This window comes from Nocardioides sp. P4_G10 (assembly GCF_056401175.1).
Map to the genome: position 1 here is coordinate 394,248 of NZ_JBFUJV010000001.1, position 57,087 is coordinate 451,334.

General features: G+C 71.8%; 52 protein-coding genes and 1 riboswitch (1 of these 53 cut by a window edge). Of the genes, 28 read left to right on the forward strand and 24 right to left on the reverse strand.

The window, feature by feature from the left end; translation table 11 throughout:
* Positions 1-352: 352 nt before the first annotated feature.
* The 7 genes from AC1DP1_RS01905 (at position 353) to AC1DP1_RS01935 (ending at position 5,191) form a co-directional block, all read left to right on the forward strand.
* Positions 353-661 (forward strand): PadR family transcriptional regulator, encoded by a 309-nt coding sequence (locus AC1DP1_RS01905; protein ID WP_477505684.1) that lies wholly within the window; start codon positions 353-355, stop codon positions 659-661.
* 1 nt (position 662) lies between these two features.
* Positions 663-1,034, forward strand: coding sequence for a DUF1048 domain-containing protein (locus tag AC1DP1_RS01910; protein ID WP_477505395.1), 372 nt, complete (start codon positions 663-665; stop codon positions 1,032-1,034).
* Complete coding sequence (locus AC1DP1_RS01915; protein ID WP_477505396.1) at positions 1,031-1,810, forward strand: ABC transporter ATP-binding protein; 780 nt, start codon at positions 1,031-1,033, stop codon at positions 1,808-1,810. Before AC1DP1_RS01910 ends, AC1DP1_RS01915 begins: the two co-directional genes overlap by 4 nt.
* Positions 1,810-2,577: an ABC transporter permease gene (locus AC1DP1_RS01920; RefSeq protein ID WP_477505397.1), complete on the forward strand. Its 768-nt coding sequence runs from the start codon at positions 1,810-1,812 to the stop codon at positions 2,575-2,577. Before AC1DP1_RS01915 ends, AC1DP1_RS01920 begins: the two co-directional genes overlap by 1 nt.
* 110 nt (positions 2,578-2,687) lie before the next feature.
* Positions 2,688-3,233, forward strand: coding sequence for a DinB family protein (locus AC1DP1_RS01925; RefSeq protein ID WP_477505398.1), 546 nt, complete (start codon positions 2,688-2,690; stop codon positions 3,231-3,233).
* Positions 3,234-3,276: 43 nt separating this feature from the next.
* A complete protein-coding gene (gene dapD, locus AC1DP1_RS01930; protein ID WP_477505399.1) occupies positions 3,277-4,215 on the forward strand; it encodes a 2,3,4,5-tetrahydropyridine-2,6-dicarboxylate N-succinyltransferase in 939 nt (312 codons plus the stop codon).
* 7 nt (positions 4,216-4,222) lie between these two features.
* Positions 4,223-5,191 (forward strand): VldE C-terminal domain-containing protein, encoded by a 969-nt coding sequence (locus AC1DP1_RS01935; RefSeq protein WP_477505400.1) that lies wholly within the window; start codon positions 4,223-4,225, stop codon positions 5,189-5,191.
* Between the two features lie 16 nt (positions 5,192-5,207).
* Here AC1DP1_RS01935 and dapC read toward each other — a convergent pair whose 3' ends face one another.
* Together dapC and fdxA are read right to left on the reverse strand one after the other, a co-directional pair.
* Positions 5,208-6,323, reverse strand: a complete 1,116-nt coding sequence (dapC, locus tag AC1DP1_RS01940) for a succinyldiaminopimelate transaminase (RefSeq protein WP_477505401.1) — start codon at positions 6,321-6,323, stop codon at positions 5,208-5,210.
* Entirely contained in the window at positions 6,320-6,646 is a 327-nt protein-coding gene (gene fdxA, locus AC1DP1_RS01945; protein WP_056604759.1) for a ferredoxin, read from the reverse strand. Before fdxA ends, dapC begins: the two co-directional genes overlap by 4 nt.
* Positions 6,647-6,724: 78 nt before the next feature.
* On the opposite strand from fdxA, the gene AC1DP1_RS01950 reads away from it, so the two are divergent.
* Entirely contained in the window at positions 6,725-7,651 is a 927-nt protein-coding gene (locus AC1DP1_RS01950; RefSeq protein WP_477505402.1) for a GNAT family N-acetyltransferase, read from the forward strand.
* A gap of 39 nt (positions 7,652-7,690) precedes the next feature.
* Entirely contained in the window at positions 7,691-8,530 is an 840-nt protein-coding gene (locus AC1DP1_RS01955) for a hypothetical protein (RefSeq protein WP_477505403.1), read from the forward strand.
* A gap of 39 nt (positions 8,531-8,569) precedes the next feature.
* Here AC1DP1_RS01955 and AC1DP1_RS01960 read toward each other — a convergent pair whose 3' ends face one another.
* The 4 genes from AC1DP1_RS01960 to AC1DP1_RS01975 are packed head-to-tail and all read right to left on the reverse strand — an operon-like array spanning position 8,570 to position 11,909.
* Entirely contained in the window at positions 8,570-10,318 is a 1,749-nt protein-coding gene (locus tag AC1DP1_RS01960) for a VanW family protein (RefSeq protein ID WP_477505404.1), read from the reverse strand.
* A gap of 9 nt (positions 10,319-10,327) precedes the next feature.
* The gene (locus AC1DP1_RS01965) at positions 10,328-10,702 is read right to left on the reverse strand and encodes a hypothetical protein (protein WP_477505405.1); all 375 of its coding nucleotides are present in this window, start codon (positions 10,700-10,702) and stop codon (positions 10,328-10,330) included.
* A complete protein-coding gene (gene mshB, locus AC1DP1_RS01970) occupies positions 10,699-11,601 on the reverse strand; it encodes an N-acetyl-1-D-myo-inositol-2-amino-2-deoxy-alpha-D-glucopyranoside deacetylase (protein ID WP_477505406.1) in 903 nt (300 codons plus the stop codon). The genes AC1DP1_RS01965 and mshB overlap by 4 nt, the downstream gene beginning before the upstream one ends.
* On the reverse strand, positions 11,598-11,909 hold the full coding sequence (locus tag AC1DP1_RS01975) for a hypothetical protein (RefSeq protein ID WP_477505407.1): 312 nt from the start codon (positions 11,907-11,909) through the stop codon (positions 11,598-11,600). The genes mshB and AC1DP1_RS01975 overlap by 4 nt, the downstream gene beginning before the upstream one ends.
* 41 nt (positions 11,910-11,950) lie before the next feature.
* Between AC1DP1_RS01975 and AC1DP1_RS01980 the strand changes: the two genes are divergently transcribed.
* Positions 11,951-13,057 carry a hypothetical protein gene (locus tag AC1DP1_RS01980; protein WP_477505408.1) on the forward strand — a complete coding sequence of 369 codons (1,107 nt, stop codon included), beginning with the start codon at positions 11,951-11,953 and terminating at the stop codon, positions 13,055-13,057.
* 1 nt (position 13,058) lies between these two features.
* On the opposite strand, the gene AC1DP1_RS01985 is transcribed toward AC1DP1_RS01980, so the two are convergent.
* The 8 genes from AC1DP1_RS01985 to AC1DP1_RS02020 all read right to left on the reverse strand — a co-directional run bounded on the left by AC1DP1_RS01985 (position 13,059) and on the right by AC1DP1_RS02020 (position 22,273).
* On the reverse strand, positions 13,059-13,865 hold the full coding sequence (locus AC1DP1_RS01985) for a thioesterase family protein (protein WP_477505409.1): 807 nt from the start codon (positions 13,863-13,865) through the stop codon (positions 13,059-13,061).
* 25 nt (positions 13,866-13,890) lie between these two features.
* A complete protein-coding gene (locus tag AC1DP1_RS01990) occupies positions 13,891-14,940 on the reverse strand; it encodes a family 43 glycosylhydrolase (RefSeq protein ID WP_477505410.1) in 1,050 nt (349 codons plus the stop codon).
* 25 nt (positions 14,941-14,965) lie between these two features.
* Complete coding sequence (locus tag AC1DP1_RS01995; RefSeq protein ID WP_477505411.1) at positions 14,966-15,592, reverse strand: histone deacetylase; 627 nt, start codon at positions 15,590-15,592, stop codon at positions 14,966-14,968.
* Complete coding sequence (locus AC1DP1_RS02000) at positions 15,589-17,151, reverse strand: peptide ligase PGM1-related protein (protein ID WP_477505412.1); 1,563 nt, start codon at positions 17,149-17,151, stop codon at positions 15,589-15,591. Before AC1DP1_RS02000 ends, AC1DP1_RS01995 begins: the two co-directional genes overlap by 4 nt.
* A 4-nt stretch (positions 17,152-17,155) precedes the next feature.
* On the reverse strand, positions 17,156-18,265 hold the full coding sequence (locus AC1DP1_RS02005; protein WP_477505413.1) for a response regulator: 1,110 nt from the start codon (positions 18,263-18,265) through the stop codon (positions 17,156-17,158).
* Positions 18,262-18,639, reverse strand: a complete 378-nt coding sequence (locus tag AC1DP1_RS02010) for a response regulator (RefSeq protein WP_477505414.1) — start codon at positions 18,637-18,639, stop codon at positions 18,262-18,264. The genes AC1DP1_RS02005 and AC1DP1_RS02010 overlap by 4 nt, the downstream gene beginning before the upstream one ends.
* Entirely contained in the window at positions 18,636-20,882 is a 2,247-nt protein-coding gene (locus tag AC1DP1_RS02015) for a hybrid sensor histidine kinase/response regulator (RefSeq protein WP_477505415.1), read from the reverse strand. The genes AC1DP1_RS02010 and AC1DP1_RS02015 overlap by 4 nt, the downstream gene beginning before the upstream one ends.
* An 83-nt stretch (positions 20,883-20,965) precedes the next feature.
* Entirely contained in the window at positions 20,966-22,273 is a 1,308-nt protein-coding gene (locus AC1DP1_RS02020) for a cytochrome P450 (RefSeq protein ID WP_477505416.1), read from the reverse strand.
* A 33-nt stretch (positions 22,274-22,306) separates the two neighbouring features.
* Between AC1DP1_RS02020 and AC1DP1_RS02025 the strand changes: the two genes are divergently transcribed.
* On the forward strand, positions 22,307-22,651 hold the full coding sequence (locus tag AC1DP1_RS02025; protein WP_477505417.1) for a DUF3054 domain-containing protein: 345 nt from the start codon (positions 22,307-22,309) through the stop codon (positions 22,649-22,651).
* Positions 22,638-23,855 (forward strand): MFS transporter, encoded by a 1,218-nt coding sequence (locus tag AC1DP1_RS02030; protein WP_477505418.1) that lies wholly within the window; start codon positions 22,638-22,640, stop codon positions 23,853-23,855. The genes AC1DP1_RS02025 and AC1DP1_RS02030 overlap by 14 nt, the downstream gene beginning before the upstream one ends.
* 19 nt (positions 23,856-23,874) lie before the next feature.
* On the opposite strand, the gene AC1DP1_RS02035 is transcribed toward AC1DP1_RS02030, so the two are convergent.
* Genes AC1DP1_RS02035 through AC1DP1_RS02045 form a run of 3 tightly spaced genes read right to left on the reverse strand, consistent with a single transcriptional unit; the run spans position 23,875 to position 26,595 of the window.
* A complete protein-coding gene (locus AC1DP1_RS02035; RefSeq protein WP_477505419.1) occupies positions 23,875-24,639 on the reverse strand; it encodes an FAD:protein FMN transferase in 765 nt (254 codons plus the stop codon).
* On the reverse strand, positions 24,636-25,175 hold the full coding sequence (locus AC1DP1_RS02040) for an FMN-binding protein (RefSeq protein WP_477505420.1): 540 nt from the start codon (positions 25,173-25,175) through the stop codon (positions 24,636-24,638). Before AC1DP1_RS02040 ends, AC1DP1_RS02035 begins: the two co-directional genes overlap by 4 nt.
* Before the next feature lie 4 nt (positions 25,176-25,179).
* Entirely contained in the window at positions 25,180-26,595 is a 1,416-nt protein-coding gene (locus tag AC1DP1_RS02045) for a ferredoxin reductase family protein (RefSeq protein ID WP_477505421.1), read from the reverse strand.
* A gap of 114 nt (positions 26,596-26,709) precedes the next feature.
* Between AC1DP1_RS02045 and AC1DP1_RS02050 the strand changes: the two genes are divergently transcribed.
* The 4 genes from AC1DP1_RS02050 (at position 26,710) to AC1DP1_RS02065 (ending at position 32,369) form a co-directional block, all read left to right on the forward strand.
* Positions 26,710-27,627: a carbohydrate kinase family protein gene (locus AC1DP1_RS02050; RefSeq protein WP_477505422.1), complete on the forward strand. Its 918-nt coding sequence runs from the start codon at positions 26,710-26,712 to the stop codon at positions 27,625-27,627.
* A 1-nt stretch (position 27,628) separates the two neighbouring features.
* Positions 27,629-28,531, forward strand: a complete 903-nt coding sequence (locus tag AC1DP1_RS02055; RefSeq protein ID WP_477505423.1) for a pseudouridine-5'-phosphate glycosidase — start codon at positions 27,629-27,631, stop codon at positions 28,529-28,531.
* Between the two features lie 54 nt (positions 28,532-28,585).
* Positions 28,586-28,807, forward strand: a riboswitch (cobalamin riboswitch).
* Between the two features lie 131 nt (positions 28,808-28,938).
* Positions 28,939-31,320, forward strand: a complete 2,382-nt coding sequence (locus tag AC1DP1_RS02060) for a ribonucleoside-diphosphate reductase subunit alpha (protein WP_477505424.1) — start codon at positions 28,939-28,941, stop codon at positions 31,318-31,320.
* Positions 31,317-32,369 carry a ribonucleotide-diphosphate reductase subunit beta gene (locus AC1DP1_RS02065; protein ID WP_477505425.1) on the forward strand — a complete coding sequence of 351 codons (1,053 nt, stop codon included), beginning with the start codon at positions 31,317-31,319 and terminating at the stop codon, positions 32,367-32,369. The genes AC1DP1_RS02060 and AC1DP1_RS02065 overlap by 4 nt, the downstream gene beginning before the upstream one ends.
* A 103-nt stretch (positions 32,370-32,472) precedes the next feature.
* Here the strand turns inward: AC1DP1_RS02065 and AC1DP1_RS02070 are convergent, their stop codons facing one another.
* Positions 32,473-32,871, reverse strand: coding sequence for a YccF domain-containing protein (locus AC1DP1_RS02070; RefSeq protein WP_477505426.1), 399 nt, complete (start codon positions 32,869-32,871; stop codon positions 32,473-32,475).
* A 53-nt stretch (positions 32,872-32,924) separates the two neighbouring features.
* On the opposite strand from AC1DP1_RS02070, the gene AC1DP1_RS02075 reads away from it, so the two are divergent.
* Positions 32,925-33,341, forward strand: coding sequence for a VOC family protein (locus AC1DP1_RS02075; protein ID WP_477505427.1), 417 nt, complete (start codon positions 32,925-32,927; stop codon positions 33,339-33,341).
* Positions 33,338-33,916 carry a GNAT family N-acetyltransferase gene (locus AC1DP1_RS02080; protein WP_477505428.1) on the forward strand — a complete coding sequence of 193 codons (579 nt, stop codon included), beginning with the start codon at positions 33,338-33,340 and terminating at the stop codon, positions 33,914-33,916. The genes AC1DP1_RS02075 and AC1DP1_RS02080 overlap by 4 nt, the downstream gene beginning before the upstream one ends.
* Here the strand turns inward: AC1DP1_RS02080 and AC1DP1_RS02085 are convergent.
* Both AC1DP1_RS02085 and AC1DP1_RS02090 read right to left on the reverse strand, forming a co-directional pair.
* Positions 33,900-34,772 carry an alpha/beta fold hydrolase gene (locus AC1DP1_RS02085; protein ID WP_477505429.1) on the reverse strand — a complete coding sequence of 291 codons (873 nt, stop codon included), beginning with the start codon at positions 34,770-34,772 and terminating at the stop codon, positions 33,900-33,902. The two genes, AC1DP1_RS02080 and AC1DP1_RS02085, sit on opposite strands and share 17 nt — an antisense overlap.
* A 433-nt stretch (positions 34,773-35,205) precedes the next feature.
* Positions 35,206-35,637: a RidA family protein gene (locus tag AC1DP1_RS02090; protein WP_477505430.1), complete on the reverse strand. Its 432-nt coding sequence runs from the start codon at positions 35,635-35,637 to the stop codon at positions 35,206-35,208.
* Between the two features lie 57 nt (positions 35,638-35,694).
* On the opposite strand from AC1DP1_RS02090, the gene AC1DP1_RS02095 reads away from it, so the two are divergent.
* Genes AC1DP1_RS02095 through AC1DP1_RS02120 form a run of 6 tightly spaced genes read left to right on the forward strand, consistent with a single transcriptional unit; the run spans position 35,695 to position 42,679 of the window.
* Positions 35,695-36,363, forward strand: a complete 669-nt coding sequence (locus AC1DP1_RS02095) for a fumarylacetoacetate hydrolase family protein (RefSeq protein ID WP_477505431.1) — start codon at positions 35,695-35,697, stop codon at positions 36,361-36,363.
* A 29-nt stretch (positions 36,364-36,392) separates the two neighbouring features.
* Entirely contained in the window at positions 36,393-36,878 is a 486-nt protein-coding gene (locus AC1DP1_RS02100; RefSeq protein WP_457184733.1) for a cupin domain-containing protein, read from the forward strand.
* The gene (locus tag AC1DP1_RS02105; protein ID WP_477505432.1) at positions 36,875-37,795 is read left to right on the forward strand and encodes an acyl-CoA thioesterase; all 921 of its coding nucleotides are present in this window, start codon (positions 36,875-36,877) and stop codon (positions 37,793-37,795) included. The genes AC1DP1_RS02100 and AC1DP1_RS02105 overlap by 4 nt, the downstream gene beginning before the upstream one ends.
* Positions 37,792-39,450: an AMP-binding protein gene (locus AC1DP1_RS02110; protein ID WP_477505433.1), complete on the forward strand. Its 1,659-nt coding sequence runs from the start codon at positions 37,792-37,794 to the stop codon at positions 39,448-39,450. Before AC1DP1_RS02105 ends, AC1DP1_RS02110 begins: the two co-directional genes overlap by 4 nt.
* Positions 39,447-41,834 carry a bifunctional salicylyl-CoA 5-hydroxylase/oxidoreductase gene (locus AC1DP1_RS02115; RefSeq protein ID WP_477505434.1) on the forward strand — a complete coding sequence of 796 codons (2,388 nt, stop codon included), beginning with the start codon at positions 39,447-39,449 and terminating at the stop codon, positions 41,832-41,834. The genes AC1DP1_RS02110 and AC1DP1_RS02115 overlap by 4 nt, the downstream gene beginning before the upstream one ends.
* Positions 41,831-42,679, forward strand: coding sequence for a PaaX family transcriptional regulator (locus AC1DP1_RS02120; protein ID WP_477505435.1), 849 nt, complete (start codon positions 41,831-41,833; stop codon positions 42,677-42,679). Before AC1DP1_RS02115 ends, AC1DP1_RS02120 begins: the two co-directional genes overlap by 4 nt.
* 6 nt (positions 42,680-42,685) lie before the next feature.
* On the opposite strand, the gene AC1DP1_RS02125 is transcribed toward AC1DP1_RS02120, so the two are convergent.
* Positions 42,686-43,927 (reverse strand): MFS transporter, encoded by a 1,242-nt coding sequence (locus AC1DP1_RS02125; RefSeq protein ID WP_477505436.1) that lies wholly within the window; start codon positions 43,925-43,927, stop codon positions 42,686-42,688.
* Between the two features lie 143 nt (positions 43,928-44,070).
* On the opposite strand from AC1DP1_RS02125, the gene AC1DP1_RS02130 reads away from it, so the two are divergent.
* The gene (locus AC1DP1_RS02130) at positions 44,071-45,384 is read left to right on the forward strand and encodes an FAD-binding protein (protein ID WP_477505437.1); all 1,314 of its coding nucleotides are present in this window, start codon (positions 44,071-44,073) and stop codon (positions 45,382-45,384) included.
* A 49-nt stretch (positions 45,385-45,433) separates the two neighbouring features.
* On the opposite strand, the gene AC1DP1_RS02135 is transcribed toward AC1DP1_RS02130, so the two are convergent.
* Positions 45,434-47,389, reverse strand: coding sequence for an MFS transporter (locus AC1DP1_RS02135; protein WP_477505438.1), 1,956 nt, complete (start codon positions 47,387-47,389; stop codon positions 45,434-45,436).
* A gap of 120 nt (positions 47,390-47,509) precedes the next feature.
* Positions 47,510-47,788 (reverse strand): hypothetical protein, encoded by a 279-nt coding sequence (locus tag AC1DP1_RS02140; protein ID WP_300046447.1) that lies wholly within the window; start codon positions 47,786-47,788, stop codon positions 47,510-47,512.
* Positions 47,789-48,086: 298 nt separating this feature from the next.
* On the opposite strand from AC1DP1_RS02140, the gene AC1DP1_RS02145 reads away from it, so the two are divergent.
* On the forward strand, positions 48,087-53,576 hold the full coding sequence (locus tag AC1DP1_RS02145) for an ATP-binding protein (RefSeq protein ID WP_477505439.1): 5,490 nt from the start codon (positions 48,087-48,089) through the stop codon (positions 53,574-53,576).
* 112 nt (positions 53,577-53,688) lie between these two features.
* Here AC1DP1_RS02145 and ychF read toward each other — a convergent pair whose 3' ends face one another.
* Positions 53,689-54,765 (reverse strand): redox-regulated ATPase YchF, encoded by a 1,077-nt coding sequence (gene ychF / locus AC1DP1_RS02150; RefSeq protein WP_457184744.1) that lies wholly within the window; start codon positions 54,763-54,765, stop codon positions 53,689-53,691.
* A 337-nt stretch (positions 54,766-55,102) separates the two neighbouring features.
* On the opposite strand from ychF, the gene AC1DP1_RS02155 reads away from it, so the two are divergent.
* Entirely contained in the window at positions 55,103-55,606 is a 504-nt protein-coding gene (locus AC1DP1_RS02155; protein ID WP_477505440.1) for a PH domain-containing protein, read from the forward strand.
* On the forward strand, positions 55,603-57,087 hold the 5' portion of the coding sequence (locus AC1DP1_RS02160) for a PH domain-containing protein (protein WP_477505441.1). It continues 81 nt past the right edge of the window; 1,485 of the gene's 1,566 nt are visible here — the first part of the coding sequence; it begins with the start codon at positions 55,603-55,605; its stop codon lies beyond the right edge, outside the window. Before AC1DP1_RS02155 ends, AC1DP1_RS02160 begins: the two co-directional genes overlap by 4 nt.

Sequence of the window (57,087 nt, forward strand, 5' to 3'; positions counted from 1 at the left end):
GGTCCACCCGCACGGGCGCCACCAGCTCGGGGCGGCGCTCGTGGAACGGAGGTGGGATGTACACCTCGAGGACATGCCCGCCAGCGGGGCGGCGTACCGGCCTTCCACAGGCAGAAGTCGAGGCTCCGCCGCCCGGCCCAGGGGTAGTCCAGTGACAAACGGTCGTCCAGACGCCCCAGGGACAGCCACTTCTCACTGGACTACCGCCCCGAGGTCGGTATTCAGTGTTGCCAAGTACCGGTACTCTGTGACATTGTCTACCAGTACTCGGCAACACTGAATACCAGTGACACCGACTAGCGGGTCACGGAGACCGAGAGGAGGCGACGTGGGCAGCAAGCAGCTGACCGAGATGCTCAAGGGCACCCTCGAGGGGATCGTGCTCGCGATCCTGGGGACCAGCCCCGCCTACGGGTACGAGATCACTGCCCGGCTCCGGGAGCAGGGCTTCGCCGACATCGTCGAGGGCACGGTCTACGCCGTCCTCGTCCGGGTCGAGCAGCGCGGCCTCGTGGACGTGGAGAAGGTCCCGTCCGAGAAGGGCCCGCCGCGCAAGGTCTACACGCTCAACCGCGAGGGCCGGGCCGTCCTCACCGAGTTCTGGGGGAACTGGGAGTTCCTCTCCGCACGCATCGACCAGCTTCACGAGAAGGAGAACTGACATGGCTGCCAAGTGGCTCGACTCGATCACCGGATCGCTGGAGCAGAAGAAGCAGTACCGGCAGGCAAAGACTCGCCTGGAGGGCCTGCCGGAGCCGTACGCCACCGCCGCGGAGGCCGTCAACCGCTACCTCATGTACTTCGGTGGCGTCGTCGAGGGCGACGTCATCGTCCGCATGTTCGTCGACCTCGCCGACCTGTGGGAGCGGGCAGCCGTCGACGGCACGCCCGTCCACGACATCGTCGGGGACGACCCCGTCGCGTTCGCCGAGAACTACGCCGAGGCCTACGGCGGCAAGCGCTGGATCGACAAGGAGCGCGCCCGCCTGGTCCGGGCCTTCGACGACATCGAGAAGGGAGAAGAGGGGTCATGACCGCGACCGCCATCCGCATCCGCGGCGTAGAGAAGGCCTACGGTGAGCTGGAGGTGCTGCGGGGCGTCGACCTCGACGTCGCCCCCGGCAGCATCCTCGCCCTGCTCGGGTCCAACGGCGCCGGCAAGACCACGTTGGTGAAGATCCTCGCCACCCTGGTCCGGGCAGACGCCGGGACCGCCGAGGTCCACGGGTACGACGTCGTCGACGAGGACCGCGACGTCCGCGAGTCCATCAGCCTCACCGGCCAGTTCGCCGCCGTCGACGAGGTGCTGACCGGGCGGGAGAACCTCGTCCTCGTCGCCCGGCTGCGGCACGTGCCCGAGCCCGGCGCCGTGGCCGACCGCCTGCTCGAGCGCTTCGGCCTCGTCGACGCGGGCGATCGCAAGGCCGGCACCTACTCCGGCGGGATGCGCCGTCGTCTCGACATCGCGATGAGCCTCATCGGCGACCCGCCGGTCGTCGTCCTCGACGAGCCGACGACGGGGCTCGACCCGCAGGCACGCATCGAGGTCTGGAATACCGTCAGGCAGCTCGCCGAGTCGGGGACCACGGTGCTGCTGACGACCCAGTACCTCGACGAGGCCGAGCACCTCGCCGACCGCATCGCGATCCTCCACGGGGGTCGCATCGTCCAGAACGGCACCCTCGAGGAGCTCAAGAAGCTGTTGCCCCCGGCACGGGTCGAGTACGTCGAGAAGCAACCAAGCCTCGAAGAGGTCTTCCTCGCCCTCGTCGGCGAGCAGGTCCCGACCGCGGCAGGAAAGGAGTCCTGATGTCTGCCACCCACGCCGTCGCCGACACCGCCGTCCTCACCGGCAGGTCCCTGCGACACATCCTCCGCAGCCCCGACACGATCATCACCACGGCCGTCACCCCGATCGCCATGATGCTGCTGTTCGTCTACGTCCTGGGCGGAGCGATCGAGACCGGCTCGGACGAGCCCTACGTGACCTACCTGCTGCCGGGCATCCTGCTGATGACCATCGCCTCGGGCGTCGCCTACACGTCGTACCGCCTCTTCCTCGACCTCCAGGGCGGCATCGTCGAGCGCTTCCAGTCGATGCCGATCGGCCGGTCCGCGGTGCTGTGGGGCCACGTGCTGACCTCGCTGGTGGCCAACGCCGTCTCCCTCGCCATCGTCGTGGCGGTCGCGCTGGCGATGGGCTTCCGGTCGGGCGCGGGCGTCCTCGCCTGGCTGGGTGCGGCGGGCATCCTGCTGCTCTTCACCGTGGCCCTCACCTGGCTGGCGGTCGTCGCCGGTCTGTCGGCGAAGACCGTGGACGGCGCGAGCGCGTTCAGCTACCCGCTGATCTTCCTGCCGTTCATCAGCTCGGCGTTCGTCCCGACCGACTCGATGCCGGGCCCGGTGGCGTGGTTCGCCGAGAACCAGCCCGTCACCTCGATCGTCAACGCGATCCGGGCCCTCCTCGACGGACATCCGGCCGGATGGGACCTGTGGGTCGCCCTCGCCTGGTGCCTCGGCCTGCTCGTCGTGGCGTACGCCTGGGCGGTCGCGACGTACCGCAGGCGCCTGCGCTGACCGAGCTCGTCGGGCGGACCCATGCCGGGAGGCGGGGTCCGCCGTGAGCGTGCGCGCGGCGGCCGACAATCCACTTGGTCCGTCCGACGGACATGCGGTTGGCTGACGCCATGGCGAACCCCGGATACGACGGCATGTGGCTCCCGACCGACCAGGACCCGCGGATGCAGATGGGGCCGACGCGCGGAGAGCGCGAGTGCCTCATCGGCTACCTCGAGCACTACCGGCAGACGCTCGCACTCAAGTGCGACGGCCTCACCGCGACGCAGCTGGCGACCAGGGCGGTGCCGCCGTCGAACATCTCCCTGCTGGGCCTGGTGCGGCACATGGCGCGCGTCGAGCAGAGCTGGTTCCGCCGGGTGATCGAGGCACGGATGGACATCCCACGGCTGTTCCAGGACGAGGCCGACGACGCGGGCTTCACCTTCCCCGACGCCGACGACGACCTCGTCCGCGCCAGCCACGCTCTCTGGCAGTCGGAGATCGCCTACGCACGCGAGGTGCTCGAGCGCACCGACCTCGACGCCGTCGTCGACGTGCACGGCGAGCCCAGCGAGGTGCGGGACATCGTGGTGCACATGATCGAGGAGTACGCCCGCCACTGCGGGCACGCCGACCTCGTCCGCGAGTGCATCGACGGCCGCGCCGGCCAGTAGCCCGCCACCCGGGCGGGTGGGCCCGCCTCCGTAGGCTGTGCGCGTGACTGCTGCCTCCGGCTACGGCCTGCTGACCCTGCACGGCGACACGGTGCTCGACGCCTGGTTCCCCTCCCCCGTCCTCGGCGCCACCGAGGCCGACCCGTCGGAGGAGCTGGCCCAGCTCGACGGCGGCGAGGACGACTTCCGCGGCGTCACGCGCGTGGTCCGCCTCGTGGAGATCGCCGACCTGGACGCGGCGCCGTCGAGCACCGAGGACGTGTGGCTGCGGCTGCACCTGCTGTCCCACCGCCTCGTGAAGCCGCACGGCGTGAACCTCGACGGCGTCTTCGGCCTGCTCGCCAACGTCGTGTGGACCTCCGCCGGGCCGTGCGCGGTCGAGGGCTTCGAGCAGGTGCGCGCCAAGCTGCGCACCGTCGTGCCCGGGCACGTGGTGCAGGTCTTCGGCGTCGACAAGTTCCCGCGGATGACCGACTACGTCCTGCCCACCGGCGTCCGCATCGCCGACGCCGACCGGGTCCGCCTCGGCGCCCACCTGGCCGAGGGCACCACGGTGATGCACGAGGGGTTCGTGAACTTCAACGCCGGCACGCTCGGCGCGTCGATGGTCGAGGGCCGGATCTCGGCGGGTGTGGTCGTGGGCGACGGCTCCGACGTCGGAGGCGGCTCGTCGATCATGGGCACCCTGTCCGGCGGTGGCAAGGAGACCATCTCGGTCGGCGAGCGCTGCCTGATCGGCGCCAATGCCGGCATCGGCATCTCCCTCGGCGACGACTGCGTCGTGGAGGCCGGCTGCTACGTCACCGCGGGCACCAAGGTGACCGTCACCGACATGGACGGCAAGCCTGCGATCGTGAAGGCGGCCACCCTCTCGGGCGTCGACAACATCCTCTTCCGCCGCAACTCGGTCAGCGGCGCCATCGAGGCGGTGCCGTGGAAGGGCGACGGGATCGCCCTCAACGCGGCGCTGCACGCCAACTAGGGCCTCCGTGCCGTCCCTCCGCACGGCCGCCATCGGCGCGGTGGTCGCGCTCGGGGCCGTCGCGACCGCCGTGGTCCTCGTGGACCGCGGTGCCGTGCCGCCCCTCCTCGACAGCAGCGGCTGCACCGCCGAGGTCGACGGCCACACCGTCGAGGTCGACCTCGAACAGGCCGAGAACGCCGCCCTCATCACGGCCGTCGCCCTCGAGCGCGGCATGCCCGCCCGGGCGGCCAGCATCGCGCTCGCGACGGCGTACCAGGAGTCGAAGCTCTACAACATCGACTACGGCGACCGGGACTCCGTCGGCCTGTTCCAGCAGCGGCCCTCCCAGGGCTGGGGCAGCGTCGCGCAGCTGACCGACCCCGTCTACGCGACCAACGCCTTCTACGACGCGCTGCAGAAGGTCGACGGCTACGACAGCATGGAGATCACCGTCGCCGCGCAGGAGGTGCAGCGCTCGGGCTACCCCGACGCCTACGCCGACCACGAGCAGGACGGCCGCGCGCTCGCCTCCGCGCTGACCGGCAACTCGCGCGCCGCCCTGTGGTGCGACGTCCCGGGCGACGCCGACGAGGCGGACGACGCGATCGACGAGACCGGCCTGGTGTCGCGCGCCGCCGTCGTACGCCGTGACCTGGAGACGCGTTTCGGCGCGCTGTCGCTCGGCGGGTTCGAGCCCGGCGGCGTGTCGAGCGGCCACATGGAGGGCTCGGCCCACTACGAGGGCCGCGCGATCGACGTGTTCTTCCGACCGATCACCGACGAGAACAAGAAGCGCGGCTGGGCGATGGCGTCCTACCTCGTCGCCAACGCCGACCGGCTCGACATCAAGACCGTGATCTTCGACGACCGCATCTGGCGCGCCGGCTCGTGGTCGGGTGACGGGTGGGGCAACTACCGGGTGCCGTCGTCGTCACGCGGCGACCGGGCGATCCTGGAGCACCGCGACCACGTGCACGTCGACGTCTTCGACTGACGGGCTCGCGCCAGTCTCAACCGGCCAGGCGACGGGCGGCGGCGGCGACCCGCTCGTCGGTCGCGGTGAAGGCGACGCGCACGTGCTGGCGTCCCGTCGGGCCGTAGAACTCACCCGGCGCCACGAGGATCCCCTGCTCGGCGAGCGCGGCCACCGTCTGCCAGCAGTCCTCGCCCCGGGTCGCCCAGAGGTAGAGGGAGGCCTCGGAGTGGTCGATGCGGAAGCCGGCGGCCTCGAACGCGTCCTTCAGCAGCAGGCGACGGGCGGCGTACGTCGCGCGCTGCACGTCGACGTGGGCGTCGTCGTCGAGGGCGGCGATCATCGCGCGCTGCTGCGGGCCGGGCATCTGGAGGCCGAGGTTCTTGCGAACCGCGAGCAGCTCTCCTACCAGCGCCGGGTCGCCGGCCACGAAGGCGCAGCGGTAGCCGGCGAGGTTGGACCGCTTGGAGAGGGAGTGGACGGCGAGGATGCCCCTCAGGGAGCCGCCGTTGACCTGCGGGTCGAGGATCGACAGCGGCCGCTCGGCGGGGTCGTCGGACCAGGCGCACTCGATGTAGCACTCGTCGGAGACGAGCACCGTGCCGCGCTCGCGGCACCAGTCGACCACCTTGCGGAGGTGGGCCAGCGGCAGCACCCGGCCCGTCGGGTTGGCCGGGCTGTTGAGCCACAGGAGGCGCGGCGTGCGGGGACCGAACGCCGTCAGCGAGTCGGTGGCCAGGCTGTCGGCACCGGCCAGCGCCGCGCCGACCTCGTAGGTCGGGTAGGCCAGCGCCGGGTAGCCGATCAGGTCACCCGGACCGATGCCGAGGTGGAGCGCCATCGACCCGATGAGCTCCTTGGAGCCCGTCACCGGCAGCACGCCGTCGAGGCCGAGACCGGTCACGCCGTGGCGGCGGGCCAGCCAGTCGATCGCCGCCTGGCGCGTCGCCTCGAGCCCGATCGTCGTCGGGTAGCCCGGTGAGTCGGACGCCGCCCGCAGCGCGTCCTGGACGACGACGGGCGTGGGGTCGACGGGGGTGCCGACCGAGAGGTCGCAGACCCCGTCGGGGTGGGCGCGCGCCGTCTCGGCGTACGTCGTCAGCTTGTCCCAGGGGAAGTCCGGGAGCCGGCGGGAGACCGGCTGGGACGTCACTCGTCGTGCTCCTGCGGGGGCAGCGCGGCGACGAGCTCGTGGTCCTTGTCGATGACGCCCATCTTGGCGGCGCCACCGGGCGAGCCGAGGTCGTCGAAGAAGTGGACGTTGGCGTCGTAGTAGCCCTTCCACTCCTCCGGGGTGTCGTCCTCGTAGAAGATCGCCTCGACCGGGCAGACCGGCTCGCAGGCGCCACAGTCGACGCACTCGTCGGGGTGGATGTAGAGCATCCGCTTGCCCTCGTAGATGCAGTCGACGGGGCACTCGTCGACGCACGCGCGGTCCTTGAGGTCGACGCACGGCTGGGCGATGACGTAGGTCACCAGGTCCTCCTGAAAGGCGGATGTGATCGGGGTGGTTCGGATCGGGTCTTGCAGTCCCTCCACTCTAGTATCCGGCGGGTGCCGGACACGTCAGAACCCCATGCCAGCGAGACGACCGGGCGCCATGCGCTCGGCCCCCACGTGGTGGGCCAGCGCGTCGTCGTGCGCCACCTGCTGCCGGACGGCCGGGCGACCGACGTCCTCGGCACCTGTACGTCGTGGGGCCCGGACTCGCTCACCATCGACCGGGACGGCCCGCCGGGGCAGGCCGGACCCGTCGTGATCGCCCTCGCCGACGTGGTGACAGGCAAGCCCGTGCCGCCGCGCGCCTCCGTGCGGTCGCGGTTGGCGCCGCAGGAGGTGGAGGAGCACGTGGCGGCGCTGTGGGACTCGGTGACCACCGAACCGCTGGGCCACTGGCTGCTGCGGGCCTCTCCCCCGCACGGCGGCCGGCTGCGGCGCCGCGGCAACTCGGCGCTGGCGATGCACGAGCCCGGCATCGGGTGGGCCGACGCTGCCTTCGGCGTACGCCGTTTCTACGAGGCGCTGGAGCAGACGCCGCTCGTGCAGGTGCAGCGAGGGTCGGACGTCGAGCGGACCCTGGCCCCTCTGGGCTTCGCGCCGATGGGCGACGGTGACGCGCACGCCCAGCTGGCGTCCGTGGCCCGCGCCCTGCGCTCGGTGCGCGCGGCTGCCCCCGACGTCCCCGCCACCCTCGACGAGCAGCCCGGCTCGGCCACGGCCTCACTGGCCTCAGGCGCCGCGACCGGGCGCGGGGTGCTGTCCGGCGACTGGCTGCTCGTCGAGTCGGTGGTCGTCGACGCCGCCGAGCGGCGTCGCGGCCTGGCCACCGCCGTCCTGGCGGAGCTCCTCGACTGGGGCGCCTCGCTGGGCGCGACCACCGCGCTGCTGCACGTGGAGACCGACAACGAGGGCGCGATCGCGCTCTACGAGCGGCACGGCTTCGTGACCCACCACACCAACCGCTACCTCGTCGGCTCGTAGCGGAACTTCCTGTCACCCGACGTCCTGTTGGATGGCTCGGTGACCACCGCGCAGCGCACCACCGCACCCGCACCGACCGGAGCCGACCGCGGCCGCCAGGTCGGCGTCACGATCGCCGAGGTGTTCTGCATCGTCGGCACGCTCGTCGGCGTCGGCGTGATCGGCACCCGTGTCGCGGAGAGCTCGGGCGGCGCGCTCTCCGCCGACGCCACCCTGCTCGCCCCGCTCGGTCCGGCCTTCTCGATCTGGTCGGTGGTGTACGCCGGCCTGGCCGCCTACACGCTCTGGCAGTGGCTGCCCTCGTCGAGCACCGACCCGCGCGCCCGCAGCACCGGGTGGCTCGCTGCCGCCTCCATGGTGCTGAACGCCGGCTGGCTGCTGGTCACCCAGCAGGGTTGGCTGTGGGCGAGCGTCGTGGTGATCCTGGCCCTCGTCGCCGTCCTCGGTGTGCTCGTCCAGCGCCTGGCCGACCTCGGCCCCGCGCCCTCCCTCGTGCAACGCGTCGTGGTCGACGGCACCTTCGGCCTCTACCTGGGCTGGGTCGCGGTGGCGACGTGCGCCAACATCACCGCCACCCTCGTGGCGGAGGGTGTCGAGACCTCGACCCTGGTGGGCGAGCTGGTCGCAGCCCTCGTCATCGCCGTCGTCGTGGTGGTCGCGGGGGTCGTCGTGGCTCGCACCGGGCCGCGGTGGAGCGTCGCCGCGGCTGCGTCCTGGGGCCTGGCCTGGATCGCCGTCGGCCGGCTCACCGACGAGCCGGCCTCCACCCTCGTGGGTGTCGTCGCGGCCGTCGCGGCCGTGGCCGTGCTCGGGCTGACCGCCCGGGCCGCCGTCCGGGACAGTCGCGTGCCGGGCGACGCGGCGACCACGACCGGCTGAGCACTCCACTCGCGGCGAGGGGCCGCCGGCGCCCTGCGTCTACTCGTCGACCGCGTCGGGGTTGGTGCAGATCACCGTGTCGCTGGGGGTGTAGGTCGTGCTGAAGACCTCGTCGTCACGCGTCTCCGTGTTCTCACCGACGGGCTGGAAGTAGCGCACCACGTCGATGTCGAAGCCGCCGAAACCCTCGTTCTCGTGGCAGGTCAGCGAGTCGATGCGCCGGGTCTTGTGCGGCGTGAGGTTGTGGCGCTCGCCCGTGGTGGTGGTGATGTCCCAGTACTTCGTGGAGTACATGGTGACCGTCACCGCACCGGAGGACGACGGCGTCGAGTTCGTGAACGAGGTGTCGATCAGCACGCCGTAGGGGGTGTCGTTGCGGAACTGCAGGTCGACGGCGCCCCACGCGACGGTCGCCTCGCGCCCGATCGGGTAGCGGTCGATGTAGAACGAGTGCGGCTTGTGCTCGACGTCCTCGAGCCCGGCGAAGAACATGCCGTTGAACAGGGTGGTGGCCATCTGCGAGACGCCGCCGCCGAGGTCCTGCACGAGGATGCCGTCGTTGATGACGTAGCCCTTGGTGAAGCCGTTGGCCTCGGTGCGCTCGCCCACGGTGTCGTTGAGGGAGAAGGTCTCGCCGGGCTTCAGCAGCGTGCCGCCGATGAGCGCCGCGGCACGACCGATGTTGACGTTGCGGTACTCCGCGTAGGGGAAGTAGGTCGTGAAGGTCGAGACCCGCTCGCGGACCCGCAGTGCGCGGGCCTCCTTGGTGGTGAAGTCGGGCTTGGCCACCGTGGCGGTGAGGGCCAGGGTCCGCTCGCCCTGCGGCTTGGCGACGGCGCCGAGGAAGCCTGCCTCGAGCTCGGCGGGGTCGAAGGTGACGCCCGGCTTGGCCGGGACGACCTGCGGTCGGCCGCCGACCAGCGTGACGGTGGCGTCGACCGGCGCGCCCTGCGTGATGCGGGCGCCGACGACCTCGTTGAGCTTCGCCGGGTCGAGGGTCGGCACCAGCTCGCCGTTCGTCGGGACCAGGGTGAGGGCGGCCGTGTAGTCAGCCGGGAACACCTTGACGTTCGAACCCTCGAACGTCAGCGTCACGGGCGCTGCGACCGCCGGGGACGCGAAGCCGTCGAGAGCCTCCTGGACGTCGGAGCCGTCGATGTCGGGCTGCACCTCGGCCATCTCGAGGGCGACGACGTCGGGGTCCTCGTCGAGGAACGCCCCCTGCAGCGCGGTCAGGGTGTCGCTGGGGTCGAGCGCCTTGCCCGTGCGGGCGTCGGTGGTCTTGATCTGCTCGCCGTCGAAGGCGACGGCCCCGTCACGGGCCGTGGCGCCGTACTGCTCGTCGGCACCGGTGAGGAACGCGTTGTAGGTGGGCTCGTCGACCTCGACCTCGGCGTCGAAGGCCTCCCCGCCGGTGAAGTAGTTCCAGAGCCGGACCGGGTCCCAGCTCTCCTCGCCCCCGGCCTCGGCGACCGAGGACTGGTAGTCGACCGAGAGCCCGGCCCGGGCGGGGTCGACGGCCACCGGCTCGCCGTCGACGGTCGTCGCGATGTCGCGCGCGACCCGGTCGGCTAGCCCGGCCTGCAGCCGCTCGGCGGCCTCGTCCTGGGGGTGCCCGCCGATGCGGACGCCGGCGACGGTCGTGTTGCGCGGGACCTTGTCGCCGGCGACGTAGTGCGCGGCGACGTAGGTCCCGCCGAAGAGCACCACGAGCCCGAGGAGCAGCCACAGCACGACTTTGGCGCCCGCCTTCTCGCGGGGCTGCGCACTGGTCTGGTTCTTCGGCACGCGGCGAGTCTAGGAGGGCAGACCACGAACTCCCGGATCGTCGGCGCGCCCCGGACKACTCTCCCCGGGCGTACGACGTCCCGCGCCGGCGGTCGCCACGGCAGCCACCAGGAGCACTGCGGAGCCGGCCAGGAACGACCACCCGGCGGCGTCCCCGCTGATCAGGAAGCCGCCGCCCGGACGCTCCAGCGCGCCGCGCAGGACCGGCACGCACCAGCCCACCGCGAACGCCAGCCGCACTCCTCCCGGCGGCAGCCAGGCGAGGGTGGCGAGCGCGGCGGCGAGGGCCAGGGCGAGGCCCCACCAGCGTTGGTGGACGAGCGTGCCCGCGGCACCGGACACGAGCCCGACCACGAGGGCCGCCAGCCCGTAGGCCGTCCTCACAGTCCCGCGAACAGGTCCTCCTCGAACCCGTCCGCGCCGGCCGCGCCGGCGGTGCCCCGCGCCAGGCGGTAGTACTCCTCCGCCCACCACGAGTGGCCGCTCTCGGCCCCGGAGAAGAAGTGGCCGTCCTGCTCGACCTGGGTCGCGTGCTTGGCGAGGGCATCCATCTTCCGCTGGACCGTCTCCCGCCCGTCGACGCGCGCGCTGATCAGCTCGTCGGGCGTGACGAACGGCGGCAGCTTGCCGTCGGGCTCCATGCCCTTGAAGGTCTCGGTGTCGCCCGACTCGCGGAGCTCGCGGAGGCTCCCGCGCATCCGCGACTCGCTCATCGCGGTCCAGTAGATCTTGGCGATGTCGTGCGGCTCGCCGAGCTCGAGCCGGTAGGACGGGACGGCCGCCAGCTGGGCGGCGTACATCGCGACGCGGTGGGCCTGGATGTGGTCGGGGTGGCCGTAGCCGCCGAACTGGTCGTAGGTGACGAGCACCTGCGGCCGCACCTCGCGGATCACCTTCACCAGCTCGTCGGCCGCCTCGGTGAGGTCGGCGTTCCAGAAGGCGTTGTCGGGGATCTCCTGGGCGGGGATCGCGTGCCCCTCCTCGTGCCACGCCATGCCCGAGTCGTGGAAGCGGCCGAAGCCGCCGAGGAAGCGGTGGTCGGTGACCCCGATGACCTTCATCGCCTCGTCCAGCTCGCCGCGGCGGTGCTCCCCGAGCCCGCCCTTCTCCTCGTAGGCGAGGTAGGAGAGCTCGGGCACCAGCACCTCGCCCATCTCGCCGGCGGTGCAGGTCACGAGGGTGACGCCGACACCCTCGTCGACGTAGCGCGCCATGGTGGCGCCGTTGTTGATGCACTCGTCGTCGGGGTGGGCGTGGACGAGCAGCATGCGGTGGTCGGTCATGAGTCAGAGCCTAGATCGGGCCGCTTGATCCTCCGGGGCGCGGTCGGGAGGATCAGCGGTGGGGGCGCCGGCAGCCCGGCGCCGCCGGCCTCGTCCGGGCCATCCTCCTCGTCGAGCCAGCCGTCGTGGGTGTCGACGAGGACCTCGAGCATGAACGCCGGGGCGTCGCTCAGCACCGCCCACGGGTGGTCCTCGTCGTCGTCCTCCCCCGCCAGTCGCTCGCGCGCCACGTCGGCCTCGAAGCCGTCGGCGCGGAGCCGGGCCACGACGGCCCGTGCATCGTCCTCGTCGAAGAAGATCGCCCTCACGGGGGTCATTCTCCACCGCGACCGCTGGCTAGTGTCGGAGGATGACCACCGCCTCGGAGCCGCCGAACGTCCAGGGCGTCCAGCTGCGACGCACCGACGAGAACGTCCGCGAGATCGCGGCCCTCGCCGCGGTGCTCGGAGAGCCCACCGGCCTCGACGGGCTGCTCGACGACCTCAAGTACGACGTGCGGCGGGCGCGGGTCGTGCCCCGGCTGCTCGGCCGGGCGGTGCGCGAGGCGTACCGCTGGGACGACTACGACGAGCGCGACGAGCAGTGGTACCCCCAGGGCATCTCGACGAGCGCGGACTCCTCCGACACCGAGGACATCGATGGTCGTCGGGTCGTGGTGACGACCTGGTACTCCACGGGCAAGGACGGCGTGAAGCGCGGCTCCCGCGTGACCTTCGTCGACCTCGACTCCGGGAAGTACCGCCACGTGCTCCTGGTCTCGCCCGTCTTCGACAAGGCCGGCCACCTCACCCTCCGGCCGATGAGCATCCACGCCGGGGGCATCGTGTGGGCCGGCCCCTACCTCCACATCGCGGCCACGAGCCGCGGCTTCGTCACGGCGCGGGTCGACGACATCATGCGGGTGGCCGGGGACGACGACCATCCCGAGCGGTTCGGCATCGAGGGGACCTCGCTCTACTCCTACGGTCACCGCTACGTCCTGCCGGTCCGCTTCACCTACCAGGCCTTCGCCGACGAGGGTCACGAGAAGCTGCGCTACTCCTTCATGTCGCTCGACCGCCGCTCGGAGCCGCCGGCGCTGCTCGCGGGCGAGTACGCCCTCGACCCCGACGCGACGACCCGGCTCGCCCGCTACGAGCTCGACCCGGCGACGTGGCAGCTCGCCACGGGCGACGACGGCTTCTCGAGGCCGCTCGCGATCGACGAGGGCGGGGTGCGGCAGATGCAGGGCGCCGTCCTGGCCGGAGGTCGCTACCACGTCACGGTGTCCCACGGGCCGTGGATGCCGGGCAGCATCTTCGCCGGTCGTCCCGGCTCGATGCGCGAGCGGCGCTGGGCGCTCCCGATGGGGCCGGAGGACCTGACCTACTGGCCCTCGACCGACCGGATCTGGTCGGTCACCGAGCACCCCCGCCGACGGTGGATCGTGTCGATGGACCGGCGCTGGTTCGACTGAGTCAGGCGCGCGGCTGCATCGCCAGCTGACGACTCTGGGCGACGAGGCGTCCGGCGGAGTCCCAGACCTCGCAGTCCTCCTCGAACATCCCGCCGGCGACGTTGCGGGTGCGGTGCGAGACCTTCAACCACCCCGGCGCGGGGACGGCGCGGACGTGGACGGTGAGCTCGAGGGTCGGCGCCCAGCCGGGTCGGCCGAGGTCGAAGGTGACCGGCGGCAGGGCGTCGCAGACCATGAGCAGACCGAGGGGGTCGACGTCGTGGCCGTCGGCCATCCGGAACCATGCCTGGATGTGGCCGTTGCCGCTCGGGGCGCCCATCGCCCACCCCACGGTGGCCGGGTCGAAGCGCATGTCGAAGCGGTCCAGCAGGGGCGCCATCCGGCGGACGTCATCGGGGGCGAGCGACGCCGGGACGCACTCGTCGATCGGCGGCAGGCTGGGCTCCTCGGCGGTGGTGCCCACGTCGGAGGGCATCGCCCGCAGGTCGCCGTACGTCGCCAGGGCGGTGATCCGGGTGGCGCCCTCCTGGCCGAGCTCGGCGGCCACGGTCGCGACGGAGCCGCCCTCGCGCAGCACGCGTGTGGAGACCTGTGCGGCCCCGGGCCGCGAGGCGGAGAGGTAGTAGGCGCTGACCGCCAGTGGGTGCGGCTTGGACGGCACGGCCTCGGCGATCGCCCGGCCGATGACGCCGAGGAGGTAACCGCCGTTGACGCCACCGCCGACCACCCAGCCGGGGTCGAGCTCGGCGCCGAAGAGGCCGTCGCCGGTCGCGGTCAGGGAGGTGTGGGTGTCCCACTCGGAGGCCATCCTCCGAGCCTAGAACGGGCTCCGGTCAGCGGGCGCGGAGCCAGCGGGTGACCTGCGGCACACCGTCGAGCCAGCCCAGCTCGGCGGCGTACAGCGCCCGCCGGCCCCGCTGGCCGGGCTTGTGGTCCCACTTGCCGGTGCCGGCGCACGGGAGCACGGTGTCGCGGCAGGTCCAGCCGTGCAGGAACGCCGTCAGCTCGCCGTCCTTGCGCTCCACCAGGTCGGCACCACCCGGGCCGCACAGGCCGGTGGTCGTCGTGTCGAGGAAGACCCCGCCGACGGCCGCCGTCCAGTCGAGCAGCGCGGTCGAGCGGCGCCACGTCGTGCGGTAGCCGCAGCGCGTCCAGTCACCCTCGGAGGCCAGCAGCACGTAGCCCTCGGGCCGCAGGGTCAGCACAGGGTTCTCCAGGACCCCCTCGGAGCGGAGCAGCTCCACGCTGGTCGCACCGATCTGCACGGACTGACCGTCGCGGGTCAGGGCCACCACGCGGACGGTGGCGGGGATCCGGTCGGTCTTGTAGAGGAGGTACGACGACCCGTCGGCGTCGCGGAAGTAGGACGGGTCGATCACCCCGGCGCGCGGGAGCGTCGGGTCGCGGGGCAGCAGCGGGTCCTGCGCGGTGGGCGTGCCGGCGTACGACGGGCACACGAGCGGAGCACTGCCGACCGGTCGGAACGGCCCGCGCGCGGCGCGCGAACGCGCGACGCCGATGCAGCGTCCGTGCTCGCCCATCCCCTTCACCGGGGTGGCGTAGTAGAGGAGCCACTGGTTGCGCACCCGCGCCACGTCGACCGCCCACACGCCGCCCTCACGCGACCACGACGGCTTGTGCGTCAGCAGGCCCGGCCCGCGCCGCCACGGCCCGTCGGGCTGCCGCGACCAGGCGTGCGGGACCAGGTCGCCGGTGGCGTAGGCGACCAGGCCGCCGGGGGCCGCCACGACCGCGGGATCGGGGAAGTCGACGTTGAGCACCGGGCGCGGCACCCACTCGTCGGCAGACGCGGGACCGGCGATCGACAGCACGGTCGCGGCGAGCAGCAGCACGAGCAGGCGCGCTGCTCCTCGGTTCGGCACCGGGGGAACCTATCCCGGGGGCGGCTCACGCGGGCAACATTCGACGGAGCGTCTGCGCGGTCCATCGCGGTGCGACTCCGTCGGCTGCCGCGACATAGGCGACCCGCTCGTCGGGATCGAGCCCGAACCCGTCAGCCAGGCCCTCGAGCATCGTGCGGATGTAGGGCGCCGCCGGCGCGTTGGTGGGCGGGACGGTGGTGCCGGTGAGGGTGAGCATGCGGTGCCCGTCGAGCTCACCGACGTCGAGCAGGACGTCGTACGTCCGGGAGAGCCCGTGACGGGTCGGGCGCCCGTCGGGCTCCAGCACGAGGTCCGTGCCCACCGGCTGCCGCGCCTCCTGCGCGACGAGGTCGCCGAGCTGCTCGAGGCGCAGCAGGTAGGCGCGCGCGTGGACCGCTCCGCCGGCATGTCCGCCGGACTCGGCGGTGAAGAACGCCATGCCACCTCCCCACACGCTCGACTCACCGGCGAAGGACAGGCGGCCACGCAGCTCGACGGGTCGGACGTCGCGGGGCGGAGAGGGGTCGCGGCACCCGTCGTACCAGCGCTCGGCTCCCGGCGGGCGTCCGCCGGAGAGGTAGCAGCCCAGCCGGGCAGGCGACAGGTTCGTCCCGTAGGCGGCGTACCAGACGAAGGGCCCGCCGCCCGTCACGTGGGCAGCGTCCCCGGTGTGCGCGCCAGGGCCCCCTCCTCCAGGAGCGCGGTGGTCGCCTCCTGGTAGACACCCCAGGCCTGTTCGGGGTCGTTCCCTATCGCGGTCATGCCGAGACGCCCGCACTCGGTGACGCAGCTGAGCATGTGGAACACGACGCCGGTCTCGTGCGAGTGGTCGAAGTGCAGCCGCTTGCGTGCCATGACGTCGAACACGTCGCGCGTGGTGAGCGCGGTGAGCCGGTCGTCCTCGAGGTGGTCGGTCGCCACGAGGTACTTGGACGCTCCCGATGCCGCACGGTAGAGCCCCGCGTCGCCGTCGTACGCCCCACCGACGAGGTACTGCAGGGTGAGGAAGGGGTGGGTGGTCCCGCCCTTGCGGAGATTGAGCTCGATCGCGTACGCCGTCCAGTCGTCCTCGGCGTCCCGGACCGCGACGAAGTCGACGGCGAACCGGCCCAGGACGCCGCGGTCGGCGAGCTCCCTCCCGACGGCCATCGCCGGCTCGGAGATCAGGCGTGAGTACGACGGGTCGGCGGGGAAGACGCAGCCGAGGTACTTCTGCCCACTCGCTCCGCCGAGCAGCTGGTCGTGGGTCGAGAGCAGCTCGACGGTGCGGTCGGGCAGGACTCGCATCTGGACGCTCGGGCTGGTCAGCGCGGTGCCGGTGATCCGCTCCTCCACCACACCACCGAGGCGCTCGAAGGCCTCGAGGAAGGCATCCACCTCGAGGCCGACCGCCTCGGGCTGGAGCTCGAGCAGGCGGGAGCGCACGGCGGACGCCTCGCCGGGGTCACCGGGGGCGGGAAGTCCCCCGAGGTCGACGAGCGCGTTGCCCGAGCCGGACACCCCCTCGTTGATCTTCACGATCACCTCGCCCGGCGACGGGCCGGGGGCGCGCATCTTCGTGACCGAAGCCACGAGGTCGTCCACCGTCCGGAGGCCCTCGGCCCCCGCCGGAGCCCGGACGCCCACCTCCTCGAACAGCCGGCGGCACCCCGACTTGCTGCCGAGCGGTGCGAGGCGCGGGTCCGCCCCGTACATGGGGATGCCGAGACTGATCGCGACGTCCCGCTCGAGCTCGGTCGTCGTGTAGGGGATCAGGTGGCTCACGGACTGGTCGGGGATGAGCTCGCGGATCTGCCGCAGGACCCGGGGTCGGGCCAGCACCTTCTCGCTCAGCGGCCGCGGCGAGGCATCGCCGACAGAGACCAGCCGGAGTCGCCGGCGCGCCTGGCTCGGGACGACGCCGGGCAGGAGGCCGAGGTAGTACTCGATGATCTCGTCGGCGATCGGCGAGGAGGTGACGTAGACGAGGGTCAGCATCGGCTGCCGCAGGAGCAGCAGCTGGAAGAGTGCACGCTCCTCCATTGCCTGCATCAAGGTGCCGCTCGACGCGGTCGTGCGCTCGAGACTGATCGACGGCACGACGACCGCGGACTCCTCGGGCCGGTCGCGCCGCATGGCGTCCCACACGTGCGGCAGGTGCTGCTGGAGGCGGTCGAAGATGGCGTAGCGCTGCTCCTCGTCGAGGTCCCCCAACGTCGTCGATCCGTCCATCCGCCTACCTCCCGATCGTCTCTGCCACGACGTCGTGCACACGCACCGGCCGACTGAAGCCCTTGGGCTGCACGTCTCCCACCAGCTCTGCGGCCACCCGGTCCTCGACCTGCGCCAGCACCCGGTCGGTCACGAGCACCTGCCACCAGCCGGCCTCGGCGCACAGGCGGGCCGCGAGGTTGGTGACGCTGCCGATGGCGGCGTAGTCGGAGCGACCGGGGTAGCCGATCCTCCCCAGCGTGGCGAAGCCCTGGGCGACCCCGATCCCCAGCCCGAGGTCGTGACCTCGACGCACCCACCCGGACGCGAGTCGTCGTACGTCGTCGCGCACCGCGATCGACATGCCGATCGCCGCTCCCGCCGGGTCGGCCACGGGGACGGGGTCGTTGAAGAACACCATCACCCCGTCGCCGGTGAACCGCTCGAGCGTCCCGCCGTGCTCCTCGATCCGCGCGCCCAGCGCCAGGTGGTACTCGCCGAGCACGTGCATGACCTCCTCGGGCTCGGCGGCTTCCGCGAAGGACGTGAAGCCGCGCATGTCGCAGAAGACGACGACGATCTCGCGGCGGTGGCTCGCCAGCAGGCTCTCGTCGTCGACGACGACGTCCGCCAACTGGGGTGAGAGGAACCGACGCAGCCGGCCCATGCGCTCGATCTCCTCCACCTGGACGGCCACGCGCGCCTCGAGCTCACGGTTCCAAGCGGCGATCTCGGCGGCCTGGCTGCGCACGGTGTCGTGGTAGCCCTTGAGCCGCGCGAGCGACCGGACCCGGGCGAGCAGCTCGGCCTGGTCGAACGGCTTGGTGAGGAAGTCGTCCGCGCCGGCCTCGAGCCCCTCCAGGCGCTGCGCACCACCACCGGCGGTGATCATCACGACCGGGAGGAACTCGGTGCGTGGGTCCTGCCGGATTCGGCGGCAGACCTCGCAGCCGTCCATGCCGGGCATCTGCACGTCGAGCAGGACCACGTCGACCTGCGTCGACTCGAGCAGGTCGAGGGCCTCCTGCCCGCTCGTGGCGGTCAGCACCTCGTAGTCGCGTGGCGAGAGCACGGCGTCGAGGAGTCGCAGGTTCGCCGGCTGGTCGTCGACCGCGAGCACCGTCTCGCCCGTCACGACCCACCGCCGGCGAGGAAGCGCTCCACCTGCGCGGGCAGTGAGCGCGGACTGATCGGTTTCTCGAGGTAGCCGTCGAAACCGGCGTGCTGCGCCCGGTCCCGGTCCTCAGCCATCGCCAGGGCGGTCACCGCGACGACGGGCACCCGGTCGGGGAGGACGCCGGCACGCAACCGGCGCAGGGTCTCGTGACCGTCGATGCCCGGGAGCTGCAGGTCGAGCAGCACGAGGTCGGGTGGCTCGCTCGCGGCCGAAGCGACCCCCAGCTCACCCGTGGCCGCCTCCACCACGTCGTAGCCGGCGTGCTGCAAGACGTCGCGCACCAGCTTGAGGTTGAGCGCGTTGTCCTCGATGACCAGGACCCTGGGGCTCACGGCGCACCACCGCCCACCGAGTCGAGGCCGGTGTCGACGCCTCGCACTCCCAGCGCCTCGAGCAGGTCGTCGCGGCGCACCGGCTTGAGGAGGTATGCCGCTGCGCCGAGCCGGAGACCACGCTGCCGCTCGTCGACGATCGACACCACCACCACGGGGATCGACCGGGTGGCCGGGTCGGCCTTGAGGCGGGTCAGCACCTCCCAACCGTCCAGGCGGGGAAGGCGGATGTCCAGCACGATGGCCACGGGACCCGCAGTACGGGCGAGCGCGAGAGCCTCCAGACCGTCGTGCGCGCGGAGGATCTGCACGGGGGTCGCCGAGAGGTAGGCCGTCATCAGGTCGAGGGAGGCCCGGTCGTCGTCGACGAGGAGGACGGTGCGCCCCCCGGCCGTCTCGTCCTGGCGCGGCGACTCCACGCGCGGCAGCGGCACACGGAGCGCGAAGGTGCTGCCCCCGGCGTCGGCCTGCGGCTCGAGCCACAGGGTTCCTCCGAAGAGAGCCACGATGCGACGGGAGAGGGTCAGGCCGAGGCCGGTCCCCTCCTCCTGCGGCGTGCCGCGGTGACCCTGCTGGAACGACTCGAAGATGCGCTCGCGGTCCTCGGTCGGGACACCGACACCGGTGTCGGTCACCCGGACCACGACGTCGCCTTCGTCTCGACCAGCTCGTACGTCGACCCGCCCTCCGTCCGGGGTGAACTTCACGGCGTTCGACACCAGGTTGAGCACCACCTGCTTGAGCCGCAGCTCGTCCCCCCACACGATCCCCACGTCGTCGGCCACCTCGAGGCCCAGCTCGATCGCGTGCGCCGCGGCCCGCTCCCGGACCAAGGAGAGGACGTAGGCGAGGCAGGCCTGCACCGACACCAGGCTCGGCTCGAGGACCATGCGCCCGGCCTCGACCTTGGAGAGGTCGAGGATCTCGTTGAGGAGCTCGAGCAGGTGCTTGCCCGACGCCCAGATGTCACGGAGGTATTCCTCCTGGCGCTCGTTCAGGTCGCCGAACAACCGGTCGAGGAGGACCTCGGAGAAGCCGATGACCGCGTTGAGCGGCGTCCGGAGCTCGTGCGACATGCTCGCGAGGAACTCGGACTTGTGCCGACTGGCGACCTCCAGCTCGGCCCGCTTGGTGTCGAGCTCGCCGAAGAGGCGTGCATTGACGATGGCCAGCCCCGACTGGTTGGCGAACGTCCGGAGCAGCTCGGGCGTCTCGGCGTCGAAGCCGCCGCTCGACTGCTTCCTGATCACGAGGGCACCGACCAGCCGGTCGCGACGGACCAACGGCACGGCGAGCAGTGAGCGCCAGCCGTCGTCGAGCAGCACGTCGAGGTGCTCGTCGCGCGGCACCGTGCCCAGATCGGTGATCTCGAGCGTGGTGCGCTCCGACGCCGAGCGTCCGACCGGCGAGGTGGAACGCGCGATGCGGAGGTCACGCAGCCGAGCGGTGAGCGCTTCGGTGCCGCCGGCCGTGGCCCGCACCCGGAAGCTGTCCTCGGCCGGGTCGTACTCCATGATCGAGCCGCCGTCGGCGCCGGTGAGCCGTACGGCGCCGCTCACGATCTCGGCGAGGACCTCCTCGAGGTCCAGGCTCGAGCTGACCGCGTCGCCGATCTCGCGCAGCACCTCGAGCTGGGTGACCTTGCCGGCGAGCTCCTCGCTGCGGGCGCCCAACGCCGCGACGAGCTCGACCTGGCGCAGGACGATCGCCGCCTGGGACGCGAACGTGCTGATGAGGTCGACCTCGCCCTCGTCGAAGGGGCGGGCCTCGGTGCGCCACACCGACAGGATCCCGATGACGTCGCCGTTGAGGAGCATCGGCGCCGACAGCAGGGCTCGGTAGCCAGCGAGGTGCTGCAGGTCGTGCCGCCCGTAACCGGGGTCGGCCAGGACGTCCGCGATCTGCTGGGTGGTCCGGTCCTGGGCCACACGTCCGAGCAGGCTGTCGCGGCCCGCGGGCATGGGGTGCTCCTCCTGGTGGCGCCGGAACTCCACCGGGACATGGCCGGCGACCCGAGACAACCGGAACGTCTGGTCCTCGACGAGGTAGAGCTGAGCGGCGTCCGCACGGCACATCCTGGCGGCTCGCTCGATGATCGTGTCGAGGATCTCCCCCGGCTCGGCGCCCGCGCGTCCCATCGCCTCCAGGATCTCGCGGGTCGCAGCCGCCTGCTCCTGGACGTCGGCCAGCCTGCGGCGCGCGTCCGCACCGCTGCCGTCTCCCGTCGTCGGGCCTGTCTCCATGGCACCGTCCCTGCAGCGCCCCCGCGCTTCGAGTGTGCTCCCGCCGCCCGCAGCCAGCAAGCCCCGGATTGGGGAAGGGTGGCTCAGGGTCGGAGCGTGGCCGGGAGCGTCTCGAAGCCGCGCAGGATGCGGGTCTCCCGGCGGCGGGCACCGGGCTCGAGCCGCAGGTCGGGGAACCGGTCCCAGATCGCGCGCAGGCCCACCTCGCCCTCCATCCGGGCCAGCTGGGCGCCGAGGCAGTGGTGGCGGCCGGCGGAGAACGAGATGTGGTCACGGGCGTTGGCCCGGGCGACGTCGAAGCGCAGCGGGTCGGCGAAGACCTCGGGGTCGCGGTTGGCGCCGCCGAGGATCGCGGTGACCATCGATCCCCCGCGCACCTCCACGCCGCCGACCTCGGCGTCGCGGACCGCCATCCGGCCGGTCAGCAGCACCGGCGGGTCGAGGCGCAGCGCCTCCTCGACGACGTTGGGCCACATCGACGGGTCGGCGGTGACGCGGGCCCGCTCGTCGGGATGGTCGTGGAGCAGCGCGATGCCGTTGCCGAGCAGGTTGACCGTGGTCTCGAAGCCCGCGGCCAGGACCAGCCCGGCCGTGGCCTTCAGCTCGGTCTCGTCCAGCCCGCGACCGTCCTCGCGGGCGGCGACCAACTGGCTGAGCAGGTCGTCACCGGGGGTGCGGCGGAGCGTCTCGAGGTGTCGGCCGAGCCAGGCGTCGAACTGCGCGAGCGCCCGGGCGGTGGACCGGTAGCGCCGGAAGCCGAGCCCCAGGTCGAGGCTCGGCGCGGCCGCCGCGCCGAAGGCGAGGACCTGCGCTCGCTCCTCCTCCGGCACCCCGAGGATCTCGGCGATGACGGTGACGGGCAGGACCGAGCAGTAGGTGTCGACGAGGTCGACAGGACCGGAGGCCCGCTTCTCGTGGGAGTCGAGGAGGTCGGAGGCGATCTCCTCGGTCCGTTCGCGAAGCCGCTCCACCGCACGCATGGTGAACACGCGCGTGACGAGCTTGCGGTAGCGGGTGTGGTCGGGCGGCTCGGTCACCAGCAGCGAGGGCGGCTCGACGGGGTGGAGCGTGGTCGGGGCTGCCCACCGCGAGATCCGGCCCAGCGCGCCCTGGGCGGTCGGCAGCCCGGTGCGGAAGTCGTCGCTGGTGAGGACGTGGCGGACGGCGGCATGGCTGGTGGTGACGTAGCCGATGCGCGAGCGGTAGAGCGGGCCCTGCGACCGGATCTCCTCGACCAGGCCGAAGACGCCGTCCGTGCCGGTCGCCCCGAGCCGGATGAGCCTCGCCTGGAGGTCGCCCTGAGCGGCCGCCCGACGCAGGTACAGCGTCGGCAGGCCGTGCGCGACGCCCCAGTGGACGGCCGACCTGAGCTCAGTGGTGGGGGCCGCCATGACCCGAGGGTAGTGCTGCCTAGGCTGGCCGGCATGTGGCTCGCGGTCGACCTCCTGCTCGTCGCCGTCTTCGCGGCGATCGGGCGGGCCAGCCACGACGAGTCGCTCACCGTCGCCGGCTGGTGGACGACCGCGTGGCCGTTCCTCGCCGGCACGCTGCTCGCCTGGGCGGCCCTGGCCGCAGCGAGGCGACCGCCCGGCGCGATCACCTCCGGCCTCGTCGTGTGGCTGGGCGCGCTCGTCGGCGGCATGGTGCTGCGGCAGGCCAGCGGGCAGGGCACCGCGACCGCGTTCGTCGTGGTGGCGACACTGGTCCTGGGCGCGTTCCTGGTGCTGCCCAGGGTCGGCGCAAGGGTCGGTGCACGTGACCGACGCTGACGCCCGCCCGCGCGGCGCCGTACGCACCCCCGGCCTCGCCTTCGGCATCCTGTTCGCCGCCGTGGTCCTGGTCTCGGTCAACCTGCGTCCCGGTGCGTCGTCGGTCGGACCCGTGCTCGAGGAGCTGCGCACGGGCCTGGGCATGAGTGCGGCGCTCGCCGGAGCCATGACCGGCCTGCCCGGTCTGGTCTTCGGCCTCGTCGGTGCCGTGTCGGTGGCCTTCGCCCGCAAGGTCGGGATGACCGCCGGCATCACGATCGGTCTCGCCGCGGCAGCCTTCGGCCTCCTCCTGCGCGTCACGACGGGCAACGTCCCGCTCTTCCTGCTCCTCACCGTCGTCGGCCTGGCCGGGATGGCCGTCGGCAACGTCCTCGTGCCGGCCTGGATCAAGGCACACGGGCACGCCGTCGCGCTGATGACGGTCTACGGCACCGGCCTCGTCGTGGGCGCCACCTTCAGCTCGGTGCTGACCGCGCCGGTCAGCGAGGCAGCCGGGTCGTGGCGGGCCGGCCTCGGCATGTGGGGCCTCCTCGCGGTGGTCGCCCTCCCGCTGTGGGGATGGCTGACGCTCCACGAGCGGCGCTCCCCCGCCGAGCACCAGGTCAGCGGCGACGCCGCCCCCAGCGGGCGGATCGTCCACTCACCCACTGCCGTGGCGTTGACGGTGCTCTTCGGCGTCCAGTCGATGCACGCCTACGTCCAGTTCGGCTGGCTCCCGCAGGTCTACCGCGACGCCGGGATCTCCGCGTCGCACGCCGGAGCACTCCAGGCGCTGCTCTCGAGCGTCGGCATCGCCGGCGCCCTGGTCCTGCCCACGATCATCCAGCGCGGCCGCGGCCTGCGCGCGATGGCGGTGTCGTTCGGGGTGATGCTCGCCCTCGGCTACACCGGCCTCATCGTCGCGCCGGCCACCGCCCCCTGGGCCTGGGCGTTGATGCTCGGCTACTCCGGGCTCGCGTTCCCGACGGCCATCGCGCTCATCGCCGCCCGCACCCGCCACCCGTCGGTGACCGCCCAGCTCTCCGGCTTCGTGCAGCCCGTCGGGTACGCCCTCGCCGCCATCGGGCCCTTCCTCGTCGGCCTGGTCCACGAGGCCACCGGTGGCTGGACGCTCATCCTCGTGCTGCTCGCCCTCACCTCGGTGCCGCTGACCATCGCGGGCGTGCGCGTGGCGCGACCGACGTACGTCGACGACGAGATCTGACGCACGGGTAGCCCGCCGCTCAGGCCACCGTCTCGACGCGGCCGTCCGCCCACACCACCACGCCGGTGCGGAGGCGCGAGCGCAGCCAGCCCGGGCCGTCGACGCCGAGGGCGAGGGCGGTGGTCGCGTCGACGTCGACGCTCGTGAGCGAGGCGCCGACGACCGTGACCGAGGCGAGCGCGGTCGAGGGCACGCCCGTGCGCGCGTCGACCACGTGCCCACCGCGGTGCGCCGACCCGGAGGTCGCGACGGCGCCACGCACCAGCGGGACGCGCGCCACCAGTCGCGTCGGGTCGTGGGGGTCCTCGACGCCGACCACCCACGGCTCGCCGTCGGGGTCCGCGACGTGGCAGACCATGTCGCCGCCCGCCGACAGGCACACGTCGGTGCCGGGCAGCGCCAGCAGCGGTAGGACCGCACGATCGACCGCCCATCCCTTGACGACCCCGCTGGGGTCGAGACGTCGTACGCCGTCCGTGTCCGTCAGCCACACGTCGAACGCCCCGTCGGAGGACGCCCGCGCGTCCTCGCCCAGGCGCATCACCTCGGCGAGCGCCGGGTCGCACTGCTCGAGCGTGAGCTCGCCCCGGCCCAGCCGGGAGACCTGGCTGTCGGCACGCCAGGTGCTGAACACCGCGTCCACCCACCGCAGCTCGGCCAGCGCCTCCTGCCACGCCGTCTCGGCGCGGTCGTCGCGGGTGTGCGTGCCCCGCAGCGCGAGGCTGATCGGCATGCCCATCACGTGCTCGACGCGGCGGGCGACCCCGGCCCCCACCGTGGTCACAGCCCCGCCTGGTCGAGGGCGCTCTGCAGCGACTGCAGGTAGCCCTGGCTGGTGTAGGTGGCGCCGCTGACCATGGAGATGCCGCTGCCCTGGGCGTCGAGGGTCTCGTTGATGAGCTGCGGCAGGGCGTACTGGTTGATCTGCACGCTGTGGCCGTCCTGGTCGGGGTACTGCAGCACGGTGACGTCGGTGATCGTCGACCCGTCGACGGCGACCCGGACCTGCACCGGGCCGTAGGGCGTGCCGACACTGTCGCCCGTGACGGTGGACGCCGCGGTCGAGGACTGCCCCGCGGAGCCCGACGACCCGGAGCCCGACGACCCCGACCCCGACGTCGCGGAGCCGGACCCGGAGCCCGACGCGGAGCCCGACGCGGAGCCCGTGGCGGACCTCGTGGTCGCCTGACCCTGCAACGAGCCGGAGATCGCGTTGTCGGGGGTCCCGGTGGCCATCACCGACGAGGTGGACGTGTGGTAGCCGAGGAGGGCGACCAGGGCGGAGAGGGTGCTCAGGACCCACAGGACGATGCGTCTCACGGTGTCACCACCCGAAGCTCTCGACGTGGAGGTGCTGGTCGGGCACGCCGGCCGCGCGGAGGTCGCGGACGACGAGGTCGGCCCAGGGACCCGGGCCGCAGACGTAGACGTCGCGCTCGGCCACGTCGGGGACCCATGAGGTGAGGGCGGCGAGGTCGGTGGGGGCATCGATCCCGCTCCCCAGCCAGGAGTCGGGTGCCCGCCGCGGACCGGGGATGCCCCAGGCGACGAGGCCTCGGTGCCGGGCCAGGGCGATGAGCTCGTCGGCGAAGATCGGCTCGTCGGACCAGCGGTGGAGGAGCACCGCGTCGCCGGGTGCGTACGCCAGTCCCTCCGCGAGCGAGCGCAGCGGGGTGATCCCCACGCCCGCACCGATCAGCAGCACCTTGCGGTTGCGGCGCACGCGGGGGCTGAGGCGCCCGTAGGGCCCCTCGACCCAGACCCGCGAGCCGACGTCGAGGCCGGGAGCGGCGCCGCTGCCGTCACCGACGTCCTGCACGGTGATCCGCAGCGACCGGCCGTCGGGGGCCGCTGAGAGGGAGTACGGGTTGGCGCGCGTCCGTCCCGGACGTCCGAGGAAGCGCCAGGTGAGGAACTGTCCGGCCTCGACCGGCAGCCGGTGCAGGTCACGTCCCGTGACGTGCACCGAGACCGTGCCGGGGCCCTCGGGCACGACGGCGGCGACCCTCAGGTCGTGGCGCAGGTTGCGCCACACCGGCAGCGCGACGCGCCACACCAGCACGCTCCCGGCGCACGCCGCCCACGCGGTCCACCAGAAGACCCGGCGGCCCGGGGAGGAGGTGAAGTCGGCACCGGTCCAGAGCTGGTGCGGGATCGCGAGCCCGACGCCGAGGTAGGCGTAGAGGTGCATGAGGTGCCACGACTCGTAGCGGAGCCGGCGGCGGGCGGCACGGATGCTGGTCGCCACGACCATCACCAGGCACAGCGTGGCCGCGGCGGCGAGCAGCATGCCGGGGTAGTTCACGACCAGGTCCCACAGGGTGGCGGGCGCGGCGGTGACCGAGCCGGCGGCGTAGCCCCAGGTGATGAGGACGACGTGCGCCACCATCAGGTCGAACGAGGTGAGGCCGACCAGGCGGTGGATCCCCACGAGCCGGTCCTGGCCGAAGGCCCGCTCCAGCACTGGGACGCGCGCCATCAGCAGGACCTGGGCGAGCAGCAGCACGGCGGCGACGAGGCCCGTGACCCGCCCCAGGGACGTCAGGCCGGTCGCCCAGCCGCCCAGGTCGGTGATGCCACCACCGGTGAGCCACCACCAGACGACGAGGAGCAGCGAGAGCCACAGGGTGGTCCCTGCTGCGAGTCGGACGACGTCGTCGCGCCGGGCCCGGACGCCGATCGCCGGGTCCGGCGTCGGCGGCGCGAGCGGGATCGCTGCCGGGGTGTGCAGGTGGGTCATGGGGACGAACCTGCCGGTCCACGCTGGGGCCTGCGTGGGAGCGACCTGTGACGTTCCTGTGAGTGTTCCCGTGCGAGCCGCACCCATGGGCGTGGCGTCTGTCAGGATCTGCGCGTGAAGCAGTGGGTCGTGGTCGTCGGCGGGACCAACATGGACGTCGTCGCCCGCACCTCCTCGCCCCTCGTCGCGGCGACCAGCAACCCCGGCCACACCCGGATCTCCCCCGGCGGCGTCGGCCGCAACGTCGCGGCGTGCCTGGGCCTGCTCGGCGCACCCGTGCGCCTGGTGTCCGCCGTCGGTGACGACGCCTTCGGCGACGAGGCGCTGCGGGTGACCGCCGCGTGCGGTGCCGACGTCACCGCCGTACGCCGTGCCCCCGGGGCGACCGGCACCTACACCGCCGTGCTCGACGACCGCGGTGAGCTCGTGGCCGCGGTGTCGGACATGGCGATCGTCGACGATCTGCAGCTCGAGACGGTCCACCTCACCGACGCGGCGCTCGTCGTGCTCGACGGCAACCTCGCGCACGCCCAGGCGGCCCGGGTCGTCGCCGCGGCCACGGACGCCGGTGTCCCGCTCGCCTTCGAGCCGGTCTCCGTCGCCAAGGCCGGGCGGCTGGCCGACCTGGTGCACGACCTGTTCCTCGTCACGCCCAACAGCGACGAGATCGCGGCCCTCACCGGTCGCGACCCTGCCGACTGGCGCGCTGCCGTCGCCGACCTGCACGAGCGGGGCGTCGAGCACGTCTGGCTGCGGCACGGTGCGGACGGATCGTGGATGTGCAGCCGCGGCGAGGAGCCGGTCCGCCTGCCCGCCGTCGCGGCCACCGTCGTGGACGTGACCGGCGCGGGTGACGCGATGCTCGCCGCCTGGGTCGCGGCCTGGCTGAGGGGCGCCGACCCCGTCGCGGCCGCGCGCCTCGGTCACCGCGCCGCCGCCGCGACCGTCGAGAGCCCCCACACCGTCCGGCCCGACCTGGCCGACGTCATCGCCCACGACACCGAGCAGCACCCGTCCGAGAAGGGATCCTGAATTGCTGACCGTCACCGACGAGGTCCGCGACGCGCTCGCGTCCGGCCTGCCGGTCGTCGCGCTGGAGAGCACCATCATCAGCCACGGCATGCCCTACCCGCAGAACGTCGAGATGGCGCGCACCGTGGAAGGCATCGTCCGCGACGGCGACGCCGTGCCGGCCACGATCGCCGTGCTCCACGGCCGGCCGACGATCGGCCTGTCCGCCGACGACCTCGAGCTGCTCGCCTCCGACGAGTCGGTCATCAAGGTCTCGCTGCGCGACCTGCCCTACGTCGTCTCGCGCGGCCTGCACGGCGCGACGACCGTCGCCTCGACGATGCGGCTGGCGGCCCTCGCCGGGATCAGCGTCTTCGTGACCGGCGGGCTCGGCGGCGTGCACCGCGGTGCCGAGACGTCGTACGACGTCTCCGCCGACCTCACCGAGCTCTCGACGACGTCGGTGGCGGTGGTCTGCGCGGGCGTGAAGAGCATCCTCGACATCGGCCTGACGCTCGAGAAGCTCGAGACGTTGGGGGTGCCGGTCCTGGGCTACGGCACGGACGAGTTCCCGTCGTTCTTCTCCCGCTCGTCGGGCTTCGGTGCACCGATGCGCGTCGACTCCCCCGCCGAGGTCGCCGCGCTGATGCGGGCCAAGTGGGACCTCGGGCTCGCCGGCGGCGTCGTCGTCGCGAACCCGATCCCGGCCGAGTCCGAGATCCCGGCCGGGGAGATCGGCGCGATCATCGACCGCGCGCTCGCCGACATGGACTCCCTCGGCATCACCGGCAAGGACGCCACGCCCTACCTGCTGGGCCGCATCGTCGAGATCAGCGACGGCGCCTCGCTCACGGCCAACATCGCGCTCGTCGAGCACAACGCGCGCCTCGGCGCGGCCATCGCACGGGAGCACGTCGCGCGCTGAGGCCCGACACGCCGCCACTAGATGTGGTCCCACACTTCTCCGCGAGCCCTACATATGGTGTTCCACGCAGCTGGTTCGGCGCGTCAGCCAGGCGTGTCGAGGCAAGAGGGAACCCGGTGTGAGTCCGGGACTGCCCCGCAGCGGTGAGTGGGAACGACAGCCGTCACACAGCACTGGGTCGCCAGACCTGGGAAGCGACGGCCAGTAGGGGTCGACCGGACCAGTCCGGGAGGCGCGCCCGCGAGTCCGAAGACCTGCCAGCGCACCGTGCCCGACCGGGCGCGGTGGTCCGAGGCCTCGTGGGAAGGCCGGTGGGCTCGTACGACGCTGCGCCTGCGCGACCTCGTGCTCCCTCACTCCTCCCCGCGACCCCGGACCTCCCCAGGACCGACCTCGCGAGGAGAGAAATGACGGTCACCACCGCACCGGGACGCACGTCCATGCAGGTGCGCAAGCGCAACGGCGACAACGAGCCCGTCGACGTCAACAAGATCGTCCGGGCCGTCGACCGGGTCAGCGCCGACCTGGCCGATGTCGACCCCATGCGCGTCGCGACCCGCACGATCAGCGGGCTCTACGACGGCGCCACCACCGCCGAGCTCGACCGGCTGTCGATCCAGACGGCCGCCGAGATGATCGGCGAGGAGCCGCAGTACTCCCGGCTGGCGGCCCGCCTGCTGTCGTCGTACGTCGACAAGGAGGTGCGCAACCAGGGCGTGATGTCGTTCAGCCAGTCCGTGGCGCTCGGCCACGCCGAGGGTCTCATCGGCGACGACACCGCCCGCTTCGTCAAGGACAACGCCCGGAAGCTCGACGTTGCGATCGACGTCGACGGTGACCGGCGCTTCGAGTACTTCGGGCTCCGCACGGTCTACGACCGCTACCTGCTGCGCCACCCGTCGAGCCGGCTGGTGGTCGAGACCCCGCAGTACTTCCTGCTGCGCGTCGCCTCGGGGCTGGCGGAGTCCCCCGGCGAGGCCATCCGGTTCTACCGGCTGATGTCGTCGCTGGCCTACCTGCCGTCGTCGCCGACGCTGTTCAACTCCGGGACCCGGCACACCCAGATGTCGTCGTGCTACCTCGTGGACAGCCCGCGCGACGACCTCGACTCGATCTACGCGCGCTACGCCCAGGTGGCGAAGCTGTCGAAGTTCGCCGGCGGCATCGGGATCGGCTTCTCCCGCGTCCGCTCCCGCGGCGCGCTCATCCGCGGCACCAACGGACAGTCCAACGGCATCGTGCCGTTCCTGCGCACCCTCGACTCGTCGGTCTCGGCCGTCAACCAGGGCGGTCGGCGCAAGGGCGCGGCCTGCGTCTACCTCGAGCCGTGGCACCCCGATGTCGAGGAGTTCCTCGAGCTGCGCGACAACACCGGTGAGGACGCCCGGCGCACCCACAACCTCAACCTCGCCAACTGGGTCCCCGACGAGTTCATGCGGCGCGTCGAGGCCGACGCCGACTGGTCGCTGATCGACCCCGACCAGGCACCCGAGCTGCCCGACCTGTGGGGCGCGGCGTTCGACGAGGCCTACCGCCGCGCCGAGGGCGAGGGCCGGGTCGTGCGGCAGGTGAAGGCCCGCGACCTCTACGCCAAGATGATGCGCACCCTCGCCCAGACCGGCAACGGCTGGATGACCTTCAAGGACGCCAGCAACCGGACCTGCAACCAGACCCGCGACACCCCGGGCGGGCCCGTCGTCCACCTGTCCAACCTGTGCACCGAGATCATCGAGGTCTCCTCCGACGGCGAGACCGCGGTCTGCAACCTCGGCTCGATCAACCTCGCCCAGCACCTCGCGGACGGGGGTATCGACTGGGACAAGCTCCGCGAGACCGTCCGCACGGCCGTCCCGCTGCTGGACCGGGTGATCGACATCAACTACTACCCCAGCGACGAGTCGGCCGCGTCCAACCCGCGGTGGCGCCCGGTCGGGCTCGGCCTGATGGGGCTGCAGGACGCCTTCTTCGCCCTCCGGCTGCCCTTCGACTCCCCCGAGGCGCTCGAGCTCTCGACCCGGGTGCAGGAGGAGATCTACCTGACCGCCCTCGAGGTGTCGGTCGACCTCGCCCGGCGCCACGGCCCCCACCCGGCGTACGACGAGACGCGCGCGGCCGCAGGCGTGCTCCAGCCCGACCACTGGGACGCCTCGCCTGTGCAGGCCGAGCGGTGGGCCGCGCTGCGGGAGGCGGTCGCCGAGCACGGGCTGCGCAACTCCCTGCTCGTCGCCATCGCGCCCACGGCCACGATCGCCTCGATCGCCGGCTGCTACGAGTGCATCGAGCCGCAGGTGTCCAACCTGTTCAAGCGCGAGACCCTGTCGGGCGAGTTCCTCCAGGTCAACGCCGCCCTCACCCGCGAGCTGAAGTCGCGCGGTCTCTGGACTGCCGAGGTGCGCGAGTCGATCAAGCGGGCGGAGGGGTCCGTGCAGGGCCTCGCCCAGCTGCCCGACGACGTCCGCGAGCTCTACCGCACGGCCTGGGAGCTGCCCCAGCGGGCGCTGATCGACATGGCGGCCGCGCGCTCGCCGTACATCGACCAGAGCCAGTCGCTCAACCTCTTCATCGCCGGACCCTCGATCGGGAAGCTCTCGTCGATGTACCTCCACGCGTGGAAGTCCGGCCTGAAGACGACCTACTACCTGCGCTCGCGCCCGGCGACGCGGATCCAGCAGACGACGGTGTCGGTCACCGCACCGGACGCCGTCGAGACCACTCCCCTGACCATCTCGGACGACGAGGCGCTCGCCTGCTCGCTCGAGAACCCCGAGAGCTGCGAGGCCTGCCAGTGACCACCGCCGACACCACCACCGACACCGTCGCCACCGACCACTCCGCCACCCGGATGCTGCTCGACCCGGGGATGAACCTCACCCTGCGGCCGATGCGCTACCCGCACTTCTACGACCGCTACCGCGACGCGATCAAGAACACCTGGACCGTCGAGGAGGTCGACCTCCACTCCGACCTCAAGGACCTGCAGCGGCTCAGCGACGCCGAGCGGCACCTGGTGTCGCGACTCGTGGCGTTCTTCGCGACCGGCGACACGATCGTCGCCAACAACCTGGTGCTCAACCTCTACCAGCACATCAACTCGCCCGAGGGCCGGCTGTACCTGTCACGCCAGCTCTTCGAGGAGGCGGTGCACGTGCAGTTCTACCTGACGCTGCTCGACACCTACGTGCCCGACGAGACCGAGCGCCACGAGGCGTTCGCGGCGGTGGACAACATCCCCTCGATCAAGGCCAAGGCCGACTTCTGCTTCCGGTGGATCGACTCCGTCTTCGACCTCGACGCGCTCGAGACACGGGAGCACCGTCGGAAGTTCCTGCTCAACCTGATCTGCTTCGCCGCGGTGATCGAGGGCCTGTTCTTCTACGGCGCGTTCGCCTACGTCTACTTCCTGCGCTCGCGCGGCTTCCTCAACGGCCTCGCGTCCGGCACCAACTGGGTCTTCCGCGACGAGTCGATGCACATGGCCTTCGCCTTCGACGTGGTCGACACGGTGCGCGAGGAGGAGCCCGAGCTCTTCGACGACGAGATGGCGGCGCAGGTCCGTCAGATGCTGGTCGACGGAGTCGACGCGGAGGCGCTGTTCGCCGAGGACCTCCTCGGCGGCGGGGTCGCCGGGCTCCCGACGGCCGACATGCGCTCCTACCTGGAGTACGTCGCCGACCGCCGGATGGAGCGCCTCGGCCTGCCGGTCATCTACGGCTCCAAGAACCCGCTGGCGTTCATGGAGCTGCAGGACGTGCAGGAGCTCTCCAACTTCTTCGAGCGCAAGGTCTCGGCCTACCAGGTCGGCGTGACCGGCCACGTCGGGTTCGACGAGGACTTCTGAGCGCCGCACGTGCGGCGGTCGTGGCCCTCGTTCCGGTCATCCGGGGGCCGCTTCCGCCGCACGTGCGCGGTCGTCCGGGCGCCGCGAGGATCCCGCGGGTCCGCTAGCGCTGGCGGTCGAACTCGCCGCTGCCGGTGGGGACGATGTCCTTGCCGAGCGGCGCCAGCGAGATCGGGATCAGCTTGAGGTCGGCGAGCGCCAGCGGGATGCCGATGATCGTGACCGCGAGCGCCACGGCGGACAGGACGTGCGCGATGACCAGCCACCAGCCGGCCAGCACGAACCAGATCACGTTGCCGATGAACGACCCGACGCCCGCCGACGGCTTGGCGACGATGGTCCGGCCGAACGGCCAGAGCGCGAAGCCCGCGATCCGGAAGGCGGCGATCGCCCACGGGATCGTGATGATCGGGATGCACAGCAGCACACCGGCCAGCACGTAGCCGAGGAACAGCCAGAACCCGCCGAGGACCAGCCAGATGAGGTTGAGGAGCAGGCGCACAGGGCGATCAAACCAGACCGCCGTCTGCAGCCGGGGCGTGCTTGGATCGCTGCATGGCCTCCCGACTGACCGAGATCTCGCTCGACTGCCACGACCCCGACCTGCTCGCCGACTTCTGGTGCGGGGTGCTCGGCTGGGAGGTCGTCCACCGCGAGCCGGGCCTCGTGGAGATCAGCCCCGCGAGGGTCGAGGACCAGGCGCTCCTCGACGCCGTGCGCTCCGGACCGGTGCCGCCGACGATCTTCCTGGCGAAGGTCGACGAGCCGAAGGTGGTCAAGAACCGCTCGCACTTCGACGTCTCCCCCGTCGACGTACCCCAGGAGGAGGAGGTCGAGCGCATCCTCGCCCTGGGCGCCACGCGGGCCGACGTCGGGCAGACCGGCGAGGAGTCGTGGACGGTGCTCGCCGACCCGGAGGGCAACGAGTTCTGCGTGCTCCGCAGCCTGGCGCCCGGTCACTTCTCGCTGTGACCGGAGCCGGCCTGCCCGTGCGGCTGCCGATCACGACCGATCGGCTCGTGCTGCGGCCGCACACGATGGACGACCTCGACGACCTCGTGCGCTTCCATGGCGATCCCGAGGTCGTGCGCTACGTGCCGTGGCCGGTCCGCGACCGCGCGGCGACCGAGGAGACCCTGCAGGTCAAGCTCACCCAGACCGAGCTCGTCGCCCACGGCCAGTGGCTGGTGCTCGCCGTCGAGCTGCGGTCGACCGACGCCGTGATCGGCGAGGTGCTGCTCAAGTGGGCCTCGGACCACCAGGGCGAGGTCGGCTTCGCGTTCGGCCGCGACCACCAGGGACAGGGGTACGCCGCCGAGGCCGCGACGGCGATGCTGCGCCTGGGCTTCGACGACCTCGGCTTCCACCGGATCACGGCCGTCTGCATCGAGGAGAACGTCGCGTCCGCCCGGCTGCTGACCCGGCTGGGCATGCGGCAGGAGGCACGCCTCGTCGACAACGTGTTCTTCAAGGGCGCGTGGGCCACCCAGCTGGTGTTCGCGATGCTCGAGGACGAGTGGCGCGGAGCGGTCAGACCCCGGCCGTGACTCCTGGCCCATCGGCCTCGGTCATGAAGTCCCGCAGCACCCGGGCGAACCGGTCGGGGTCGTCGAGGTGCGGGAAGTGACCGGCGCCCTCGAAGAGCTCGACCCGGCAGTCGGGCACGGCCCGCTGGGCGCTGAGGGCGTGCCACGCCGGGATCATCCGGTCCTTGGAGCCCCACACGATCAGCGTCGCCGGAGGCGTGACGGCGGCCAGGTGGTCGTGGGCGCTGATGCTCTGCCCGCCGATGTCGATCACGGCCCGCGTCGTGGCGAGGAAGGCGCTCCGGCTCTCCCGGTCACCGAGGGAGGTGAAGCCGCGCCAGATGGCGCCGATGTCCGCGCCCGGCTTCCACCCCATCCTCTGCGCGCCCCGCCCCAGTGCCTCCGCCCGCTCGAGGACGGGCGCGGACGCGATGACGCCGAGGACCTGGGCGGCACCCGGCAGGGTGGCCGATCGCAGCACGAGGTTGACCTCGCGCCCCAGGCCGCCGCTTGCGACGAGCACGAGGCGGTCCACCCGGTCGGGGAAGAGGTAGGAGAACTGCATCGCGATCCCCCCGCCGAGCGAGTGCCCCACGAGCGTGACCCGTTCGATGCCGAGGTGGTCGAGCAGGTCACGCAGGGTCGCGGCGTGCGAGCTCAACGAGTAGTCGCCGGTCGGCTTGGCGGAGTCACCGTGCCCGAAGAGGTCCGGGACGAGGACCCGGTGGTCGTCGTCCACCTGGTCGACGAGGTGGGACCACTGGCGCTGGGAGCCCAGGATCCCGTGGATGAAGAGCACGGCCGGGCCGGTGCCGCTGTCGACGTACGACAGCTCGTGGCCGTGGAGCACTACCCTGTGCGGTGCCGTGTGCGCCATGGTGGTCATCCTGGGGTGGAGGGGTTGGTTACCCAACGGTAGCCCGCGCGCGCAGCGAGGCCGCCGCGCGACCCTCATTCCGTCCGCACGTCGCCGCGACCACCCTCGACGTGCACGGACACCTTCCTGCCCCCGGCGCAGCAGGGCGGGTGACACCGCCGTCGTACGGACCGAACGGGTCGAACCGGCCACCGTGCACGCGTACGACGACGCTGCCGTCGGGCGTTCGGTCCGACTGACGGCACCGTGGGCGGGCCGGGTCACCACCCGCCACGGGCGATCACCCGCGCCAGCTCCCGTGCCTAGCCTCGCGGGAGGGGACCCGTGCTTGCCGGACATCGCATCCCGCGACAGGTCCACGCCGGTGGGAGACCCGAGATCGGCCACCTCCGGTGCTCTTGTGCCGACCGGGGGTGGCCCTTCGCCCAGCCCGTCAGCGAGTCGGGCCGACCAGTCGTTCGTCGGGGATGACGGCGACGCCGAGGATCTCGATGAGGGCCTCGGGCTGCCAGAGGCCGGTCGTGCCGATGCCCGCCATCGCGGGGTAGACCGGGCCGGCGAGCTCGCGCCACACGGCGCCGATCTCGCTGCCGTGCGCCTGGTAGTCGGGGATGTCGGTGAGGTGGATCGTGATCGACACCAGGTCCTCGGGGACGCCGCCCGCCTCGCGCAGTGTCGCGAGCACGTTGCCGAAGGCCTGGCGGAACTGCTCGACGATGCCCCCCTCGACGATGCGCATGTCGGCGTCGAGCGCCGTCTGCCCGCCGAGGTAGAGCGTGTTGCCGCTCAGCGTGCCGTGCGAGTAGCCGCGCGGCACCGGGAGCGACGCAGGGTTGACGGGGATCGGCGACAGATCGGTGGTCATGCCTCGACCCTAGGACATCTATTGACAACCTGACAACGTTCGTGGGCAGAATGAAATATGCCGACCAGCCGAGGGGCGTTGCCCCTCCAGCCGCGGGGCAAGGTGATCTGCTGCGGCCTCAACTACGGCGACCACATCGTCGAGATGGGCCGTGAGCTCCCGGCCCACCCGACGCTCTTCGCCAAGTACGCCGACACCCTGATCCCCGACGGCGCGGACATCGTGCTGCCCGCCGAGGTCCAGGTCGACTGGGAGGCCGAGCTCGCTGTCGTCGTCGGCGCCGAGATCCGCGGCGCCGACCGCGACGAGGCCGCGAACGCCATCGGCGGCTACACGGTTGCCAACGACATCTCCGTGCGCGACTGGCAGAACCGCACGCTCCAGTGGTTCCAGGGCAAGGCGTGGGACGCCACCACGCCGATCGGCCCGGTCGTCGTCCCACCGGATGCGATCGATCCGGTCGCCGGCGTCGACGTGGTGTGCCGGGTCAACGGCGAGGAGCGACAGCGAGGCAACACCCGCACGCTCGTCTTCGACTGCGCCGGCCTGCTGGCGTACATCTCCACCTTCACGGTCCTGCGCCCCGGCGACGTCGTCCTCACCGGCACCCCCGGCGGCGTCGGCATGGGCATGACTCCGCCGACCTTCCTCGCTGATGGTGACGTCGTGGAGACCGAGATCCCCGGCATCGGGACCCTCACCAACACCGTCCGCCTGACCGCCTGACACCCGACTCCGCACAGAACAGGACCGACATGGACCCGAACCTCGACAACTACGTCCTCGAGGGCGACCCCTCGATGTACGCCGACGAGTCGGGGCTCGTCGCCCCGTTCGTCACCCGGGCCGGGCAGGAGCCCGACCTCACCGGGCAGAGCGAGGGCGCGACCCGCGTCAGCGGCGTCAGCATCCAGCACACACCGGCGACCCGGCTGTGGTTCGGACAGGTGCGCAACCTCGCCGGCTACCGCTCGGTCCCCCACCACCACGGTGAGGCCGAGACCGGCGGCTTCGTGCTGTCGGGACGGGCCCGCATCTACTTCGGCGAGAAGTTCGAGGACTACCTCGACATGTCCGAGGGCGACTGGGTGTTCGTGCCGCCCTTCATGCCGCACGTCGAGTGCAACCTGGACCGCAACAACCCGCTCACGTGGATGACCGCCCGGACGCCCGAGAACATCGTGGTCAACCTGCCGCAGGTCGACGACGCCGACCTGCGCGACTGGGCGGACCGACCGTGACCGCCGCGTCCACGCCGTCGCCGACCTCGCAGACGTTCACCGACGCGGTCGCGCTGACCGAGTGCGACGCCGAGGTCTTCGACCGCGCGTTCACCGCGACCACGCAGCCGTGCCCGTGGCCCAAGGCCTACGGCGGCGACATGGTCGCCCAGGCGCTCGTCGCCGCCGCGCTCACCGTGTCCGACGGCAAGACGATGCACTCCATGCACTCCTACTTCATGCGACCCGTCGACATCGGCGCCGAGGTCCGCTACGAGGTCGAGGTGCTGCGGGACGGCCGCGGCTACAGCACCCGTCAGGTGCGCGGCTTCCAGAACGGCAAGGCGGTCTACGTCTGCCTCGCGAGCTTCGCGGCCGGCGAGCCGAGCGGCACCTTCCAGGCCACGGGCCCCGCCGACGTGCCCGGGCCCGACGACCTGCCGACGTCCGCCGACTACCTCGAGGACCGCACCGGCGGCACCATGACCGACACGTCGAAGGCGTACTGGTCCGGCGGCCGCAGCTTCGACATGCGCCACGTCCCCGGACCGGTCTACCTCACCGTCGAGGGAGAGCAGTCCCCCCAGCAGGCGGTCTGGGTGAAGCCGTACGACGACCTGCGTCCGGTCGACGGGCTCACCGATGCGCAGCGCGACACCGCCGCCCTCGCCTACGTCTGTGACTACACGATCCTCGAGCCGACCCTGCGGGTCCTCGGGCTCGCGTGGGCGGACGAGGGCCTCGTCACCGCGAGCCTCGACCACGCCATGTGGTTCCACCGCCCGGTGGTGATGGACGACTGGCTGCTCTACGCGCAGGAGGCCATCTCCGTCGAGGACGGGCGCGGCGCCGCCGTCGGCCGATTCTTCACCACGGACGGCACGCTCGTCGCGACCGTCGTCCAGGAGGGCATGCTGCGCGCCGGGGGGTCCCGGTGAGCGCCGCGTCGCTGAGCCCGTCGGGGTACGCCGACACCTTCGCGCGCGACCACCTGCCGCCGGCCGACCAGTGGCCGACCCTGGAGTTCACCACCGAGTGGCTGCAGTACCCCGAGCGGCTCAACGCCGGCACCGAGCTCCTCGACGCGGTCATCGCCGAGCACGGGCCCGATCGGCCGGCCCTGCGCACCCCTGACGGCGAGGTGTGGACCTACGGCGAGCTGTCGACTCGCGCCAACCAGGTCGCGCACGTCCTCGTCGACGACCTCGGCCTGGTCACCGGCAACCGGGTGCTGCTCCGCTCGCCCAACAACCCGTGGACCGTCGCGGCCTGGCTCGGCGTCCTCAAGGCCGGCGGGATCGTCGTGACCACGATGGCGGCGCTGCGCGCGACCGAGCTGACCCCGATCGTCCAGAAGACGCGCCCCGCGGTCGCCCTGGTCGACCACCGCCACGTCGAGGACGTGCAGAGGATGCGCGACAGCGTCGCGCCGGACCTGGTCGTCGTCCCCTACGGCGGCGACACCGCGGACGACCTCGCCCGTCGCGTCGAGGGCCACGCAGGCGAGTTCACCGCCTCCGACACGGCCGCCGACGACGTCGCCCTCTTCGGGCCCACGTCCGGCACCACGGGCGTCCCGAAGATCACGACCCACTTCCACCGCGACGTGCTCTCGATCGACAACACCTTCGGCCGCGCGGTGCTCGACCTCACGCCCGACGACGTGGTCGCCTGCACGGCACCGCTCGCCTTCACCTTCGGCCTCGGCATGCTCGTCGTCTTCCCGCTCCGCGCCGGCGCCTGTGCCCTCCTCACCGAGTCGGCCACACCGGCCCAGCTCGCCGACCTCGTCGCCGAGCACGGCGTCACCGTGCTGGCCACCGCGCCGACGGCGTACAAGCAGATGCTTGCCTCCGACCACCTCCAGCAGCTGTCCGGCCTCCGGGTCGCGGTGTCGGCCGGCGAGCACATGGCGCAGGCGACGTGGGAGCAGATCGAGGAGCAGCTCGGGCTGAAGGTGGTCGACGGCATCGGCGCGACCGAGATGCTGCACATCTTCATCTCCGCCGCCGGTGACGACATCCGTCCCGGCGCCACCGGCAGGCCCGTTCCCGGCTACCGCGCCGCGATCCTCGACGCGGACGGCAACGAGCTCGGCGACGGCCAGGAGGGCCGGCTCGGCGTCATCGGGCCCGTCGGGTGCCGCTACCTCGACGACCAGCGCCAACGCGGCTACGTCGTCAACGGGTGGAACGTCACCGGCGACACCTTCGTCCGCGACGCCGACGGCTACTACTTCTACCGCTCGCGCACCGACAACATGATCGTCTCGTCGGGCTACAACATCGGTGGCCCCGAGGTGGAGGAGGCGCTCGGAACGCACCCCGACGTCCTCGAGGTCGGCGTCGTCGCGGCGCCGGACGAGGTCCGCGGCTCCATCGTCTGCGCCTTCGTCGTGCTGCGCGAGGGCGTCGAGGGCGACACCACCAAGGTCAAGGAGCTCCAGGACCACGTGAAGGGTCGGCTCGCCCCGTACAAGTACCCCCGCGCCGTGCGCTTCGTCGAGGCGATGCCACGCAACACCAGCGGGAAGATGCAGCACTTCAAGCTGCGCCAGATGATCGAGTCCGAAGGACCGGAGGGGTCGGCATGAAGATCGCGATCGCGGGCGGCGGGCCGGGAGGGCTCTACTTCGCCACCTTGATGAAGTCGCTCGACCCGTCCCACGACATCACCGTCTGGGAGCGCAACGCCCCGGACGACACCTTCGGCTTCGGCGTGGTGTTCTCCGACGAGACCCTCGGGAGCATCGAGGGTGCCGACCGCGTCGTGCACGAGCGGATGGAGAAGCGCTTCGCCCGCTGGACCGACATCGACGTCGCGGTCACCGACCGGGCCGGCGACACGCAGTCCTTCACCGTCGGCGGTCAGGGCTTCGCCGCGATGTCGCGCAAGGAGCTGCTGCAGATCCTGCAGGAGCGGGTGGCCGAGCTCGGCGTGACCGTCCACTACAGCACCGACGTGCCCGACCCCGACGAGCTGCGGTCGTCGTACGACCTCGTGCTCGCCTCCGACGGTCTCAACTCCCAGATCCGCACCAAGTACGCCGACCGGTTCGGCCCGAGCCTGGACCGGCGGCACAACAAGTACATCTGGTTCGGCACCGACCTGGTGTTCGAGGCGTTCCAGTTCTTCGTCAAGCAGACGGAGTGGGGCACCATGCAGATCCACGGCTACCCGTTCTCGGAGTCGGGGTCGACCTTCATCGTGGAGATGCACGAGGACGTCTGGCGCCGCGCCGGCCTCGACCGCACCGAGGCGGAGAGCTTCGCTCCCGGCGTCTCGGACGAGCACGCCGTCCAGCGCGTCGCGGAGATCTTCGCCGACGAGCTGCAGGGCCACGAGATCCTCACCAACAACTCCAAGTGGCTGAACTTCCACACCGTGCGCAACGAGAGCTGGCACGACGGCAACGTGGTGCTGCTCGGCGACGCCGCGCACACCGCCCACTTCTCCATCGGCTCCGGCACCAAGCTCGCCATGGAGGACGCCCTCGCACTGGCCGCCTGCCTGCACGAGCACCCGACGCTGGAAGCGGCGCTCGAGGCGTACCAGACCGAGCGCAAGCCGGTCGTGGAGTCGACGCAGCGCGCCGCGCAGGCCTCGCTGGAGTGGTTCGAGAACATCGGGATGTACGCCGACCAGGCGCCCGCGCAGTTCGTCCTCAACCTCCTGACCCGGTCCCGCCGGATCACCTTCGAGAACCTCCGGGAGCGCGACGCGGACTTCGCGGCACGGATGGAGGCGGAGTTCGCCCGCAGCCAGGACGGCGAGGACGGCGCGCCGGCGATGTTCCAGCCGGTGCGCATCGGTGAGCTCGAGCTCAAGAACCGCGTGATCCTCTCCCCGATGGACATGTACTGCGCCACAGACGGGGTGCCCGACGAGTTCCACCTCGTCCACCTGGGGTCGAAGGCCCTGGGCGGCGCGGGCCTGGTGATGACGGAGATGACGTGCGTGTCACCCGAGGGCCGGATCACCCTCGGATGCCCCGGGCTGTGGAACGACGAGCAGCGCGACGCGTGGAGGAAGGTCGTCGACTTCGTCCACGACAGGACGACCGCGCGCATCGGCATGCAGCTCGGACACTCCGGGCGCAAGGGCTCGACCAAGCTCATGTGGGAGGGCATGGACGAGCCGCTCGCGGAAGGCAACTGGGAGGTGCTCGGACCCTCTCCGCTCCCCTACGGCGACGACTGCCACGTGCCCCGCGAGGCCACCCGCGCCGACCTGGACGCGGTCGTCGCGGACTTCGTCGCCTCCGCCGAGCGCGCGGTCGACGCGGGCTTCGACCTGATCGAGCTGCACGCCGCGCACGGCTACCTGCTGAGCTCCTTCATCTCCCCCGTCTCCAACCGGCGGACCGACGACTACGGGGGCTCCCTGGACAACCGGCTGCGCTTCCCGCTCGAGGTGTTCGACGCCGTGCGCGCGGCCGTGCCGGCGCACGTCCCGGTCACCGTGCGCATCTCGGCCACCGACTGGATGCCCGACGGCAACACCGAGGAGGACGCCGTCGAGATCGCGCGCGCCTTCGTCGAGCACGGCGCGGCGGCCATCGACGTCTCGTCGGGCCAGGTCAGCAAGGACGAGAAGCCGGCGTTCGGGCGGTCCTACCAGACCCCCTTCGCCGACAAGATCCGCCACCGCGTCGCCGCGCCTGCCGGGGTGAAGGTGATCGCCGTCGGCGCGATCTCCAGCTACGACGACGTGAACTCCATCCTGCTCGCCGGGCGGGCCGACCTCTGCGCGCTGGGCCGGTCCCACCTGTACGACCCCAACTGGACGCTGCACGCCGCCGCGGAGCAGGAGTACGTCGGTCCGGGTGCGGAGTGGCCGGACATGTGGGCCGCCGGACGACGGCGCCCGCCCACCTCGCGGACCGACAAGGTCCCGCCGCGGCTCCAGCTGCTGCGTGAGGGGGCGGCCGACCAGGTCCACGTCCGCTGGACGCCCGCGGGCACGGTGCGCACGTGACTGTCGGGAGTCCCGCTGGGCAGCCGCCGCAGCCCCCGAGCCGCCAGTCCCGCTCCACGGTGGTGACCTTCCTCGGAGCCGTCGTGCGGCCGCTGGGGTCGTGGATGCCGATCGCCGGCACCGTCGACCTGCTCGCGCAGGCCGGCCTCGACGCACCGTCGGTGCGCACCGCCGTGCACCGGCTCAAGGGCAACGGCTGGCTGCAGTCCGAGGCACGGGAAGGCGCCCGGGGCTACGCCCTCACGACCACAGCGCTCGAGACGCTGGCCGCCGGCGACGAGGTCATCTGGCACGCCCGGACGCCGGCCGACGCCACCGACGGCTGGTGCATCGTCCACTTCGGCGTGCCGGAGTCGATGAGGGCCAAGCGGCACCAGCTCCGGGCCCACCTGTCCTCCCTCGGCTTCGGCAACGTCGGCACTGCGCTGTGGATCGCCCCTGCCCGGATGCGGACCGCCGCCGAGCGAGCGGTCACCGAGCTCGGGCTGGAGGCCCACACCGCGATCTTCGTCGGTGAGTACCACGGGACGCAGGACCTCACCGGGCTGCTCTACGGCAGCTGGGACCTGACGGCCATCGACGACGGCTATCGCGACTTCGTGGCCGTCCACGGTCCCGCGGCCGACCGTGCGGAGCGCGACCGACCAGATCCCGCGCGCGCCTTCACGACGTACCTCTCCGTGCTCGACCAGTGGCGCAGGCTGCCCTTCCGGGATCCCGGGCTACCTGCGGAGGTGCTGGCCCCCGAGTGGCACGGACCGCAGGCGACCGGGGTCTTCGAGCGGCTGGTCGTGGCGCTGGAGGAGCCGGCGCTCAGGCACGCGCGGGCGCACTGGCCCTCCTGAACGACCTCACTCGTGGATCTGGTCCGATGGACGCTCCACGGCATCGGCCACGGTCACGTGGGTCGCGGGGGCGGAAGGCCGGCGCAGGGCGAGCGGCAGCGTTGCCACCGCGATCGCGCCGGCGACCAGGAAGGCGGTCGCGAACGACGTGAGCTGGGCGATCACCCCGACGGCCACCGAGCCCAGCGCCGTACCCGCGTCGAAGCCGACGTTCCACACCGCGCTCGCCAGGTTGTGGTGCCGGCGTGAGACGGCGGAGAAGGACACCAGGAGCGTGAGGTTCTGCAGACCGCCGTAGCAGAGACCGATCAGGAGCATGGCGAGCAGGAACGAGTCGACGCGGACACCGTCGGAGCCCGCGACGGACCAGGCCACGAGCGCCATCCCCACTCCCGTGAGCGGGACCAGGGGCACGAGGAAACGTCGCGGGCCGTGGCGGTCCGCGAGCGCACCGACACGCCATCGGCTGAGCGCAGCCGACAGCCCCATCAGGAGCAGACCCCCGGCCGCGACCGTCGGGCTGTCGACCATCTGCGGCGTGAACGTGATGACCGCACCGCCCGCCAACGTGACCGCCAGCAACAGCAGAATTGGCGGCAGCAGCCGTCGGTAGGCGGCGGACTCCGGGTCGCGCGGTTCGGGCGACGCCTCCGCACCGGGATGCAGGTCCGGCGCAGTGAGCCGGAGGGCCGTGGCAAGACGGAGTGCGGCCGGGATCCCGGCCAGGGGCAGCGCGCTCAAGGTGAACGCCACCCAGTAGCCGAGGCTCTCGGCGATCCACGGTCCGGCGGGCAGGAGGACGAGGTTCGGCCCCGCGACGGCGAGCCCGTACGCGCCGATGGCCTCCCCCCGGCGCTCCGCGACGACCAGGGCCGCGACCGCAGCACTACCGGTGACCGTGAGGACACCGAACCCGATCCCTCGGACCGCCGAGAGCGCGAGGATCACCCCCAGGTCGTCGCTGAGCGACAGCAGGACGCCGGGCGCCCCGAGGAGCGTCAGTCCGACGGCGAGCACCGGTCCCCACCCGAAGCGCCGGAGGGCGCGCGGGACGAGCAACTGGGTCAGCACCGTGAACAGCAGGAGGACGCCGTTCACGAGCCCGGAGCCGGCGGTCGTCGCCCCACCTTCGACCGCCCACAGTGGCGCCACCGTGAGCAGCAGCGCGTATCCCGAGAACCCCGCACACGTCATCGCCACCAGCGGCGCCATGCCTGGCTGACGCCAGATCGGCCCCCGCGCGTCCACGGCGGGCAGTCTAACGACGGGTGATTCCCTGGTGCGCCGGCGAGGACTCGATCGCGTCCTCGTCGAGGATGGTGAGGTCTCGGGCCCGTCGCTGAGCACGTTCGGGCGCGTTGTACATTCCGACGCATCCACGAGGAGGCCCCATGCCAGGACCACAGCTCGACCCCAGCGACGCGACCGATGGGGCGAACTCCGGAGGTCCCGGGACCAACTGGGCCGGCAACCACGCCTACGCGGCGGGGCGCTACGTCCGAGCGCGCTCGGTCGAGGAGGCCCAGGAGGTCGTCCGTTCGTCCCCCCACGTGCGCCTGCTCGGCACCCGTCACTCCTTCAACGCCCTGTGCGACACCGATGGGACCCTGCTGGACCTCACCGGCCTCGCCGTCGAGCCCGTCCTCGACCTCGGACGAGGACGGGTCCGGGTTGCCGGGGGCACGCCGTACAGCGACGTTGCGGCGCACCTGCAGGCACACGGCCGTGCGCTGGCCAACATGGGCTCGCTCCCCCACATCTCCGTGGCCGGAGCCACGTCGACCGGCACGCACGGGTCGGGCGCGGGCAACCGCATCCTCGGTGCGGGCGTCAGCCGCCTCGAGCTGATCGGGGCAGACGGCGAGCTGCGCGCGATCTCCCGCGGCGAGCCGGACTTCGATGGCTCCGTCGTCGCGCTGGGCGCCCTCGGGGCCGTCGTGTCGCTCGACCTGGACGTCGAGCCGACGTACGACGTGCGCCAGGACCTCTATGCGCACCTGCGCTGGAGCGAGGTGGTCGAGCAGGTCGACGAGGTCCTGGGATCGGCCTACAGCGTCAGCGTCTTCGGCCGGTGGAACGACGCGGACCCGACCGAGGTGCTCGTCAAGTCACGCGCCACCGACGACCGTGGGCCCRCTGGCTGGATCGGCGGGACCGAGGCCGTCCCGGCCGCCACCGCGTCGCTCACCCTCGGCGCGGGCGACCACCTCACCGTGCGCGGCACCCCCGGGCCGTGGTCGGAGCGTCTGCCCCACTTCCGGGGCGACCGGCAGCCCAGCTTCGGCGAGGAGATCCAGTCGGAGTGGTTCGTCCCCGCCGCCGACGCTGCGGCTGCCCTGCGTGCCGTGACGGACCTGGCAGCCACGAGCGGCGGGGAGCTGGCCGCCCTGCTCATCGTGAGCGAGATTCGCGCCATCCGGGCAGACGACCTCTGGCTCTCACCTGCCGAGGGCCGCGAGACCGTCGCCCTGCACTTCACCTGGAAGCGAGAGCCGGAGGCCGTGCTCGCCATGGTCCGGCGCGTCGAGGATGCCCTCGCCCCGTTCGCCGCCCGGGCGCACTGGGGCAAGGTCTACGACCGCGTCCAACCTGCCCTCCACTCCCGGTTGACCGAGTTCCGAGCGCTGGCCGAGCGGGTGGACCCAGCCGGCAAGTTCCGCAATGCCTTGGTGGACCGGGTGCTGGGGCTGGGAGCCGGCACCTAGACCCGTTCGCTGGGGTGCGCGGTGGCCAAGGAACGGTGCGACTTCCGGCTCAGTTGGCCAGTTGCTCCGCTGCGACCGGGATGTCGATGTCGATGACCTCGGACTCGATGGTCAACGACACCTTCCGGGCCTGGGCACGGCCGGTGCGGGCGTCGTACGCGGTGAACACGTAGCGACCGGTGGGCGGCAGCTGGAAGGCGTAGCGGCCGCTCTCGTCGCAGTGGGTCGAACCGATCTGGGTGCCCATCGCCTCACTGAGCGCGACCAACGCGTCGGCGACGGGACGACCGTCGCTGGTGACAATCCCGGACACGGTCAGCTCGTGGGAGAGCGTGATGTCCTGCTCGACCGCGCCGCCGGCGAAGTCGAACACCGTGGCCTCCGGCGCCCAGCCGACGGCGTTCGCGATCACCACGTAGGCGCCCGGGCCGGGCAGCACCACCGAGTACCGACCCCTGTTGTCGGCCCGGCTCCAGTCCAGCTGCGTGCCGTGCACGTCCAGCACGGACACCAGGATCAGTCCGCGGGCGCTGTCGTCGGGGCGGGCCAGGCGGACCTGCCCACAGACCACGGCCTCCTGCTTCTCCTCGCCCTGGGCTCGGACGAGCTCCCGCTCGCGGTGGGTACGAAGGTCCGTCGGGACCAGGGCGGCCAGCGCAACGCAGATCCCTGCCGCCACGGCGCCGAGCACCAGCACGATCTGGAAGGCCTGTTCCGAGGCGAAGAACACGCCGCCGACCTCGATCGTGTAGGCGGCCATGATCGCGGCGACCAGCGTGCTCGCAAGGGATGTGCCGATCGATCGGACCAGGGAGTTGAGACCGTTGGCCGAGGCTGTCTCGGTGATCGGGACCGAGGACATGATGAGCGTCGGCATCGCGGCGAAGGCCAGGGCCGTGCCGATCCCGACCAGGGTCGAGCCAACCACGATCGCGGCCACCGAGTCGGCGTAGAAGACGCGGCCGACGTAGGTGAGAGCCATCAGCGCAGCACCGACGAGCAGCACGGCACGACCTCCCCAACGGCTCAGCGACCACCCGGAGATGGGTGACATCGCCACCATCGCGAGCCCGGACGGCACCATCGCGAGCCCAGCGGCCGTCACTCCGAGACCGAATCCGGCGCCAGTGGCGGTGGGCTGTTGAAGCACCTGCACGGTGACCAACATGTTCACGAACATCGCCATGCCGGCGAAGATCGAGGCGAGATTGGTCATCAGCACCGGTCGCTGGGCGCTGGTGCGGAGATCGACCATCGGTTGGTTGACGCGCAGCTCCAGTGGCACCCAGAGGACGAGCAGCAGGAGCGAGGACACGAGCAGGCCGACCACCAACGGCTCGCCCCATCCCCAGGCGCTGCCCTTCGAGATCGGCAGGAGGAGACAGACCAGCGCCGCGGACAGCACCAGCGCTCCCAGGACGTCGAAGCGGCCGGGCGTGCGCACCGGTGACTCCTCGACCACGACCAGCAAGGCGACGACGAGCACGACACCCGCCACGGCGCCGAACCAGAAGATCGAGTGCCAGCCGAGCCAGTCGCTCAGCACCCCCGCCAGCGGGAGCCCGAGGGCGGAGCCGATGCCCATCGTCGCGCTCATCAACGCAACTGCGGTGCCGATGCGCTCAGGCGGAAGCTTGTCCCGCAAGATGCTGATGCCGACCGCGATGAGTGCTGCGCCGAAGCCCTGGAGCGCCCTCCCCACGATCATCGTCAGGAAGGAGACCTCCAGCGCGCAGATCACCGAACCGAGGATCATCGCCCCCAGCGAGACCAGCAGCATCCGCCGCTTGCCGTACATGTCGGCCATGCGAGCGATGATCGGGGTGCCCACTGCGGCGGTCAGCAGGGTGGCGGTGACCAGCCAGGAGGAGTCCGAGGCCGAGATGTCCAGCAGGTCCGGGAACTCCGGCAGGAGCGGGATCACCAAGGTGAACTGCAGCGCCGAGACCATGCCGCACAGGGACAGGACGAGGATGGTCGCCCAGGCAGGGGCAGTGCGTTGCATCAGACTCCTTGGATCAACGGGAGGACGAACCTCGACCTCGCACGTGAGTATCGCGGGACGGCACGACCGCCCACGCAGGTCGACGTCCGCCTCGAGGCGGTGCGGATCGGAACTGGTCGCTCAGGCGGAGCGCAGTGCAGCCACGCTCTTCACGAGACGACGCAGCGGCGTGTCGCGCTGGACGCTGAGGCGGCCACCATCCTGCGTCAGGCCGAAGTGGGACAGCAGGTCCGGACGCCCCTCTCGCTCGGCCATCAGGAGGATCGCGTCCCGGTCGTAGGAGTCAGCGAGCTCGGCAGCGAGGGCCAGGTCGTCTGCCGTCACAGCGGCGTTGATGGACTCGACGTAGTGGGCGTAGAGGGCGTTGAGCTCGTCGGTGAGGCGGGTCTGGTTCGTCATGGACAACCCCTTGGAGTCGCGATGTGGCCTGGCGGTGACCTCCAGTCTGAGGCAGGGATTGGATCGATCCAATACCGCGACGCCATGACCTTGGGCACGCCCTCTGGCTGCCAGCCACATGTGGCCGCCGGTGCAAAGGCGCCCACGCGGTGGGCATGTGGCCGACGCCGTTGTCTTCAGCAGTAGCCTCACGGGGGTGACATCCTCGTACCAAGGATCCCCGCGTCAACGGTCGGATGATTCAGTCCGCCCGCGGAACTTCAGTCGAGTGGCGATCGTGAATCGCGGCGAGGCCGCGATGAGGTTGATCCACGCAGTCCGCGACGTGAACGCTGAGGGCACTGGGGAACCGATCACCTCGATCGCGCTCTACACCGATGAGGAGCGTACGGCCATGTTCGGCCGGGAGGCCGACGAGGCCTTTCCGCTGGGCCCTGCATCGGCACGCCCCTACATCGACCTCGCCGCCCTGGAACGAGTGCTGGTCGAGTGCGCCGCGGACGCGGTGTGGGTGGGATGGGGGTTCGTCGCAGAGGACCCGGCGTTCGCGGATCTGTGTGCGCGCCTCGGCGTGACCTTCATCGGTCCCAGTGCCGACGCGATGCGCAAGCTGGGCGACAAGATCGGCTCCAAGCTCCTCGCAGAAGAGGTCGGCGTGCCCGTCGCGCCGTGGAGTGGAGGCGCCGTCGACACGCTGGAGGCAGCGCTGGAGGCCGCCGAACGCGTCGGCTACCCGCTCATGCTCAAGGCCACCGCCGGCGGTGGAGGGCGGGGCATCCGCAAGGTCGACTCGCCCGAAGAGCTCGCGGATGCCTACCAGCGCACCCGCGACGAGGCCGAGCGCGCCTTCGGCAGCGGCGTGGTCTTCCTCGAGCGCCTCGTGACCGGGGCACGGCACGTCGAGGTCCAGGTGATCGCAGACGGCCACGGCACGGYGTGGGCGGTCGGTGTCCGCGACTGCACGGTGCAGCGCCGCAATCAGAAGGTGATCGAAGAGTCGGCGTCGCCGCTTCTCGACGCGAGCCAGGCCGACGAGCTCAAGGCCTCTGCCGAGCGGTTGGCTCTCGCCGTGGGGTACGTCGGCGCCGGCACGGTCGAATTCCTCTACCACCCGGGCGAGCGGACCTTCGCGTTCCTCGAGGTCAACACCCGGCTCCAGGTCGAGCACCCCATCACCGAGATGACCACCGACCTCGACCTGGTCAAGGCGCAGCTCCACGTGGCGGCAGGTGGCCGTCTGGAGGGGCAGAAGCCGCTCGAGAGAGGGCACGCCATCGAGGCGCGCCTCAACGCTGAGGACCCCGACCGCGACTTCGCTCCGTCACCGGGCCGGATCGCGATGCTGGAGCTGCCGTCGGGTCCCGGCATCCGGGTCGACACGGGGGTCGGCGAGGGTGACATGATCCCGGCCGACTTCGACTCGATGATCGCCAAGATCATCGCCTTCGGCCGCACCCGCGACGAGGCGCTCGGGCGGCTGCGTCGGGCGATGGCCGAGACCACCGTGGTGATCGAGGGCGGCGCGACCAACAAGAGCTTCATCCTGGATCTCCTGGCACAGTCCGAGGTGGTCGACGGCAAGGCAGGCTGGGCCGACACCAGCTGGATCGACCGGGTCCGCGCCGAGGGACGGTTGGTCGCGCACGAGCACGCCGGCATCGCCGTCGTGGCGGCGGGCATCGAGGCATACGAGGACGAGGCGCAGGTCGAGATCACCCGGTTGCTCGAGAGTGCCCGCGGCGGCCGTCCCCAGGTGCAGCACAAGGTGGGCCGGGCCGTCGACTTCAAGCTGCGCGGGACGGCGTACAAGGTCACCGTGCTACAGATCGGCCGCCAGCGGTTCCGGGTCGGCATCGAGGCACCCGGGGCCGAGCACGATGTGGTCGCCGACGTCGAACGGCTGGACGAGTTCCGCACCAGGATGACCGTCGGTGGCGAGCTCTACCGACTCGTGACCGCGACACACGGGCCCGTGCACCTGGTTGAGGTCAACGGGGTGGCGCACCGGGTCACTCGTGACGAGGGAGGCGTGCTGCGCTCACCCGCCCCTGCGCTCGTCGTCGCGTCACCCGTGGCGGTCGGCGACGTGGTCGCGGCCGGCGCACCGGTGCTGGTGCTCGAGAGCATGAAGATGGAGACGGCTGTGCGAGCGCCGTTCCCGGCCAGGGTCCGGGAGCTGCTCGTCACGACGGGTAGCCAGGTCGAGACCGGGGCCCCGCTCGTACGCCTCGAGCCGGTCGACGACGGTGCCGACGCCGAGCAGGCCGCCCCCGAGGAGACCGCCCCGGCGCTGGACCTGCCGACCGCCGCTGTGGCGGCCTCCCCGCGGGAACGTGCCACACACGCCCGGATGGACGTCGCCTCGATCCTGATGGGCTATGACGTCGACCCCAGCGACGAGGGCGCCCACATCCACGAGTACCTCGCCGCGCGCGACGAGCTCGCCGCCGCCGGCGGTGACGTGGTGCGCGACGAGATCGAGCTCCTCGGGATGTTCGCCGACCTGGCCGAGCTCAGTCGCAACCGACCGGCGGGCGAGGACCTCCACACCGAGCTTCGCGTGCACAGCTCCAGGGAGCACTTCCACGTCTTCCTCCAGAGCCTGGACGTCGAACGTGGCGGCCTGCCCGACCAGTTCCGCAGCCGGTTGGCGCGCGTGCTCGCTCATTACGGCGTGAGCGACACCGACCGCACCCGGCAGCTCGAGGAGGCCGTGTTCCGGATCTTCCTCGCACAGCAGCGCTCGGCCCCCGACCTCCTGCTGGCGACCGAGGTGCTGCAGCGCTGGATCGCCGCACCGCCACCGAGTGCCGAGCTCGCCGCGCTCGCTCGCAACCTCCTCGAGCGCCTGGTCAGGTCCACCCAGCTGCGGTTCCCCGTCGTTGGCGACCTGGCACGCAGCACCCGCTTCCGGTGGTTCGACCAGCCGCTGGTCGACGCCGAGCGCTCCAGCGTGCTGGCCGGCGTACGCGACGAGGTCGCTGCGCTCGCCGATGATGACGACGCCCCGGACCGCGCCGAACGGATGGACGCGCTGGCGAAGATCCCCGAGCAGATCGTCCGCTTCCTCGCCGAGCGGCTCGAGGGCGGCGTGTCGGAGCGCGAGCCGATGCTCGAGGTGCTCGTACGACGCCACTACCGCGAGCACGACCTCCACGACCTGCGCGCGGTGTCACGCGCCGACCGCACCTTCGCGGTGGCCGACTACACGCTCGACGACCGCCCCACCCGGGTGGTCTCCACGGTCGGCGCCATGGCGGAGCTCTCCCGTCCGGACGGCGCGATGGTCGCCGCCCTCGGCGATGAGATCGCCTCCCGTCCGGACCGACACGAGGTGGTGGTGGACCTCTACATCCACTGGCCGGCGTGCCCGGAGTCGCCCGAGGCCGCCGCCGCTGATCTCGCCCGCACTGTCGGAGCCCTGCCGTTCGCCCCGGACGTACGCCGGATCGCGGTGGCCGTCTGCCCGGGCGGGGACCGCCCGGTCAACTACTTCACCTACCGTCCGCACGCGGATGGGGGCGTCGTCGAGGACGACCTGGTCCGCGGCGTGCACCCGATGGTCGGTCGACGCCTCGACCTCTGGCGGCTGCGCGACTTCCACGTCACCCGCATCGAGGCGCCCGAGGATGTTCTCCTCTACGAGTGCGTCGCACGTGAGAACTCCGCCGACCGGAGGCTCGTCGCTCTGGCCCAGGTCCGTCAGCTCGCCGTGGTCCGCGACGAGGACGGCAGGGTCACGGGCCTGCCCCACGCGGAGCGGGCGGTGGAGAACTGCCTCGAGGCGATCCGCCGGGTCCGTGCGTCGCGCGGTGCGGCCGGGAGCAAGCTCGACACCAACCACGTGTGGGTGCAGGTCTGGCCGGTGGTGGAGGCGGAACTGGACCAGATCACCACGCTGCAGGGCAAGATCACCCCGCTGACCGACGGCGCGGGCATCGAGGAAGTGCTCGCGACGGGTCGCGTGACCGGACCCGACGGCACCCCCTCCCCCATCGCGATCCGGTTCCACTCCCGACCCGGCGCCGGCGTCACGGCCTCCATCGAGGCGCCGCCGACCGAGCGGCTCAAGCCGCTCGACGAGTACGCCGCCAACGTCGCCCGGGCCCGCCGCCGCGGCTTGGTCTACCCCTACGAGCTGACGGGTGTGCTGGCCGGTACGGACGGGACCCTCGTCGAGCACGACCTCGACGACACCGGCGCGCTCGTGCCCGTCGAGCGCGCACCCGGGCTCAACAAGGCCGGGATCCTGGTCGCCCTGGTGACGACGCCGACCGAGCTGCACCCGGAGGGCGTGACCCGGGTCGTGCTCTGCGGAGATCCGACCAAGGCGCTCGGCGCGGTGTCGGAGCCGGAGTGCTCGCGGATCATCGCGGCGATCGACCTCGCCGAGCGGATGCGGGTGCCGCTGGAGTGGTACGCCCTGTCGGCGGGCGCCCGCATCTCCATGGAATCCGGCACGGAGAACATGGACTGGGTTGCGGCCGCGCTCAAGCGGATCATCGAGTTCACCCAGGACGGCGGCGAGATCAACGTCGTGGTGGCGGGCATCAACGTCGGAGCGCAGCCGTACTGGAACGCCGAGGCCACGATGCTGATGCACACCAAGGGCATCCTGGTGATGACGCCGGACAGTGCGATGGTGTTGACCGGAAAGCAGTCGCTCGACTTCTCCGGCGGCGTGTCCGCGGAGGACAACTTCGGCATCGGTGGCTACGACCGGGTGATGGGCCCCAACGGGCAGGCCCAGTACTGGGCGCCCAACCTGGCCGGGGCCTTCGGAGTGCTGATGGCGCACTATGAGCACACCTACGTCGTGCCCGGCGAGTCCAGGCCGCGGCAGGCGGCGACCACGGACCCGGCGGACCGCGACGTCTCCGACTACCCGCACGTGTCGCCCGACAGCGACTTCACCACCGTCGGCGAGATCTTCTCCGCGACCTCCAACCCGGACCGCAAGAAGGCCTTCGACATCCGCACGGTGATGCGGGCCCTGGCCGATCAGGACCACCCGACGCTGGAGCGCTGGGCCGGCATGGCCGATGCAGACACCGCCGTGGTCCAGGATGCCCACCTCGGCGGCCACCCCGTGTGCCTGCTCGGGATCGAGTCGAGGCCGATCCCCCGCGGCGGGTTCCCGCCCACCGACGGTCCGGACATCTACACCGCCGGCACCCTGTTCCCACGCTCGTCGAAGAAGGCGGCGCGGGCGATCAACGCGGCGAACGACAACCGTCCCCTCGTCGTGCTGGCGAACCTGTCGGGCTTCGACGGATCGCCGGACTCGATGCGCAACCTGCAGCTCGAGTACGGCGCGGAGATCGGCCGCGCGATCGTGAACTTCGACGGTCCGATCGTCTTCTGCGTCATCTCGCGCTACCACGGTGGCGCGTTCGTGGTGTTCTCCAAGGCCCTGAACTCGAACATGACCGTGCTCGCCCTGGAGGGGTCGTACGCCTCGGTCATCGGTGGTGCCCCCGCAGCGGCCGTGGTGTTCGCCGGCGAGGTCGAGAAGCGCACGTCGGCCGACCCGCGCGTGCGCGACGTCGAGGCCGCCATCGCCGACGCCTCGGGACCGGACCGGAGCCGCCTCGTCGTCGAGCTTGCCGACCTGAGGGCGGCGGTGCGGCCGGAGAAGATCGGTGAGGTGGCCGCCGAGTTCGACGGCGTCCACGACATCCACCGGGCCGTGCGCGTGGGCTCGGTGGATGAGGTGATCACAGTGGCGCAGCTTCGCCCGCGGGTGATCGACGCGATCAGGCGGGGGCTCGACTCGTCACCCTCGTGATCACGAGCTGACGACGCCGAGCTCAGTGTTGCTCGCGGCGTCCTTGAAGCTCATGCGGACTCTGTGCGGACCCAGAGGGCAAACGCCCGTCTGACCTGCACCAACGCGTCGTTCAGACGTTGAAGCGGAACTCCACCACGTCGCCGTCGGCCATCACGTAGTCCTTGCCCTCCATGCGCACCTTGCCGGCCTCGCGGGCCTTGAGCATCGAGCCGGCCTCCATCAGGTCGTCGAAGGAGACGATCTCGGCCTTGATGAAGCCCTTCTGGAAGTCGGTGTGGATGACACCGGCGGCCTCGGGAGCGGTGGCGCCCTTCCTGATCGTCCAGGCCCGCGTCTCCTTGGGGCCGGCGGTCAGGTAGGTCTGCAGGCCGAGGGTGTCGAAGCCGACGCGGGCGAGCTGGTCGAGGCCGGACTCGGTGATGCCCATCTCGGCGAGCATCTCGTGAGCCATCTCGTCGTCGTCCATCTCGGCCAGGTCGGCCTCGAACTTGGCGTCGAGGAAGATCGCCTCGGCGGGCGCGATGATCTCGCGCATCTTGTCCTTGAGCGCCTCGTCGGCGAGCTCGTCGGCGTCGCAGTTGAAGACGTAGATGAACGGCTTGGCCGTCAGCAGCGACAGCTCGCGCAGCAGCGAGCGGTCGATGTCGGTGGCGATGATCGGGGTGCCGGACTCGAGCGCCTCCTTGGCGGCCCTGGCGGCCTCGAGGTTGGCGACGAGGTCCTTGACCTTGCGCGACTCCTTCTCGAGCCGGGCGATCGCCTTCTCGACCGTCTCGAGGTCGGCGAAGATCAGCTCGGTCTGGATGGTGGAGATGTCGTTGGCGGGGTTGACCTCGCCGTCGACGTGGGTGACGTCCTCGTCGCGGAAGACGCGGGTGACCTGGCAGATCGCGGCCGACTCGCGGATGTGGGCGAGGAACTTGTTGCCCAGGCCCTCCCCCTGCGAGGCGCCGCGCACGATGCCGGCGATGTCGACGAACTCCACCGTGGCGGGCAGCAGCTTGGCCGACTCGAAGACCTCGGCCAGCCGGGGCAGCCGCTCGTCGGGGACGCCCACGACGCCGACGTTGGGCTCGATGGTGGCGAACGGGTAGTTCGCCGCGAGGACGTCGTTCTTGGTCAGTGCGTTGAAGAGCGTCGACTTGCCCGCGTTGGGGAGACCGACGATGCCGATGGTGAGAGCCACGGGCCGGGAGTCTACGGCTGCGCGCTGCACGCGAGCGATTCGCGGCCGGCGGGCAAAGGGCGAGGACGGCAGAGGGCCCGGCCGAGCGGCCGGGCCCTCCCTCCTGCGCGCCTCGGCGTCCGTCAGGAGCCGTAGACCGACCGCACCCCCGCGCGATCCGTCTCGGTCGTTGCTCCTCCAACCAACCGGTCGCGCCCGGTCTGGGGAAGCCCCGCGCAGGGTCAGGTGTCTGCACTGCATGAACCTGCAGGAGTTGCCCGCCTGGCGCTCGACGACGCGCAACTGCACAAGTCCGGGGACGTCCGGCGCCTCGGGGCGACCTGCAAGACTCCTGCCCATGACTGACGTGGGGGCTACGCCGGTGCTGCGCGAGCCGGCCAACCGGGTGTCGCCGCAGGCAGTCCCGTTCTGGACCGTGTCGGCCCTGGTCGGCGACGCCGTGCTCGTGGTCGGCGCGCTGCTCGTCTGGTTGCTGGTGCCCGGGGTCCCGGGCTGGGCCGGCCTGGTGGTGCTCCTCCTCGCGCTCGTCGCGGCGGCGCACGTGGTGCTGATGCCCCGGATCCGCTTCCGGGTGCACCGGTGGGAGGTCACCGACACGGCGGTCCACACGCGCGAGGGGTGGATCGGCCGGCAGACCCGCATCGCCCCCATCAGCCGCGTGCAGACGGTCGACTCCCGCCAGGGCGCGGTGATGCGGCTCTTCGGGCTCGCCTCGATCACCGTCACGACCGCCTCGGCCGCCGGGCCGATCACCGTGGACTGCCTCGATGCCGACACCGCCCGCGACGTGGTCGCGCGGCTGACCGCCATCACCGCGGCCACCGAGGACGACGCCACGTGATCCCCGAGCCCGGCGAGGGCTTCGTCCGGCTCAGCCCGCTCAAGCTGCTGCTCGATCCCGTGAAGGCCGTCGCGCAGTTCGTCGTGCCCGTGGTCATCGCGCTGGTCGGGATCAGCCGGAGCGACACCAAGTTCTGGCCGATCATCTTCCCGCTCGTCGTGCTGGGCCCGCTCGTCCTGGGCGCGCTGCCGTGGCTGACCACCCACTACCGCCTGACCGGCACCCAGATCCAGGTGCGCAGCGGCATCCTCAACAAGAAGACCTCGACCGCGCCTCTGGACCGCGTGCGCAGCGTCGACCTCGAGGCGTCCCTGCTCCACCGCATCCTCGGCCTGCAGAAGGTGCAGATCGGCACGGGGGTCGACGACGACCGCATCACGCTCGACGCACTCGCCGCCGCCGACGCCCAGGCACTGCGTACGACGCTGCTGACGCGCCGCGCCGTCGCGGAGCAGCAGGCCGCGCCGGCTGCCGTGGGCCGGCCTGACGGCCCGTCGCCCGACCAGCCCGACCAGCTCGCCCAGCCCGAGGGGACCTACCGGCCCGACCGGCCCGTGGCCCCCGCTCCCCTGCCCGCGCCGGCGGTGCCGCTCGCGCGGATCGACTGGTCCTGGCTGCGCTTCGCGCCCTTCAGCCTCGGCCGGCTGGTGCTGCTGTTCGGCGGGCTCGGGGTGCTGTCGCAGTTCGCCGACGACCTCCCCATCTGGAACGAGGAGACGGCCACCTCGGCGTGGCAGTGGCTCACCCAGTTCGCCGTCGCCGCCATCGCGCTCGTGCTCTCCGTCAGCGCACTCGCCCTCTGGCTGGTCGTCTCCGTCGCCGGCTACGTCCTGCAGTGGTGGGGCTTCCGGCTCGTGCGCGAGCACGGCTCGCTGCACCTCACCTCCGGGCTGGTGACGACGCGGTCCATCACGGTGGAGGAGGCGAAGGTCCGCGGCGTCGAGATGACCGAGCCGGTGCTCATGCGACTCGTCGGCGGGGCCGAGCTCTCCACGCTGGCCACCGGCGTGGAGGACGGCGTCACGCAGGTGCTGCCGCCGTGCCCGCGCGGGGTCGCCGTCGCGGTCGGCGAGGCCGTCCTCGAGCATCCCGGCCCGCTGACCGGTCGGCTCGTGGAGCACGGTCCGAAGGCCCGGCGCCGCGCGTGGTTCCGCCAGCTCCGCAACGCGCTCGACGTCATCGTGCTGCTCGCGGTCGCCTGGTGGTGGTTCGACCTGACCTGGTGGTGGCTCGCCGCCATCGGCGCCGCACTGCTCGCCCTCGCCGCTGCGGCGGGCGAGGCGTCGTACCGCCACCTCGGGCACGACCTCGCCGGTGAGCACCTCGTCGCCGGGCGCGGCACCTTCGCGCGCATCCGCACGGTGCTCGAGACCGACGGCATCATCGGCTGGGTCGTCTCGCAGTCGTGGTGGCAGCGCCGTATCGGGCTCGTCGACCTGACCGCCACGACCGCCGCGGGCACCGAGCGGGTGCTGGTGCGC

What these genes read in the sequence shown, in the direction of transcription:
- AC1DP1_RS01905 (WP_477505684.1), top strand. Translation starts at nt 353, where the DNA reads ATGCTCAAGGGCACCCTCGAGGGGATCGTGCTCGCGATCCTGGGGACC.
- AC1DP1_RS01910 (WP_477505395.1), top strand. Translation starts at nt 663, where the DNA reads ATGGCTGCCAAGTGGCTCGACTCGATCACCGGATCGCTGGAGCAGAAG.
- AC1DP1_RS01915 (WP_477505396.1), top strand. Translation starts at nt 1,031, where the DNA reads ATGACCGCGACCGCCATCCGCATCCGCGGCGTAGAGAAGGCCTACGGT.
- AC1DP1_RS01920 (WP_477505397.1), top strand. Translation starts at nt 1,810, where the DNA reads ATGTCTGCCACCCACGCCGTCGCCGACACCGCCGTCCTCACCGGCAGG.
- AC1DP1_RS01925 (WP_477505398.1), top strand. Translation starts at nt 2,688, where the DNA reads ATGGCGAACCCCGGATACGACGGCATGTGGCTCCCGACCGACCAGGAC.
- mshB (WP_477505406.1), bottom strand. Translation starts at nt 11,601, where the DNA reads ATGACCGACCACCGCATGCTGCTCGTCCACGCCCACCCCGACGACGAG.
- AC1DP1_RS01980 (WP_477505408.1), top strand. Translation starts at nt 11,951, where the DNA reads ATGACCACCGCCTCGGAGCCGCCGAACGTCCAGGGCGTCCAGCTGCGA.
- AC1DP1_RS01985 (WP_477505409.1), bottom strand. Translation starts at nt 13,865, where the DNA reads ATGGCCTCCGAGTGGGACACCCACACCTCCCTGACCGCGACCGGCGAC.
- AC1DP1_RS02000 (WP_477505412.1), bottom strand. Translation starts at nt 17,151, where the DNA reads ATGGACGGATCGACGACGTTGGGGGACCTCGACGAGGAGCAGCGCTAC.
- AC1DP1_RS02015 (WP_477505415.1), bottom strand. Translation starts at nt 20,882, where the DNA reads ATGGAGACAGGCCCGACGACGGGAGACGGCAGCGGTGCGGACGCGCGC.
- AC1DP1_RS02020 (WP_477505416.1), bottom strand. Translation starts at nt 22,273, where the DNA reads ATGGCGGCCCCCACCACTGAGCTCAGGTCGGCCGTCCACTGGGGCGTC.
- AC1DP1_RS02025 (WP_477505417.1), top strand. Translation starts at nt 22,307, where the DNA reads ATGTGGCTCGCGGTCGACCTCCTGCTCGTCGCCGTCTTCGCGGCGATC.
- AC1DP1_RS02045 (WP_477505421.1), bottom strand. Translation starts at nt 26,595, where the DNA reads ATGACCCACCTGCACACCCCGGCAGCGATCCCGCTCGCGCCGCCGACG.
- AC1DP1_RS02060 (WP_477505424.1), top strand. Translation starts at nt 28,939, where the DNA reads ATGACGGTCACCACCGCACCGGGACGCACGTCCATGCAGGTGCGCAAG.
- AC1DP1_RS02075 (WP_477505427.1), top strand. Translation starts at nt 32,925, where the DNA reads ATGGCCTCCCGACTGACCGAGATCTCGCTCGACTGCCACGACCCCGAC.
- AC1DP1_RS02085 (WP_477505429.1), bottom strand. Translation starts at nt 34,772, where the DNA reads ATGGCGCACACGGCACCGCACAGGGTAGTGCTCCACGGCCACGAGCTG.
- AC1DP1_RS02090 (WP_477505430.1), bottom strand. Translation starts at nt 35,637, where the DNA reads ATGACCACCGATCTGTCGCCGATCCCCGTCAACCCTGCGTCGCTCCCG.
- AC1DP1_RS02095 (WP_477505431.1), top strand. Translation starts at nt 35,695, where the DNA reads ATGCCGACCAGCCGAGGGGCGTTGCCCCTCCAGCCGCGGGGCAAGGTG.
- AC1DP1_RS02100 (WP_457184733.1), top strand. Translation starts at nt 36,393, where the DNA reads ATGGACCCGAACCTCGACAACTACGTCCTCGAGGGCGACCCCTCGATG.
- AC1DP1_RS02115 (WP_477505434.1), top strand. Translation starts at nt 39,447, where the DNA reads ATGAAGATCGCGATCGCGGGCGGCGGGCCGGGAGGGCTCTACTTCGCC.
- AC1DP1_RS02135 (WP_477505438.1), bottom strand. Translation starts at nt 47,389, where the DNA reads ATGCAACGCACTGCCCCTGCCTGGGCGACCATCCTCGTCCTGTCCCTG.
- AC1DP1_RS02140 (WP_300046447.1), bottom strand. Translation starts at nt 47,788, where the DNA reads ATGACGAACCAGACCCGCCTCACCGACGAGCTCAACGCCCTCTACGCC.
- AC1DP1_RS02155 (WP_477505440.1), top strand. Translation starts at nt 55,103, where the DNA reads ATGACTGACGTGGGGGCTACGCCGGTGCTGCGCGAGCCGGCCAACCGG.